Genomic DNA, 50,110 nt, shown 5'->3' with positions numbered 1-50,110 from the left:
TCCGGCTTGTCGGCCTGCAGGATCATATGCATGCCTTCGACATAGTCCTTGGCATGGCCCCAGTCGCGCTTGGCCGAGAGATTGCCGAGATAGAGTGTCTGCTCGAGCCCCACCTCGATGCGGGCGACGCTGCGGGTGATCTTGCGGGTCACGAAGGTCTCGCCGCGGATCGGGCTCTCATGGTTGAACAGGATGCCGTTACTCGCGAACATGCCGTAGGCTTCGCGGTAGTTCACCGTGATCCAGTAGCCGTAGAGTTTTGCGACGCCGTAGGGCGAGCGCGGATAGAACGGCGTGGTCTCCCTCTGCGGGATCTCCTGCACGAGACCATAGAGCTCGGAGGTGGAGGCCTGGTAGAACCGCGTCTCTTTCTCCATGCCGAGGATGCGGATCGCCTCGAGCAGGCGCAGCACGCCGATCGCGTCGGCATTGGCGGTGTATTCCGGGCTCTCGAAGCTGACCGCGACGTGGCTCTGGGCTGCCAGATTGTAGATCTCGGTCGGCCGGATCTGCTGCACCAGGCGGATCAGATTGGTCGAATCCGTCATGTCGCCGTAGTGCATCTGGAACGGCACGTTGCCGACATGCGGATCCTGATAGAGATGGTCGACACGCGCGGTGTTGAACGAGGACGAACGCCGCTTGACGCCGTGCACGACATAACCGAGCGACAGCAGATGTTCGGCGAGATAGGCGCCGTCCTGGCCGGTCACGCCGGTGATGAGAGCGATCCGCTCAACCATATCCGCGCTTGCTCCCAACAGTGCCCCGACGGTGCGCCGGCTTCCAGCTCCGGCCGAAACCCCGCCCTTCTCTGACATATCGCCCCCTGGGGTCAACCCAATATGGCGATACGGCGCGCTTTTTCCGAAGCATCCTGCCGCGAGGACCGGCTGTTTAAGGGAAACCTATAGAAGCTGGTAATACTTGTGTGGTGAGATTTTCCCGCAAAATCCAGCGGGTTTGGGGTCAAGTGACGTTCCGGGAAGCAACAGCAGACATCGAACCGCGCGAGGCGAACGCGCGGCCCCTTCCCCGTGAGCACGGAGACATCCAGACTGCTGTCGTGACCCTCGTCGACTGCCTGGCGCCTGTCGTCCCGGTCGCACGTCAGCCGGATGTTGCGCGAGAGATCGCAAGTGTGATCGCGAGCCTGCCCAGCTCGATGGGCAACAACATGTTCCTGCGCCAGAGCATCATTCGCCGCGGCACCGCGACCCATGATCATGTGATCGACGGTTTGGCAGCCTGGGTCACCGTCCTGTTCGACCTTGCCAACTTGCAGCAGGATCGCGACAGGGCCATGGGCCTCGAAGCCAGGATCCCGGACCAGGCTCTCGATCGTCTCGCCCGGGCTCTTTCAAAGTCGCGCAACGGCTGCATCCTTGCGGTGCCTCATATCGGAAGCCTCGAACTGTTCGCGGCGCATCTCAGGGATCGCGGGCTCAATGTCGGCTTCGTGTATTCGATCGGCAAACAGCCAACACCGACCGAACGATGGATTTATGCCGGCCGTCGTGCGACCGCGGCCACGCCGATCGCCTTCGCACGACGGAACACTGGCGCCGAGATATCGAGGGTCCTTCAGAACAACGGCGTCGTCTTCATGGTCGTGGATGTCTATCCCAGCGCCAAATACGCCGGGATCACCATCAAGACCCATGACGCCGATTTCCGCTATCCGCCGGGGCCAGCGCGATATGCGCGGTCGGGAACACTGGTCCTTCCCGGTTTTGCATCTCGCCGTGACGCAGCGGGCTTCTCAATGAACATCCTTGACCCCATCGATTACCGGCCATGGATGCCTGTTCGGAACGCGGCTTCCGACTTCACCCAGAAGATCGCCGCCCGTGTCGACGGGTTCGCGGCAGAACAGCCCGCGGCCTACTGGCTCTGGCACCCGATCCCCAATGATCCCTACCTTGCGATCGCACAACGTCGGCGCCCGGACCTCCTGACTTCGGCGCTCGCAATGCCCGGGGACGATGAAGCCGCGGCTCTGGCCGTGGACGAGCTGCGCTCGAACTGGACCGGCACCGTTGATCACCTTCGCCGGCGGGATGCTCCGTCCCATTCATCGCCCGCGCTTGCGGAAAGCATCGTCTGACACGCGGACGCTTTCGCGTGCAGCATGCCCGTGCCCCTCGACAGGCCGCAAAAACCTTGACCGACCAAAGCCCATGAGCCGACCGCTTGTCGCGATCCTCGCCTGCGCCGCGCTCGAGGCGGCAGGCATCGCGCTGATCTTTCCGATCCTGCCAAATCTGCTGCACGCCATGGCCGGCACGGACAATTTGTCCGTGCTCTACGGGGCGATGCTGGCGCTGCACGCGCTCACGCAATTCGTCGTCACGCCGGTGCTCGGCGTCCTGTCGGATCGTTTTGGCCGCCGGCCGGTGCTGCTTCTCGCCCTCGCCGGCTCGACCATCGACTATCTCGTCATGGCATTCACCCCGTATCTGTGGCTGTTGTTCGCCAGCCGCACGATTGCCGGGCTGACGGCCGCGAACGTGGCGATGATCACCGCCACCATCGCGGACATCTCGCCGGAGGCGAAGCGCGCGCGCCGCTTCGGCTTGTTCCATGCCTGCTTCGGTGCCGGCTTCGTCATCGGTCCGGTCATCGGCGGCATGCTCGGCGACATTTCGCTACGCGCCCCTTTCCTTGCGGCCGCCGCGTTGAGTGGCGTGAATCTCCTGATTGCGCTGTTGGTTCTGCCTGAGTCGCATCTCGCCGCGCGCGAGCCGTTCGAATGGCGGACGCTGAACCCGTTCGCGCCGCTACGCTGGGCGCTCAATTTTCGCACACTGATCCCGCTGCTGATCGTATTCCTGCTCGTCAGTCTGGTCGGCCAGACTTACAGCACGATCTGGGTGCTGTTCGTCACCGATCGCTTCCACTGGACCGCAACGGATATCGGTCTTTCCTTGGGCATCTTCGGCGCATTGGTGGCCTTGGCGCAGGCTTTCGCCATTGCTCCGCTCACACGATGGCTTGGCGAACGCGGCACGCTTATCCTCGGCATCGCCTGCGAGGCGATCGCCCTCCTCGTTCTCGCCTTCGCGCAAGCGGGCTGGATCGCTTTCGCGCTGATCCCACTGATCGCGTTCGGCGGAATCAGCGCACCCGCGCTACGATCGCTTCAGTCGAAAGCCGTCGATCGTACCCGCCAGGGCCAATTGCAGGGCGTCGTCTCCAGCTTCGTCAGCCTGGCGGCGATCTTCGGCCCGCTTGTCTTTGGTGGGATCTACGCCCTGTCGCGGCCGGACTGGACCGGGCTCGTGTGGATCGTCGGGGTTGCGCTCTTCGCCGTCGCGGTGCCGCTCGTCCTTTGCCGGAAAACGAACTCATGATTCAGTGGCCCGGACGCCCTGCCCGGTGCGTCCGCCGTCACGGTACACGCGGGTGGGAGGTTTGTCAGTGGGGCCGATCCAGCTATCTGCGCGCGGTGCGGGAGTCGTTGAGCGCAAGCCCCGGCCGCGGCCAGTCGACCGCAATCAAGCGGCCGGTGCCGGAGAGTGTGATGAAGGCGGTGCGCATGTCGGCGCCACCGAAGCAAATGTTGGTGCAGTAGACCTCATCGGCCTCGCGGAATTCCAGGAGGTCACCGCCCGGCGAGAACACGCTGATCCCGCCGCGCACCAGCGTCGCGACACAGATATTGCCGCCCTCCTCGACCGCGAGCGAATCGAAGCGCTGGTAGCCCGGCAGGCCGTGGAGCAGCCTGCCGCCATTGGGCGACGGCCAGGGCTCCTTCGCGACCTCGCCCTCGCCCGTGATTGGATAGCTCCAGATCCGGCTGGTCTCGGTCTCCGAGACGTAGAGCGTGCGCCCGTCCGGCGACAGCCCGATGCCATTCGGCGTCATGATCGGAAAGATCGCCTCCCGGATCATGGAGCCATCGGCACGAGCGTAGTAGACTGCGCCGCGGTCCATCAGCCGGCCATAGGTCTTGCCGAGATCGGTGAACCAGAATCCGCCTTTGGTGTCGAAGACGATGTCGTTCGGCCCCTTGAGGTGGACGCCACCGCAACCGTCGTAGAGGGTCTTGACGGCGCCGGTGTTGAGGTCGACCTGCTCGATGCGGCCCGTGGTGTAATCCTCAGCGCAGCCGGTCGGACGGACAAAGTTGCTTCTGTCCTTGTGCCAGGAGAAGCCGCCATTGTTGCAGACGTAGCATTTGCCGTCCGGACCGATGGCGGCGCCGTTCGGACCGCCGCCGAGATTTGCGATCACCTCTTTCCGGCCGGAGGGGAGAACGCGCGTGAGCCGACCGCCCTCGATCTCGACAACGATGACGCTGCCATCCGCCAGAGCTATCGGTCCCTCGGGAAAGGCCAGTCCGGTCGCAATCTCTCTGCCCTCGAGGCGCATCTGTCACTCCATCATGCCGGCGCGGACTGGCCCGCGCCAAGATAGGCTTCCACCACCTCGGCACGGCTTGCCGCGGTCGCAAGATCCGCCGCGCTGCGATGGCCCACGATCGCGCCGTTGCGGACGAAATAGAGCGCGTCGGCTACTTTCATCGTCATGCGGAAATTCTGCTCGACCAGCATGATGGCGAGCCCGGTCTCCTGCTTGATCGTCACCAGACGCTCGAACACGCGGCGGATCAGAAGCGGCGCCAGTCCCAGCGAAGGCTCGTCGAGCAGAAGCAGCCGCGGCGCGCTCATCAGGCCGCGCCCGATCGCGAGCATCTGCTGCTCGCCGCCGCTCAGCATCCAGGCCGGCGACTTCAGGCGGTTCGCGATCTCGGGAAACAGCTCCAGCATGAGATCGCGCCGTTGCCGCTGCATGCGCGCGTCGAGGAAGAAGCCGCCGAGCAGGAGGTTTTCGGCAACCGTAACCGAGCCGACGATCTGGCGGCCTTCGGGGACGTAAACGATGCCGCGCCGGACGCGATGCCGCGCCGGCAGCGCGGCGATATCCTCGCCGGCGAAGCGCATCTCGCCCGCGGCCGGGACCAGCCCTGCGATGGCCTTGAGGACCGACGATTTGCCGGCGCCGTTGGCGCCAAGCAGCGCCACCACACCCTTCTCAGGCACGGAGAGATCGACATTCTCGACGACCCGCGCCGCGCCGTAGCTGACGCAAAGGTTACGCGCCGAGAACAGCTCAGTCATCGGACTCGTCTCCGAGATAGACCCGGATGACGTCCGGATGCGCGCGAATTTCGGCCGGCGTTCCGCTTGCGATCATCTTACCGAAGTTCAGCACATAGATCTGCTGGCAGAGTTCCATGATCAGGTCCATGTCGTGCTCGACAACGAGGAGCACGAGGTCGGGGCGCATCAAACGCTTCAGGGCGCGCATCAGATCGCGTGTCTCGACCGCATTGAGGCCCGCCGCCGGCTCGTCGAGCAGGATCGCGCGAGGCTCGCTGGCGATGGCCCGCGCGATCTCGGCCAGGCGCAACGTCCCCGGCGGCAGATCAGACGGCTTGTCATGGGCGGCAGACGCGATGCCGAGCTCGGTCAGCGCCGCCATGGCGCGGCGCTCGACGTCCTGCTGCTCGGCCCGCTGCGTCGGCGTCGGCACGAATGCGCTGAACCAGCCCGAACGCCGCTTCAGGGTGAGGCCGACGAGGACGTTTTCCAGCAACGACAGATCCGGACACATCGCCAGATTCTGGAAACTCCGGGTGATGCCGCACGCCGCGCGCTGGGCAGGACCGAGCCCGTTCAGCGTCGCGCCCGCAAAGCTGCTGCGGCCACGCTGGCCGTGGTAAAGCCCGGTGAGGCAATTGAACAGGCTGGTCTTGCCCGCGCCGTTCGGCCCGATCAGCCCGGTGATCACGCCCGGATGCAGCGTCATTGAGACGTCGCTGAGCACCTGAAGCCCGCCGAAGGCAAGCGAGATGCCTTCCGCGATCAGCCCGTCGCTGCCGGCAACCTCTGTCATCGCGCTCTCCCACGCGGCAGGAAGCGGCGGAGATCGCCGGCATTGGCGGCCAGCGTCACGGCGACGAGCGCGACCCCGTAAAGGATCGGAACCCAATCGCCGGCCTGGGCGAGATAGGTCGGCACCAGGGTGATGAAGGCGCCGCCGGCGAGTGCCGCCGGCAAGGACAGCCCGTTGAGGCTGACGACCGAGCCGACGAGCAGGAAGACGCCGCTGAAGAAGGTGAAGCTGTTCGGCGAGACGGTCGAAGACGCAAAGCCCGTCAGCGCGCCGGCCATGGCCGCCAGCGCCGCGCTCAGCGTGAAGATCGAGATGCGCGCCCAACTGCGCGTGATGCCTATGGCTTCGGCGGCGCGCGGCTGCGCCTGCGCCATCAACAACGCCAGGCCCTGGGCGGATTTGCGAAAATGCGCCAGCGCGAGGCAGATGATCACCAGCACGACGAGAGCGACATAATAGCGCTGCAACGCCTTCGAGACGCCGGGGATCAGGTCTTGCGCGATATAGAGGCCTTCAAAGCCGCCGGTGAATTTCTCGAAGCCGATCAGGATCTCCGGCAGCGCCAGCGCCAGCGCCATGGTCGCCACCGCCAGATAGATTCCGGACAGCCGCCGCGACGGAAATGCAAAGACGAAGCCGGCGCCGGCGCCGAGCAATGTTGCCAGCGGAAGGCTCACGGCAACCGACAGGCCCAGCCGGTGCTCGACGATCGCGACCGCATAAGCCCCGAGCGCCACGAAGAAACTATGTCCGATCGACACTTCGCCGCCGTAACGCACCAGCATGCTGACGGAGAGAACGGCAAGCGCGTTGGCAAAGCACAGCGACAGGCTGTAGAGCAGGAAGCCGCCGGCAAGCAGCGGCAGCAGCGCCAGGACCACGACCAGAGCAAGCATGGCCAGACGCGCAACGTCGACGTGACCGCGACGGGCGGACAATCCGGCCTTGGACACATGCGCGAGGTCAGACACGGCCACCGATCGTCCGCTCCAAAAGTCCGTTTGGGAAGAAGTTCAGCGTCAGCAGGATCACGCCGAGCAGGAAGGTGTTCATGAACTCCGGCGAGACGTAGAACGAGAACAGGTTCATGGCGACCCCGACCAGGATGCCGCCGACGGCGGCGCCCGGCAGGCTGGAGAAGCCGCCGACCACAGCGGCGGTAAACGCCTGCAACATGAAGGACGGCACCGTCGTAGAGCTCAGGAACGTCGTCGGCACGATCAGCAATGCCGCAACGAGACCGAGGACGGCGCCGGCGAGCCAGGAGAACAGATGGACCGAGCGCAGGTTCAATCCGCAGACCTCGCAGGCGAAGGGATTGGTTGACACCGCGCGGAACGCGACCCCCAGCTTCGTTCGCTCGATGATCACGAACAGGCCACCGACGATCGCGAGCGTGACGACGAGGACCGTGAGGTCATAGGAGGAAATGCGGATTGCGCCGAGACTGAAGTTGAAGCGCGGCATCGGCAGGTCGAGATTGACGATGTCGGCGCCGAACACGAGCTGCACGGCGCCTTGCAGGATCAGCCCGATGCCGAGCGTTGCGATGGTAGAGGCGAGATCGGACTTGAAGACGATCGGCGCGATCAGGGCATAGCTCATGGCCGCAATCGCGGCCGCGATGCCGAGCGCCAACGCAACCGCGCTGCCCCAGGACAGGCTCAGCAGGCTGCCGCTGGAAAAGCCGTAGACCACGAAGGCGCCGAGGCAGGCGAGATTACCGTGCGAAAAATTCACGACGCGTGAGCTCTTGAACACCATGACGAGGCCAAGGGCCCCGACGCCGTAGAGGCAGCCGGAGATGAGGCCGGACCACAACAGCGGCAGGATGTCCCTGATGAATCCCGCCACGCTCACGCCTGCCCTTCACCGGGCGTCCCGCCCCTCTCGATGAACTCGATCACGCCGGGAAAGTAGCGCCCGGACAGACCTTGCCGGCACGCTGCGTCGTAATAGCGGCGCGCGAGCTCGGCGACGCCGGGACGGACGCCGGTGTCGGAGGCGAGCTGGAGCAGATAGTCGAGGTCCTTGAGCACATATTCCGGAGGGAACGCCTTTTCCGGGAAATTGCGCGGCAGCATCGCCTTGGTGCCGTGATTGCGGAGTACGAAGCTGTCGCCCGACCCCTTCGACACCGCGCTCAGCAGCGTTTCCGGTTTGACGCCCGCACGCTCGCCGACCACCATCATCTCGGCGAGCGCCAGCGTGTGCTCGAACACCAGCGCGTTGTTGACCAGCTTGACGACCTGGCCGCAGCCGACCTCGCCGCAATGGGTGACGTCGGAGCCGATGTAGTCGAGCAGCGGCTTGATCCGCGCAAACGCGCCCGCCTCGGCACCGACCATGATGCTGAGCTCACCGCGCTGGGCCGCCTCTCGCGTGCGCGCCACCGGCGCATCCGCAAAGTCGAAGCCCTTGGCCTTCAACCGATCCGCCACGCTGCGCGCCAGCGCGACGGGCGTGGTGCTGAGATCGACGACCGTCGTCCCCGGCCGTGCCACCAGCGCGATCGCGCCAGCGACCGCTTCGACCTGCGGTCCGCCGGGCAGCGACAGGAAGACCACGTCGGCCGCGGCCGCGAGCGCCTCGAGTGAAGTCGCCGCTTCCGCCTTGGTGTCGGCCAGCGCCGCGATCGCGGCCGGCTCGCGGTCGAGCATCAGCACGCGGCCTGCGTGCTTCCTTGCCATGTTCCGGCACATCGGACCGCCCATGACGCCGAGCCCGATGAAGCCGAGGGTTTGTGCTGCGCTCATGGCGTCAATCCATCAACATGCCGCCATTGACGTCGAGCACCGTTCCGGTGATCCAGTTCGACGCCGGCGAGCAGAGGAAGAGAATGCTCTGTGCGATGTCCTCGGGCTGGCCGAAGCGTCCCAGCGGCACGTTGCCGTTCGCGGACGGTGCTGCGCGATCGGTAACGGTCGCCCACATCGGGGTTTCGACCGGACCGGGCGCGATGACATTGGCATAGACGCCCTTGCCTGCGCCGTTCTTGGCGACCCATTTCATCAGGCCATGCACGGCGGATTTTGCCGCGACATAGGCCGGACCCGAAGCGACGCCGCCGATCTTGGCGGCGATCGATCCGAGCGCCACGATCTTGCCGAAACCGCGCTCGACCATGACCGGGTAGAGCTTGCGGACCGGATTGACGGTTCCCATCAGGTTGACGGCGAGGATCTTCTCCCATTCGTCATCGGTCGATTGCGGCAACGGCGTATTGGCGATCGTGCCGGCGCAGAGCACGAGAATGTCGATCTTGCCGCGAATCTTCAGCTCGTCATCGATCAGGCCCTCGATGGCCCCACGATCCGTCACGTCGCAGCGGCGGTAGCTCGCCCTTGCGGGAAACTTGCCGCCATCGGCGACGATATCGGTGGCGATGACGTCGGCACCGGCTTCGCAAAAGGCCGCAACCACGGCCCGGCCAATGCCGCCGGCGGCTCCAGTGATGAGGGCAGTCTGTCCGTCGAGACGCGAGGGCCCGCTCAAGGGCGATCCAGTCATGTCGAGATTTCCTTGCTTTTCTTGCTCGTTCTTGTTGGCAGTTAAGAGGAGGACGGCGGGCGGGCGCGTCTTGCGGCCACCCGCTGAAAGGATCGGCTCAGGCCGGCTTGGCGTCGAAGGCCACTGCCGGATAGGGCTTGAAGTCGCGCACCATGACGAAGGAGCCCTGCGCTTGCAGGATCGCCTCCTGGCGCGTACCGCGGTGGTCTGACGCGGTGAAGGTTACCTTGCGCGCGCCGCCGACCGAGGCATTGCTCAACGTGTTGCCCGCCTCGACCAGGTTGGCCCGCGTGATCGGCTTGCCGCTGTCGATCAGCGCGCCGAAAATGCTGCCGAACAGTGCGGCATTGCTCCAGCCGTTCAGGCCGAACACACCGACCGGGTCGTTCGGATAGTACTTTGCCACAGCTTCACGATAAGCCTTGATCTCGGGCTCGGTGCTGTCGACTGGAAGCAGCCACGACGAAAAGTAGACGCCGTTCAGGAGATCGCCGGTCAACTTGTAGGTCGCGGGATCGGCGGTGAAGAAAGGCGCAAACCAGGTGAGCTTGACGCCCTGGCGGTCGGCCGCCTTCAGCGCGGCCGCGAGATTGGCATTGGAGCCGAACAGGATCGCCGCCTGTGCCTCGGAATTGGCGACACGGCGAATATGCGGTGTGAAGTCGGTGGTCTTCACCTCGAACGGAACCGACTCCGCCGGCGCGATCTTGTTCGCCTCCATGAAGAGATCGAAGCCGCGCTTCGCCGAACGGCCGAGTTCGTCGTTCTCCCAAAGCAGCGCGATCTTCTTCAGCTTGAGGTCGTTGATGGCGAACTCGGCGTTCGACGCCGCCGACCAGCCGTAGTCGGGCAGCAACGGAAAGATGTTCGGCTCGGCGAAGAACGCGCTGGCCCCGCCGATCGGCCCGATCATCGCAAGGCCGCTCTCCTTGGCAAAGGGAATGACCGCGACGTTGGTCGCTGTGCCGACCGCGGCGACAAGCCCGAAGATGTGGTTGTCCTCGACCAGGCGCCGGACCGCCGCAACGCTGCGGGCGGGATCGTAACCATCATCGAGGGTCACATAGTTGATCTTCCAGCCCTTGATGCCGCCGGCCTCGTTCACGCTCTTGAAATAGGCGTCAGCCGCGTGTGTCAGGATCGCGTAGAACGGAACGGGGCCCGTGACCGGGGTGAAGCCGCCGATGGTGATGGTCTTGGCGGCGGCATCGACGCCGATCTCGTCCGCAAGGAGTGAGCTGCCGGGATAGGCTGATGCCAACGCGGCCGCACCCGAGAGTCTTAGAAAATCTCGCCGTCTCATAACCGCCCTCCCCGATCTGTTTTTTGTCCGACGAGCTTTAATGGGAGGAGCCGGCGTGGTCAAGAAAAAATGCATTATGCATTATGTCGCCCGACAACTCCCAAACTGCGCGGCGGATGACGGGTGCGTCGATGATTGTGCCATCGAGCACCACGGTCGCGCCGCCTCCGTCTCCGCCTTCAACCTGATGGGCATCCGACGCGACAGCTTTTGTCGAACCGCCCGGAACGATTGGCCGGGACAAACAGGAAGGAGCGAGACAAAAAGCTGGACATCCGGGATCGACCTCGATTATGCATCATGCATTATCGTTTGTACTTCTACCCTCCTCCATGGGGCGCGTCTATGGTAGTCGCGGGCAAATCGGTCAGGGGCGGCGGCACTCAATGGAATATCGGACGAAAGAGGAGCAGGTCGCTGACTATCTCCGCGAGGGCATCATCTCCGGGAGACTGCCCCGAGGCGCCCGGCTGAAGCAGACCGAGATCGCGCAAGAGCTCAAGATTAGCATCACCCCGGTTCGCGAGGCGCTGAAGTTGCTCGAGGCCGAAGGCTATCTCTCGAGCGACTCTTATCGCGGCGCGACGGTGGCGCCATTCGACGTCGAGGCGTCCACCGAAATTCTGAGGCTGAGGATCACGCTCGAGACCCAGCTGGTTGAAAGCGCTGTGCGCAACATCACCGCCGAGGAGATCGCCGAACTGCGCGAGCTGGCCCGGCAGTTCGAGGCCGCCGCGCTCGCCGACGACAGTAGGGCGGCACGCGGCATCAACTACCGCTTCCATCGGCGCATGTATGATTTTGCGCGGCTGCCGAAGACGCTGCATTTCGTCCAGGTGCTGTGGGCGCAGTATCCGTTCGACGTCATCAACCGCATCGGCGGCCGCGCGGTACGCGCTGCCAAGGAGCACAACGAGCTCCTCAAGAACGTGATCGAAAGCGACGCCGCAGGCGCGATGCTGACGATGCGGCAGCACATCGAGACCGGCTGGAACGAGCTGCGCAACAGCCTGCCAGCCCGGTCCGAAACTTCCGTCAAATCGAAGAGCTCTGAAAAGGAGACGCTATGAAGCCGATGCTGCTCGTCATGGACATGCTCAACGACCTCGTCCACGAGAATGGCGGAGGGGCAAAGACCTACGTCCCCCTGATGAAGGAGCGCGACGTGCTCGGCCGCACCAAGGCGGTGATTGCGAAGGCGCGCGCGGCCGGCGCGCTGATCGGCTATGTCCGGGTCGGATTTTCGCCGGACTACCGGGAATGCCCGCCCAACTCGCCGATCTTCTCCCGTGCCCGCAGCGCCGGCATGTTCAAGCTCGGCACCTGGGGCACGGAAGTTCACCCCGACCTCAAGCCCGAGGCAGGCGATTTCGACATCGTCAAGCACCGCGTGAGCCCGTTCTACGGCACGTCGCTGGAGCCGATCCTGCGCGCCCATGGCGTCACGGATCTGTTCCTGTCCGGCGTCTCCACCAACGGCGTGGTCCACACCGGCGCGCGGGAGGCGCACGACCGCGACTACGCCTGCACAGTGCTCGAGGATTGCTGCGCCGGCGGCACGACCGACGAGCACGACAGCGCCCTGCGCTGCCTCGGCCGCTTCGCCGCGATCAAGAACAGCGCCGATGTGAGCTTCGGCTGACGCTTTTTCCCCTTCTCCCTCTTACGCACCCAGCCAACGCGGATTGATCGCCTGCTGGTAGGTCACGCCGCGCACGGCATCGCTGAACTTCAGCTCGAACTCGATATTGTGCGAAAACTGCTGCTCCGACAGGGTCGGCGGCACCGCTACGGTCATACGCTGATCCGACACCGTGTGCCTGATCAGCTCGAGATTGGTCTGCTGGAAGTAGTTCTCGCGCAAAACCTGTCCGGCCGCATCGGGATCGTTGCGGATCAACTCCGATCCCCTGGTCATGCCGCGGACCAGCGCGGCAACCGTGTCAGGATTCTTGTCGAGGAAATCCGGCCTTCCACACAGCACGGTGTAGAGGAAATTCTCGATGCCTGGGACCTCGCCATGGGAGGGGCGCGCGGCCCAGACGGCAAGGCCGTCCTCCACCGCCTGGTTGTTCGCGGGCGCCGTCGTGTTGAAGCCGTCGATCTGGCCCGATCGCAGCGCCAGATACATCTTGTCGAGCTTGACCACAGTGAGGCTGACATCCTTCTCGGGATCGAGCCCGCCCAGCGACAGCAGGTAGCGCCAGATCTTGTCCGTGCCGCTGCCACGGCCGGAGATCGCAAGCGTCAGGCCCTTCATGCGGGCCATGCGCTCCTTGAGCGGCATGTCCGCCGCAAGACCGATCCTCGCGGCGGTCTTCGTGCCGATCACGGCGTCGCTCGCATATTGCGACATCAATGGGGCGAAGGCGTTGATCTTCTGTCCTTTGGCGACAGCAAGGATCACATCGCTCATCACCAGACCCGCGACGTCGACGCTGCCGCCGAGGATGGCCGCCATGCTGTTGGTGCCGCTCCCGGTGTCGATCAGGGAAACGTCGAGGCCTGCATCTTTCATGAACCCCGCTGCCGTCGCCACCAGCAGCGGCAGATAGGCGAATGTGTAGCCGCCGATCGCGATCGTGATCGGCTTGCCGCCTGCACCTTGCGACAGCCCGCGCGTGGCCGAGCCGGCCAGCGCTCCTGCAGCGATACCGCCCAGCATCGTTCGACGCGTGATCATGGTGTCCTCCTTTTTTCTTTGTTGTGACGACGTCTCCTTCAGCGCCAGCGAAAGATCCAGCTCTCCAATCGCCCGAGCGCTTCGTTCAGAAGGGTGGTGACGACCATCAGCGCGAACAGCGCGGCGAACACGCCGGCGGTATCGAGCTGGCCCGCCGAGTTCTGCGTGAGGTAGCCGATGCCGGCATTGGAGGCCATCATCTCGGCCGCGACCGCGCCGACAAAGCCGTATGGCAGGCCGAGCTTCAGTCCCGTGAACAGCCACGGCAGCGCGGCCGGGAATATCACCATACGCTGGACCGCGAATTTGCCCGCGCCCATGGTCCGGAGCGCGTCGACCATTTTCAGGTCGACCTCGCGCACGCCACGCAATGTCGAGAAGAACACCAGGAAGAAGACGCTGATCGCGGCGAGCACGATCTTCGGCGCGAGCCCGATGCCGAACCACATGATGAAGAGCGGCGCGAGCGCGACCTTGGGCACGCCATAGACCGCCGTGACGAAGGGATCGACGGTGCGATGCAAGGTATCGCTCGCACCGACCAGCAGCGCAAACAGGACACCGGCCGTCGCCCCCAGTACGAAGCCGGCGAAGGTCTCCTTGAACGTGATGAGCAGGTGATATTCGAGCTGGCCGCTCGCAGTCCACGCCACCAGCGTCTCGCACACAGCACTCGGACTGCTCACCCAGAACGGATCCAGCAGCGGTCCCGATGCGGCTTGCCAGGCGGTCAGCATCGCGACGACGAAGACCGTGCGGTAGAGCCATACGCGGCTGGACGGGCCAAGCGTCGGTTCGGCCCGCGTCTCGGACAATGCCTGCGTGCTCATGATGGTCGCCTCGCCGGAGGTTCGAGCGCCGCCCACAGCCGCCGATAGTGCTCTTCAAATGCGGGATGGAAGCGCACCTCGTGCACCTCGCGCGGCCGCGGAATGGCGATCGGCTCATCGAGCCTGATCTGACAGGGGCGCGCAGAGAAGACCAAGACGCGATCGGCAAGCGTGATCGCTTCGACGATATCGTGGGTCACGAACACCACCGTCTTGCGCCGTGCCGACCACAGCTTCAGAAGTTCGCCCTGGAGTGCCAGCTTGAGCTGGGCGTCGAGCGGACCGAACGGCTCGTCCATCAGGAGAACCGTCGGATCATAGATTAGCGTGCGCGCCAGCATCGCACGCTTGCGCATGCCGCCGGAGAGCTGGTTCGGATAGTGGCGTTCAAAGCCCTCCAGTCCGACCTGCGCGATCAGGTCGTGAACGCGCGCAGCGATCTCGCCGCGGTCGACATGACGGATTTCCAGGGGAACGGCGATATTCTGCTCCACCGTTCGCCACGGCAGCAGGCTGTCATGCTGGGTGAGATAGCCGATCCCGGTGTTGATCGCAGCAACCGGCTCGCCCTGGCACAGGACCGCGCCCGCGGTCGGCCGATCAAGGCCGGCGAGCAGGTTGAGGACTGTCGATTTGCCCGAGCCGCTCGGCCCGACGATAGCGAGAAACTCGCCGCTCTGAAGCGAGAAGTTCAGGCCGCTCAGCACTTCGACCCGGCTGTTGCGCGCGGTGAAGGTCTTGCCGACCCCGCGCAGCTCGACCGCGGGTGTGCTCTGCGCCTCAGAACTCTGCTCGGAGACCACAGACAAATGTACGGATCTCATCGCCTGGACCTCACGTATGTCTGGTCCCGCCCCGGTCTCACGTCCTCAGACCTGCGCCGATGCGTGCATCGCGAGCGCATTGTTGGGACCGCTGGCCCACAGGTCGAGCGCGGCCCCATCGCCCTTCCCTTGCAGCTGGAACGGCGAGCTCACGAACAACGGAGCGACGCCCCTGAACTCGAACGATCTGAGCGGCTTGCCCGTGTTCCTCTGCGCAAAGCCTTGCAGCAAGGTCGCCGTCAGAGGCCCATGCACGACGAGATCGGGATAGTTCTCCTCCGCCCGCGCGTAAGCCTGATCATAGTGGATGCGATGCCCGTTCGATGTCAGCGACGAATAGCGAAACAGCAGCACCGTGTCGGGACAAAACGCCTCCGACCACGTCGCGTCCTGCGGAGCCGGCACGCCCGCGGGCGCCGGTGTCCCCGGCGCGGCCGCCTCGCGATAGACGATGTCCTGCTCCTCGGTGATGCAGGCGACGCCATCACAGGCAATGCTGTGATTGACGGTGACGAATACCAGCTTTCCGGCGCGTCCGGATTTGGCCTCGACCTTCACGATGGTACTTTCGCGAACAGCTTCGCCGCCGACGATCAATGGCTCGTGGTAGGTGAGCCGCCCGCCGGCCCACATGCGGCGTGGCAGCGACACCGGCGGCAGGAAGCCGCCCCGCTTGGGATGTCCGTCAGTTCCAAGCCCCTCGCGCGGCACGAAGCGGTTGAAGAAGATCCAGTGCCATCCGGGCGGCAAAGGCGCGCCCGCGGCGTAGTTTCCTTCAAGGCCAAGTGCCGCGCCGAGTGCGGCAACGCGGTCGGACGCGAGGCGCCCGTGGATGGTCTCCTTGCGGCCTACCCAGGCCTGCCAGTCCTGCCCGGCCAATTCTACGCTCTCGCTCATGACGGCAACTCCACTTCAATCGGTCAGTAAATCACCCGCTGGTCGATCAGGCTCCGGCGCTCCTCGCTGCTTAAGCCGAGCAGTTCACCGAACACGTAGTCCTCGTCCTCGCCGAGCCGCGGCGTGCCGCGCGTCATGCCGGCGTCGGACTTCGAGAAGCGGATCGGGACCTTGATCGCGGCGCGCTGGTGGCCTGTCGTGTCCTGGACATCGACGACGGTGCCACGCTCACGCAGATGCCGGTCGTGCGCGATGTCCTCCATGTTGCAAGACACATGCGCCGCAATTCCGGCCGCCTGTAGCATCCGCTCGGCTTCGCCGGCCTCGCACGTCACCGTCCAATGCTCGATCTCGTCATGGAGCACCCGCCGGTGTGCGTGTCGGCTCGAAGCGGCCTGAAACCGCGGATCGGTGAGCAGGTGCGGCGCATCGATCAGCCTGACAAGGGCCCGCCATTCGGCATCGGAGCCGACCGCGATGGTCAACCAGCGATCCTCGTCGCGGGTCCGGAACACACCATGCGGCGCCAGGCGCAGATGATCATTGCCGATCCGCGTCGGTTTACCTCCTGCGGCGGCGAACAGCAGCGCCTCGCCGACCAGCGAGCAGGCCACTTCCCGCGCGCTCACGTCGACATGGCCGCCGCGTCCGCTGTGGCGAAGGCGATACACCGCAGCCACAGCCGCCATCGCCGCGTTCATGCCGACGCTGTGGTCCATCACATGCCGCATCTCCACCGGCGGTCCGTCTTCATAACCCGTGAGATAGCCGAGCGCGCCCCAGGCGCCGAACAGCGGCGCATAGCCGGCAAAATGCGAATCCGGCCCGCTCTGCCCCGACGATGACACGGACACCATCACGACGGAGGGTTTCAGCGCCGCGAGCGCCGCGTAACCGAGACCCAACCTTTCCATCACGCCGGGTCGAAAGCTTTCACAAACCAGATCGCTCACACCGACCAGCTTCTTTGCCAAGGCGACACCTTTGGCATCCTTCAGATTGATGCGCACCGACAGTTTGTTCGCAGCGACCTGGTCGAAGCTCGCAGGTCCCATCCGGCCATAGACCGGATGCGGCTTGCGGAAGATGTCCGGACGTGACGCGCTCTCGATCTTGATGCACTCGGCACCCAGCTGCGACAGGATGTGCGTGCAGAAAGGACCCGCGGCATGCAGCGTGAAATCAGCGATACGGACTCCGGCAAGCGGCTTCATGAGGCCTCCGCGGCAATCGCCGGCTGGTCGCGGCGGCGCTTGACCGCCAGCAGATGCTGATGCTCGCCGAGCCGCGGCGGCCCTGCCCTCAAACCCGGTGCCGCGCCATCGACGTGGAGCGGTGCGGCCAGGATCGGCAGACGACCCGCGCCGGGAATCTCGACCGGTTGAAACAGGTTCCGCGCGCGCTCATGCGCGCCAGACAGTACTTCGGCGGGACTGCCGTATTTTGCCATGGGAACGCCGAGCGCCTGCGCCCGCGCGACGACATCGGCGGTCCGCTGCTCGAGCGCCCAGGCGCGAATGGCGCGGTTGATCTCTGCGCCGCGCCGGCTGCGCTCCAGCGCGTCCGACAGTGCAGGATCGAGCATCCAGTCAGGGCGCCCCATCAGCTCGACGAGGCCGCGCCATTGCCGGTCCTCGAGCGTCAACAGCTCGACATAGCCGTCGGCGCATGCGAGCACGCCACCATATTTGAAGGAGCGCGTCTGGCGGTGTTCCAGCGAACCGTCGCCAAGACGCTGGAGCGCGAATGCGCCTACGGCAAGCGCCGCATCCTGTACCGAGACATCGACGCTTTCGGCACCGCCGTGCTCGCGACCGATCAATGCGGACAGTGCTCCGAGCGCCGCAACCACGCCGCCCTGATATTCGGCGAAGTGTCCGTAGACTTTCAGCGGCGGACGATCGGGAAACAGCTCTGCCGCGAGACCATTGGGCAGCAGGAAGCCTTCGCCCGATGCGTGGATCAGATTGATCTCCTCGGCGTGCCAATCGGCCTTCGGTCCGAAGGCGCCGAACGGCAGCACCGAGACGTCGATCAATTTTGGGTAGCAGCTCCCGAGGCTCGCTTCATCGAGCTCCAGCGCGATGCGTTCGCCGGGACGGAGATCATGGATGAAGACGTCGGCCGCGGCCAGCAGCGCGGACAGCCCTGCCCGCCCGGCCGGTGTCGCGAGATCGCAGGTGACACTTTGCTTTCCAGCCGCCAGGAACGCGAACAGCGCGCTTGCCTCGTTGGCCGGAGGAAGCGTCGGCGGCTCACGACGAAGGGGGTTGCCGTCCGGCGGTTCGACGAGAACCGTCTCGGCACCGAGCGTGGACAGGAGGCGGCCGGCATGGCTCGCCGCGACCCCTCGCGAGATTTCGACGACGATCACTCCCGCCAACAGCGGCGCGACGGCCCCTTCCGTCATGGCAACGCTTCCCCTTGTTGTTCTTGTCGGCGTCTCCGGAGCATGACGCGGCGACGCGCATCATGCTCCCGGTTTTTAGTTCGGGTCCGCGCTAGCGGATCGTCGGCAGTTCCAGATTGAGCTCTCCGCCGTCGAAGAACACGCGGTTCTTCACGTTGCGCGACGGCAACATCACGGTAGCAAGGCCGGGCGTGGTCAATTCACCGCGCTGGTTCTCGCCATGGATTTCGAGATCGACCAGCGCAAAGCCGTCCTTGACGTATTTCCTGCCGACCTTGCCCCTGCACCATGTGGAATCGCCCATGGTGTTGAAGCGCCGCATCTCGGTCCGCACGCGCTTGAGGAAGGCCGCATCTCCCATCCAGTTGGTGACGAGGCTCGCGAGCCAGGAGGAGCGCTGCGGACCGTAGTCGTAGGTCCCGGGGACGCCGACTTCCTTCGCGACGGACTCGCGATGATGTCCGATGCCGGTATATTCGATACCGCCGCCCGCTTCCGGATTGCGGAAGAAATGGCCGGGATGCTTGACCGCCGATTTCAGCACGATGCCATGGGTGTGGCCGCGACCGCAGCCGACCAGGAAGCCCATCGTGTCCATCAGCGAGAGCGGCCCGCGCACGATCGGCGGCAGCTCGTCACCCTCATTGACGTCCTCGAAATAGCGCACCGCGGTACCGCGCATCCGCTCATCCTCCTTCAGGATGGCTTCGTCGAGCGCGGCGAATTCATCGGCCGTGTATTCGTATGGCTTGACGTCCTTGTACTTGCCGGCATCGCGCGCGGCCTTGCGCTCGTGGCGCGTGCAGGTCCCGAGCGCGCGGGCGACGATCTCGCCGCGCTGATTGGAATAGGTGGCTTCGACATATTGCAGGACGAGGCGGCCGGAGAACTTGCTCTCCTTCTCCTCGATGCCGACCACGCGTTCGATCGCGGTGATGCGGTCGCCGGGCCGGATGTGGCGGAACAGCTCCCAGTCGTTGCCGGCATAGAAGCCGTGCACGCCCGGAAGGCCCCAACGGGTGCGGCCGATCCAGCCGAACGCCATCGGAAACATCGGATGCGCGACGTTCGATCCGTAGCGGCTCTGGCGTCCATGCTCGGCGTCGCGGTACAATGGATTGAGATCGCCGATGCCGTTGCAAAAATTGCGGATCGTGTCCTCGGTGGCGTCCTGGAGATACGGTCCCTCCGGGCGAAGCTGGAGGCCGATCATGCTGCGTGCCTGCGCGATCGCCTCGTCGGTGATCTTTCCTTCCGCCGGTGCGTGACCGACCTCTTTTTCCATCACATCTGACATTCTCGTCTCCAATCCCTGTATGAGTTGACGTTTGCTAGGCTGCGGGTTTCATGACGCGGGCCAGTGCCGCCGCGGCGGCTGCCGCGAGACCGTCGAGATCTCGCGCGATCACGACGCCGGCACGATTCAGCGCCTCGACCTTGGCGGCCCAACTCTCGGCGTAGGAGCCGATCATCGCGGCGGCGTGCCCCATCTTCTTGCCGGCGGGCGCGGTGCGGCCGACGAGCAGGGCCGTCGATGGCTTGGCATCCGGACGCCCGGCGTATTCGGCAAGCGCATATTCCTCGGAGCCGCCGATCTCGCCGAGATAGATGATGGCACGCGTGTCCGGGTCGCGGTGAAACAGCGCGATCGCTTCCGCGGCATTGACGCCGCGCACGGGATCGCCGCCGATGCCGATCACGCTGGTCTGGCCGAGACCGGCCGACGACAGCCGGAAGCAGGCTTCATAGGAGAGCGAGCCGCTGCGCGAGATGACGCCGATCGGTCCCGGCGCGTAGCAGAAGGAGGGCATGAAGCCGAGCTTGGCCTTGCCGGGAGAGATCAGGCCGGGCGAGTTTGGACCGACCAGATGCGCGCTATGTTCCAATGCGGCCGCACGCATTTCCATCGCGTCCAGCACCGGCAGGCCGTCGCCGGGATAGGCGATCAGCGGACAGCCCGCCTCGATGGTCTCGAGCACCGCATCGAGCGCAACCACGGCCGGCACGTAGACCAGTGCCGCATTGGCTTGGGTTTCCTTCATTGCAGCTGCAACGCTGGAAAAGACCGGAACGCCCTCGATCGTCTGACCGCCGCGCCCCGGCGCCACGCCGGCCACGACCCTGGTGTGACTCTGCGCGAGATCCTTGACTGAAAACGTCCCGAACTTGCCGGTGATGCCGACAATCAGCACGCGTGCATCCGCATCGAGAAGGATGCTCATGACCGCGCCTCCGCAACTTGCTTGACGATGTCGGTCACGGCCACTTCCAACGTCGCATGGTTCCGATGGCCGGCGTCGCGCAGGATGGTCGTCGCGAGATCGCTGCGCGTGCCGTTCAGCCGCAGCGTCACCGGTTTCGCCGCTGCCCGCTTCGCGAGAAGCTCGACGAGGGTCTTGGCGACGCGATCGGTGTGCAGCCCACCGCCGAACATGCTGACCAGAATGCCCTTCACGTTCGGCGCGCGATCCAGAAGGTCGAAAGCAAGCCCGAAACCCGCAGGCGTCGGATTGCCGCTCACGTCGAGGAAGCACGCCGGCTGCGCGCCGGCGCCGTCGATCGCATCCATCGCCGCCATCGTCATGCCGGCGCCGCCCGAGATCAGGCCGATCTCGCCGTCGAGCCAGACCAGCATCAGATTGGCCTCTTCGCACAGCCTGATGTCACGCTCAGCCTTTTCACGGGACGCCGCAATGGCCGACGCCGTGGCCGCCTTGCGAAATGCCGCGGCCTCGTCGAGAACGATCTTCGCGTCCGCCGCGATCAACGAACCGCTCCTGGCAACGACCAGCGGATTGATCTCCACCGTCGTGCATTCATTCGTCTGCGCGATCTCGAGCAGGCGCCGCGCAGTGGAGATCACGCGTTCGCGCACCTTGGCGTCGCTTTCGACCGGTTCGAGAAGCGCGCGGAATTCGTGAGCGCGGAAATTGCGGGCGAGCCCGACCGGATAGCTCAGCGGCGGCGGTCCGTCCTCGATGTTGATCCCACCGCGCGGCGAATAGAGCACGTTGAAGCCCCCGACACGGCTGTCGATCGCCACAGCGAGATAGAGCTCGCGCTCGATATCGAGCCAGCTTTCCACCAGCACCGACGACGGCGCCTCGCCGGCGAACCGCATGCCCATGATCGCGCCGAATGCGCTCTCCAGCTCGGATGGCGAATTCGCCTTCCGAATGCCCCCGGCTTTGCCTCGCCCCCCGGCGGCGACTTGTGCCTTGACCGCAACCGGGAAGTCGGCGCGGCAACCGCGGACGTCGTCCAACGATCGCAACTCGTGGCTTGAGGGTGTGATGACGGCAGCAGCGCGCAGCAGCGCCTTGCCATGGGCTTCGGTCAGCAACATAGAATGCATAATGCATTCTATTTAGCGGCGGTCAACGGCTCATTTGCGAGATTTTCGGCTTCCGACGGAGATAAATCCTCTGAAAGGGTGAGAGATTTGACCTGGGCTCCTGACGGAGCCCTGGCCTACTCCACGGATAATGCATTTTTCTGGTAACGGCTGGTATTTGGCACTGGGCAGATGTATCCCCCGGCTCTCAACCAGGAAAGTGAGCCTCGCTGCCCTGGGCAATCCGCCTGCGCCGCACGATCTTGTCGCGAAAAGGAGTTCCGCGGTCGAGTTGGCTGCGGAGCTCAAGTCCAGGGAGGAAACGCCTCTGGGGCGACGGCGATCGTATTGACCGCCGCTATTCTCCAGCAGAACCAATTGCGTCCCTGGAGATCGTTAGGAGCGGCAGATCCACACCGCTCAATCTGTGCACGACGTGAGAGCAGCTACTTTGCGCGGCTCATTTCACATCTTAAGTGCAAAGGGATCACGCTCTTCGTTTGAGAAATCGATCATTACGTTCTTAGTTTGCAGAAATTCATCCAAGGCCGCTACGCCGCGCTCCTTGCCAAATCCGGACTCCTTGAACCCGCCGAATGGAGCCATCGCGCTGGAAGCGCGGTATGTGTTCACCCAAACCGTTCCTGCGTGAACCGCCCGCGAAACACGCAGTGCGCGCGATAAATTCGTCGTCCAGACTCCGGAAGCCAGTCCATACTTCGTATCGTTGGCGATGTGGATTGCTTGATCCTCGGTATCGAAGGGAATGATTGACAGCACAGGTCCGAACACCTCCTCCTGTGCGATGGCCATCTTGTTCTCCACGCCGGTAAAGATGGTCGGCTCAATGAAGAGGCCCTTTCCCAGACCATGGCCTGTCGCATGTTTTCCGCTGCAAGCCAGAACCGCCCCCTCCTTTTGGGCATCGCCGATGCATTTGAGGATACGATCGAATTGCGGCTCATTCGCCACGGTCCCCATATCCGTCGTCTTCTCCAGCGGATTGCCAAGTCTTATCTTCCCAGCGCGGGCGACGAGCCGCTTCACGATCTCATCGTGAACGGAACGCTGGACGAGGAGGCGTGAACCGGCGATGCAGGTTTGACCGGTCGCGCCGAAGATGCCGGCAAGAGCGCCAACCGTGACCTTATCAAGATCCGCATCGTCGAATATCACGTTGGGAGACTTTCCCCCCAGTTCCAGAGTGACTGGGACGAGCAAGCGGCCTGCCTCCGCTGCGATTTGACGGCCGACATTCGGGCTGCCTGTGAAACTGACACGATCAATTCGTCCACTCGAGAGCAGAGCCTGCCCCGTCCTGTAGTCGCCGGTCACGACGTTGATGACACCTGCCGGAAACCCTGCCTCACGGACAAGTTCGGCGAATTCCAGCGTCGTCACGGATGCGTGCTCGGAAGGCTTGATGACGACGCAATTGCCAGCGGCAAGTACGGGTGCAAGCTTATTGGCAAGCAGGCCCATGGGAGAATTCCAAGCAGTAATGAGGATCGCAACGCCGATCGGCTCCCGACGCGTGAAGTCGAACACGTCACGCTGGTCCAGAGGAATCGTATCGCCGAAGATCTTGTCGGCGCAGCCCGCGAAAAACCGATAGGCGCGAGCCGCAAAATGCATCTGGCCGTGCGTCTCCCGGATAATCTTTCCGTTGTCGGTGCTCTCCATGATGGCGATGCGCTCTGCCTGCGCATCAAGCAAGTCGGCCAGCTTGTTGAGCAACGTCGCGCGAGCGAGCCCGGATGTTTTGCTCCAAACCGATTCGTAAGCTCGCCTGGCGGCAGCAATCGCATCGGCGACTTGCCCCGGAGTTGCCTGCGGGACCAACGCCCATTCCTCGCGGCTATAGGGGTTTATCGCGGCAAACCATTCCTGGTTCGGCGCGCTCACCGTTTCGTTCGCGATGGCAATTCCGTACTTCTTCGGCGTGATCCGTTATCTCCGCAATTGGTGAACCGTTGCGCTTTTGATCCGGACAGCGTGTCCTGCGTCGACCTTCACCTCCGGCTTCGGTCGATGATTAGGCAGGGCTTCCGCAGGGATCGGCGTCCAGTCGCGCGATGCCATCGAGCCCTTCCCGCGCAGCAGGAAACAGCGACAACACCTGCCGATCGTGACCTGGAATGATGTGGGACGGGCTATCGGCCAATTTCTGAATCACCGCGAAGCCATTCAGCATCTGGTTCATGTCGAACAACACTGGAAATGGCCGACGCCGCAGAATGTTGGCGTAATAGTGCGAGGCGTCCGAGGCGAGCACCACGTGACCTCGTCTCGTCTTGACCCTCACGATCTGAAGTCCCGCGGTGTGGCCGCCCAGCCAGTGCAAGGATATTCCGTCAGCGAAATCGGAATTTGGATCGTGAAGTGTCACACTCCCTTCGAAATTCCGCCTGATGATGTGGCTGACGTCCTCCGCGTTATATGCCTTCTTCTGCTCGGCATCGCACATGCACCGGCCGGTGCAGAAATGCATTTCGCGCTCTTGCACGTGATACCGCGCCCGGGGAAACAGGTCGTGATTACCGGCATGGTCCCAGTGCATGTGGGTCAGGATGACATCCTTGACGTTATCGGGGTTGACATCGATCTGCTTCAGGCCATCGGCGACTGGTCGCGTCACGGCATAGCCGCGAGCCTTTCCGGCCTTCTCGTCGAAGCCGGTATCGACGATCACCGTACGGTCCCGGCCAACCAACGCCCAGACGAAGAAGTCCATCGGCATGTCGGTGTCCGGCGTATCGTTCTCGATGAAGTTTACTGACGAGCGCCGGTCATCCTTCCTGGCGTATCGGATCGCATAGATTTCATACTCGGACATTTCGTCGTTCACTGGCGTTCGATGCCAGCTTCCCTCGTTGTAGCGGCCCACAATTCCATGTCGTCCTTGACATGTTTGGCGAAGTCCACAGGGCCGATCCATTGAGCCTCGAAGCCGATATCGGCGAGACGGCTACGTATCTCGGCCTCACCCAACACCTCGCGGACCCCCTCGGAGAGCTTTGCCACGATCTCGGGTGGCGTATCCTTGGGAGCGAAAAGCCCCGTCCACGCGGAAATAGTGATGAACGCGAGACCTCCCTCCTTCATGGTCGGGATCTCAGGGAAACGCGAACTGCGGTCCGGGTTGGTGGTTGCGAGCGCACGTGCCTGACCCGCCTCCACCTGGGAGACTGCCGGCGCCATGTCCATGAACGTCATGGAGACGCGTTGCGCGATGATGTCGGTCACCACCTGCGGGCTATTTCGATAGGGCACGGCAGCAATATCAATGCCGGCCCTGCGTTTGAACGCCTCGCCGGACAGTTGACCGAGCGCGTTGGCGTAACCGAACGTCAACGAACCTGGCTTGCTCTTCGCGAGCGCCACCAGATCGGCCACGTTTTTGACAGGTAGCCCGGGGTCGACAATCAGATAGTAGGGAAACAGGCCGAGCTGCGAAATGGGAACGAAGTCAGCTATGGGATCGTATTGTATCGATTTCAGCAGGCTGGGGTTGGCCGCGTGGGTGGACGTTCCGCCAACCAGCAAAGTGTATCCGTCCGGCGCTGAACGAGCAGCGGCGGTCGCCCCCAACGCCCCGTTCGCGCCGACGCGATTATCGATAACAATCGTGATTTTCAACAACTCGGACAGCCGTTGAAACACGATACGCGCGACTCCATCGGTCCCGCTGCCAGGGGCAAACGGGGCGATGACGGTAATGCGTTGTGAAGGATAGTTTTCCGCCGCTGCTTGATTCAAGTGCGACAGAAGCAGCGCGATCGTCAACAACAACACCCGCACAAAACCCTCCCATTGATTATTGTTGCTATTGGTTGAACCCGAAAGTGGAGCTCAGCCGCCCTCACCTGTTGATCATGATTTCTTGGACGAGCGCTCGATGATCTTCACGATGACCGGCCAGTAGTTCGCCCCAAATCCGTTCTGAGACGCTTCAGTCAGAAGACTGGCGCCAAGGGCGGCTTCCCTCGCCTCGATCCCGGCGTCCTTTGCCATGTCGAGCGCGTAGGAAACGTCCTTGTGCATGTAATCGGTCGAAAACACCCGCTCAGGAAATTCTCGCGCGGCAACCGCCTTGTACCCGTGATTGCGCAGCGCAAAGCTGTCCGCGGAGCCCTTCGAGAATGCGTCGAACAGGGTCCTGGTCGATACGCCCGCCGATTCCGCAATCGCGGCGGCTTCGCACAGTGCAGTCACAGTCCCCACCACAACCATGTTGTTGAGGATCTTCACGACCTGGCCGGATCCGACATCACCGCAGTGGGTCACTTCGGAAGCAAAGCAGCGCAACAGCGGCTCGATGCGGGCAAACACTTCCGATGTTGCGCCCACCGAAATTGCAAGCGTACCCGCCTCGGCCGCCGCACGCGTCCGAGCGACAGGCGCATCGGCATAGTCGGCTCCCTTTGCGGCGAAGGTGCCGGCCAGCTCGCGTGTCAGTTTCAGCGGGCTCGTGGAGAGGTCGACGATGGTCTGACCGGAGCGTGCGAGTTCAACGAGCCCTCCGGGCATCTCGCATATCTTCTTGAGATGCTCGCCGCTGGGCATCGAAATGAAGATAACGTCCGCCTTCGCCAAGCCGGCAATAGAGCCAGCATCAACGGCGCCGAGCTGGACCAATCGTGCCACGGGTTCGGCATTGATGTCGTGAACCAGAACCTTCCCCTTCATCTTTTGCACAAGGTGCCGGCACATGGGCTCGCCCATGACGCCTAAACCGATGAAGCCGAAGGTGGTAGAGCCAGTCATGGTTATAACTCCGGGATTTCCTGACAGACAAAAAGGTCAGAGGCCGAGATAGGCTTGCCGTACGTAGTCACTGGCCAGCAGGTCCTTGCCTTTCCCGCTCAGCGCGACCGCGCCGGTTTCCAGCACAAGGGCCTCGTTGCATAGATTGAGGGCGAGCTTAGCATTCTGCTCGACCAGGATGATCGACATTCCGATATCCCGGTTGATGTCGACGATAATGCGCGCGATCTCTTCAACCACGATCGGGGCAAGACCAAGCGAAGGTTCGTCCAGGAGCAACAGGCGCGGCCTGGCCATGAGAGCACGGCCGATGGCGACCATCTGCTGCTCACCGCCCGACAAGGAGCCGGCCATTTGGCTTCTGCGCTCAACCAGGCGGGGAAAATATCCGTAGATCTGGTCCAGCGTCTTCTTCTGGTGAGCCTTGTCACGCTGCGAATAACCGCCGACCAGGAGGTTATCGAGCACACTCATCTGTGGGAAAACGCGACGTCCTTCGGGCGAAAGCGCGATACCGCGCCCGACTCGCTGAGGAGCGGAAACTCCATCAATGCGGTGGCCGTCAAAGTAGATCTCTCCGCGGCTGACGGGTTTGAGGCCGATGATGGCCTTCATCGTTGTCGTCTTGCCCGCACCGTTTGAACCGATCAACGAGACAATAGCGCCCTTCGCAACGGAAAGGCTCAAATTGCGGACAGCTGTGACATCACCATAGGCAACGTTGATGCCGCGAACCTCAAGCATGGACTGCCTCCTTGCCGAGATAGGCCTCGATCACGAGCGGGTTTGACACGATTTCGGCGGGAGCACCTTCCGCGATCAGTGTTCCATGATCCAGCACCACGACACGATTGCAAAGGCCCATGATGGTGCGCATGTGATGCTCCACCATGACCATGGTCACACCGCGTTCCGACTTCAGCCGGCGCAGGACCGACGCGAGCTCGGCCGCTTCCTCGGGATTGAGGCCGGCAACCGGCTCATCCAGCATCAAGAGCTTCGGATTACTGGCGAGCGCTATCGCAATGCCCAAGCGACGCTGCTCGCCGTAAGAGAGCTCGCGTGCTTTCAGGCCCACACGGCGTGTCAATCCAAACAGGTCGAGGACTTCGAACGCTTTCTGCTCGGCCGCTGCGCGCCATTCGTTCGAGAAAAACCCTCGCCACAAGCCGACCGCACTTGAAGCGAAAGTGCCACGAATGGCGTTTTCAATGACCGTCGCCTCCGGATAGACCGTCGCGGCCTGGAAGGTCCGTGAGAGCCCCTGGCGAACCGTCTGATTGGCTGGCTGCCCCGATATATCCCGGCTCAGGAACCGAACGCGCCCTGCAGATGGTTTCAGCACGCCAGAGATCACATTGAACAACGTGGTCTTGCCGGCGCCGTTCGGGCCGATGAGGCCGAGAAAGTCACCCTCGTTGACGTGGAAAGATACGTTTCGAACGGCCACAAGCCCGCCGAAAGACCGCTTCAAGCTATCGACTTCAAGCATGCTCATGGCACTTCCTTGGCCACGACCGCTGCGCCGGCTTTTGCACTTCGTTGGCGCGAGCGCCAACTCAAGACAAGGCTCGCCAGGCCATTGGGGACGAACATCAGGCAGAGCACGAGCATGGCGCCGTAGATGATATGCTGTAGTCCCTCAGTGGCGCGCAGCAGCTCCGGCAAAGGTGTCAGGACAAGGACACCAACCACCGGTCCCAGCACGCCGTCCCGTCCGCCGACCACGAGCATGGTCAGGTAAGAGACGGACTCCCAGAACGTATATGAATCCGGCGAAATGAAACGCAGATAGTGTGTCGACAACGCACCTGCGAAGCCGGCGATGCCCGATCCGATCGTAAAGGCAATGACCTGGACCCGATGGGTATCCACGCCGCTCGATTCGGTGAGACGCTGATTCTCGGCCGTGGCTGCCATCATCGTACCTAACGGCGAACGGTAGAGCAGCCAGGTCAAGAGCAGCGTCGCCAACGCACAGACGAGCGCAAGGGGATAGAATTGCGGTTTGGTGAGAAGGACGTGCCCGAAAATCGAAATCGGGGGCACGCCGACAAGTCCATTTGCCCCACCTGTGACGGAGCTCATGTCGAGCGCCAGCAACACCGCAATCTGACTGAAGGCAAAAGCCACCAGCACGAAATACACGCCGCGCAAACGCAGGATGATCCAGCCAAGGGCGGCAGCGATAGCGGCGGCGACCAGCCCTGCGATGAACAGGCTCAGCAGAGGCGACAACCCCTTCATCGACAACAGCGCCGAGACATACCCGCCGATCAGCGCAAAACCGCCATGGCCCATGGATAGCTGTCCGGCCCTGGCAATGATGGCGAGACCCAGCACGAGCATGAGATTCATGCAACCGATCGTCGCCAGGTGGATATAGAACTGGTTCGGCGCGAACCAGGGCAGCAGCGCAGCAAGGACAACCGCCGCTGCGACGCCGAGATAGCGCATCGGCTTGAATTCGGTTGTGTGGGGAGTCATGCCTCGCGCTCCTTTCGACCCAACAGGCCTTGCGGGCGTAGCAGCACGACGGCGATCACGACCAGGAATTGGAGAATCTCGGCGAGCGAGGCACTCACAAACGTGCCGGCGAAGCTCTCGATCAAGCCAATGAGCAATCCGCCTGCGACGGCGCCGGGAACGCTACCGAGCCCTCCAATGACGACGATCACGAAGGCTTTCAGCGTCGGCGCCAGGCCGATGAACGGTGAGACCGACAGAACCGGGGCCATGAGAACCCCGGCAAATGCCGCGAGGCTTACGCCCAACACGAACGCGCTGGGAAATATGACGTCGACGCGAATGCCTTGTACCTGCGCAATCTCGGCGTCCTGGGCCACGGCGCGCATGGCGCGACCAATGCGGGTATGGGCGATCAACACATTGAGCGATACGACGGCGACGATCGCGCCGATGATAACCACCAGCCGCGACCAGGGGAAGACGACGCCGCCGACGGACAGCACGCCGGAGACGACCGGCGGCACGGTGCGTGACGATGATCCCCATATCAGAAGCGCGCTATTCTGAATGATCAGAGCGACGCCGACCGAGGCGATCATACCGTTCAGCTCGTTGCCGCGAAACCGGCGGAAGACGATCCGCTCCATCAGCAATCCCAGCAAAGCTGTGGCGCCAACGGCAAGCGCAACGCTGATGACGAACGGCAACTCGTTGCTGCCGTAGAGGATAGCGAACAGAAACGCGCCGACCATGTAAAACTCGCCATGCGCGAAATTCACGATGCGCATGATGCCGAACACCATGGTGAAGCCGATGGCCATCAGCACATAGATCATGCCCACCATGAGGCCGTTCACGACCGTCTGGACTAAAATGACATTCATGCTCACGGGACGACGACTCCAATCGCATCAGCGAGGCGCGGAGCGCCTCGCCTGTTCCAACGGTCGCTTATCGGCACGCGTTGACGTCGCAAGTCGCCACTTTCGCGACAACGCCGTCCTTGATCTGCCCTACGTAGAACGGAAGATCGATCTGGTGCTTGATTCCGTACTTCTGCTCGCCGGTCCAGCCCGCTTTGCCCATCGCAGTGGGAACATCGGACAATCCATCAAGCGTCGTCGCAATCTTCGTCGTGTCGTCCACGGTCCCGGCTTTCGTCATGGCTGTAAACAACATCTGCAAGCCGGCATAGAAGAACGGGCTGAACCCGTTCATGTTCGGCCCATACTTGGCCTTGAAGCGAGCAACGTAGGCCGCCGTATCCGGCAAGCTCGTATCGATGGGGAGATGGACGTAGGTACCCTCAGCCGCATCCTTGCCCGCGACCTTGAGCATTTCGGCAGCGACATCGCCGCCGGTGACAAACACCGGACCGCGGTAACCCAGCTCGCGTGCCTGCTTCAGAATGAGACCGGCGGTGGTCGGAGAGTTGCCGCCAAGCTCGAGACCATCGGCCTTCATCAGAATGCGCGTAAGGATGGGGACAAAGTCGACGCGCTCACGTTCAAAATACTCGACCTGCAGCTTTGCTCCGGCCTTGGCGTATGAGTTGAAGTTCGCCACACCGATCTGCTGCCCGGTTTCATCGTTGGGAAGCAGCGACACGACCTGCTTGGCTGACGTGTTCTTCATGAGCCACGCCACCTGCGGATCAGAGAATTCGCCGGTCGTGATCACTGGACGATACGCAAACGGCGCATCGGCCCCAAGCGCCCGCGGCGTGAAGGCCAGCGTCATGGTGATGACCTTTCCGGACGTGGTCTGATCCTTTGTCGCCACCGCCGCTGCCGATCCCATCGGACCGACCACGAAGTGAATTCCGTCCTGGATCATCAAGCGATCCATGGACGTGACCGCATCCTGGGCGCGATAGCGGTCGTCGTATTGCTTGATCAGCACCTTGTAGCGTTTACCGGCAACCTCGAGGCCGCCGTCTTTATTGACATCTTCCGCAGCAAAGTTGGTAGCGGCGAGCATACCTTCGGCAAACGCCGCGCCCGCGCCAGAAAAACTAGCGTGCACACCGATCGTAACGCTGTCTTCGGCCCGGGCTGCGGCAGAACACGCGACCGACGCGGCCAGTACAACAATCAACTTAAAACGATTCATTTCAATCACTCCCTAGGGTGTTACTCTTGTCGGCCTTGCTCTTTTTTTGCAGGTAAGGCTTATCGTTGCGACGGCGACTTTCGAAGCACGTCGGGCTCGTTCGCGGGTCAAGGGACCCAGTTCGTCTCCTCCGGCTCATGCGTTCCCCGAGATGCGAAGACAATTTTTTTTGGCGCGGCCTGAGCGCTCCGTCCCTGCAACAAGCGCGAGACCATCGCGAGGTCCGTCACCTTGTCGATTGTCTCGAGTCGCTCGAATAGCGGAGCGATATGATCGCGAGGCAGAACGGCACTGGCTTGCTGCTCAAATTGATCCCAAAGATCAGTTCCGGGCGGCGATTGAATTGCAAGAAGGTCGTTAGCCCCTTCCATTGGCGCCAGAGTCGAGGACGAAGCTGTGCGAGATGAACTCGCGCCCTCCTCGCTTTTGGCCAACTCGATACAAAATGTCTCGTCCATCGCTTCCGCAAGCAGCGCCGCCAACAATCCGTTTCTCATGCTTAGACCAACCATGAACGACGAGGGCCCGACCTGGCTGGCGGGAGGACCGCCAGGATTTGTCACGCCTGCTATCAGCAACGCGGACGAAATCTTCGGACGGCTCAATTTGATCACGCGGGTTGCCGCTACGACGGCGCCGAACAAGGCGGATGTGAGCTGACCGGTCATGGCTACCGGAGCGGAAGCTGGGACTGTCGACGCAACGGCCAGAGACAACCCTGCGCCAAACATCAGCGCGTCGAGAAACTCCTGCCCTGTCTTCCGGCGCTCCTCGCAAAGCCCAAACAGCGAAACAATATAGGCAGCGCTTCCAGCGTCCGAAGACACTCCGGATCCGGCCGCTGCCGCCGTGGCATTGATCAACGCAGCATCGACTGCGCTCGTGCGCCGTTGGGTCCCGAAGATGAGCGACGGGCCGCCGGCCATCGCGACGCCATGCGTAGTTAGCAAAGCCTTCGGCACGGCTGTCGACGCGCCAGACAGCGCCTGACCAAACGCATGAATGACTGCGGCCTTGGTTCGGCCCACCGCCCTTGCGTCCCAATGCTGCGCATTGTGGGCGCTGATCTGCTCGGCCAGGCCTTCGGCGGAGAAATCAGATCTCGGCTTCGTCGCGCCAACACTCATCGCGATGCCACGGCGCGCGCTTGTGCGACGTTCTGCTGGCCAGCAGCGTTTCGGCCTGCAATTCTACCGAATGTTGCGCCAGAGACGAGGCCGGTGCCCGCGGGATAATTGTCATAGAACAGACCGCCGACGAGTTCGCCGCAGCAATAGAGTCCCTTGATCGGACGCCAGTCCGTACCGATCACCTCGGCGTCCTCGTTGATCTTCAGGCCACCGAACGTGAAGGTGATCCCGCCGGTCGCGCTGTAGGCATAGTAGGGAGGCTTGTCGAGCCGGAGCGCCCAATTGGTCTTTTCAAGGTCGAGCCCTTTGGTCGAAAGGCCATCCTTTTTCGTGGGATCGAAGCCCTCTTCCGCTGAACGCGCGTGATCGTTGTAGCGCTGGACGGTCTTGAGCGCCTGGTCCTTGTCGTCGATATCCAATTGCGCAATCAGATCTTCAAGGGAGTTGGCCTTGATTGGATCGCTTGTCGAATAGCGCGGCTCGAGCAGGTGGATCACCTTGCTGTCGAACAGCTGGTAGGCCTTGGCGCCGGGCTCGGCGAGAATGGCGCGACCGAATTTGGCATACGTAAAGAGGGCGCCGTCTTCGCCTTCATCGACGAAGCGCTTGCCCTTGCGATTGATCATCACCGAATAAACGTAGGACAGACGATTGCTTCGGTCGGTCATTTCGCGAGGCGCGAAGTCGCCCCAATCCGCGCTGATCGGCGTTGCGTGGCAGCCGCTCCACTGCCCCCACGGCATGGCTCCGATGGCCAGAGCCATCCGCAGGCCATCACCCTGGTTGTGCGGTGTCCCGCGGACCTTCGCTGCGCCGACCAACGGACCGATGTGTTGCGTGCGCATCTGCACGTTTGCTTCAAAGCCGCCGCAGCCGAGCACGACGGCTTTCGCTCCGAGCGATTTAACGCCTTCGTCATCCTTGGTCTTGACGCCGACGACGCGACCCTGGTCGTCCAGGAGCAGCTCCGAGACGGCGTTGCCGTATCGCACCTCGATTCCCATCCGTTCGCACGTCGCGAACCAGCTCCGCGATAAACCAACGCCTTCGTGCGCTGCGCGCACAACTAGCCCACGCGCCCAGACCATGACGTTGTCTTTCTTGACGGCAGAAAGACTGATCGCCGGCTCCATCTTGATGCCGCCGGTGTCCTTCATCCAGCGAACGGTCGCCTGCGAGCTCGACACGAGAAGATGAGACAGGACTGGATCCGTGCGCCCGCTGGTAACGCGCATGAGGTCGCCGTGAAAGTCTTCCTGCGTGTAAGGCGAAATGCCGTCGTAGAAGTTCTCGAATTCGTTTTCGACGCCCGGCAGAAGCGCCCCGATGTCGCGCGGCTCGTCATAGGCGAAGCGCAGCACACCGCCGCTCCAGTGCGTGTTTCCGCCTCGCATTTCGCGGGGAGCCTTCTCAAGAACGACGACACGATCTGCGCCGTTTTCTTTCGCGGAGACTGCCGCGGCCAAAGCAGCGTTTCCCGCGCCAACGACGATCACATCGAACTCTTCGTGCATTTCCGTTCCTTCCCGCCGAGCCTTCACTTTTTCGCTTATGTATTCTTACGGATACCAGTGTATACATTGGAATGCAAGACGAGTTAGTGCAATCGCAGATATGACGAAAACTAACGTTGGAACAGCATGTTACGGGAAGATTGCGGCTGATCTGAAGGTCGGAGACAGCCCGTGAGCGACAAAGTAAAGACGGCGGCTCACACGTTGGTTCAGGCGCCGTCTTGTTCGCGGCGCATCTCCAGCTCACGCTCTTTCGCCAGGATCGACCGACGGGTCTCGAGCGCGCTCAGGACATGCGCCCGTGCCAGACGCTCGGCCTTTTCCCCTTTTCTTTGCGAAATAGCCTGCACGATTGCGGCATGCTCCGCCTGGGCGACAGCGAAGCGGCCCTTCTCTGACAATGTTGTTGGGCCCAGAAGAGCGATCGCATCTTGCAGGGCCGACAAGCTCTTTTCGAGATAGCGATTGTGAGACGCTACTTGAATCGCGTCATGGAATTCCCTGTTGTGCCGGTAGAGGTTGAACGGCTCGCGATTGAGCTTTTCACCTTCGGCCACAAGCCTGGCAAGTACGGCAAGATCCTTGGGGCTTGCGTGCTTTGCGGCCATCGCCGCCGCGGTGCCTTCAAGCGCCGCGCGCATCTCGTAGAGCTCCTCGACTGCATCCATGTCGAGCACGGAAACGACCAGCCCGGTTCTCGGGCGAAGATTCAGCAAGCCCTCAAGCTCGAGTCTCGTGAGCGCCTGACGGGTTGGAGTTCGGCTGATGCCAAGATGCTCCGCCAATTCGATCTCGCGCATGCGCCGCCCCGGGGCGAAGCGCCCTTCTATGATCTCACGCCGCAGCGCCGCATAGGCATAGTCGGCAGCGGATGCGAACTTCGTGCGGTCCGGCAACACCATCTCGTCGTTCATAAAGTCATCCCAATCTCTTTCGGCAGGAGCAACTTCGCCAAGAACGACGCGCCAAACCGTCCATCACCAAGCTGCGTCTGATCCTTTGACCACATCAGGCAACGCGATCGGCGCACGACCTTTTGCCGTCACCGTCAGTCTGAAGCGGGGTAACAAACATCCAACAAGCAGAATAAGAGTAGCAGCCTCGCACGTGAATGTATACAGTGGTATCCAATGGATACATCAGTATGCAGAACGAGGCGGCGCGCTATGCCACAGAACAAGCTCAAAGCTACTTTCATGCGCGGCGGCACTTCGAAAGCCGTCGTGTTCAACAGGCAGGATCTGCCGGAGGATCCCGCACAATGGGATCCGATCTTCTTGTCCGTGATGGGCTCGCCTGATCCCAATGGCCGCCAACTGGACGGAATGGGTGGTGGGCTGTCGTCTCTTTCAAAAGTATGCGTCGTCGGCTTGCCGACGCGTCCGGACGCCGACATCGACTACACATTCGCTCAGATCTCGGTGAAGAGTGCTGTAGTCGACTACAGTGCAAATTGCGGCAACATGTCCTCGGCGATGGGACCGTTCGCGGTCAGCGAAGGGTTGGTGAAGGCGCCCGCAGATGGCGAGGCCGTTGTGCGCATCCACAACACCAACACTGGCAAAATCATCGTCGCACGCTTCCCCATGAATGATGGAGAAGTGGAGACCGACGGTGAAATGACGATCGATGGCGTCGGCGGACAGGGAGCGCCGGTTCGGCTTGAATTCCTCTATCCAGGCGGCACCAGAACCGGGCGCCTGCTACCGACCGGACGCCCTTGCGATCACCTCGACATTCCCGGCCTTGGTTCCGTTGAGGCATCTCTTGTGGATGCGGCCAATCCTTGCGTCTTCGTTGCAGCCATGTCCATGGGCAAAGACGGCAGCGAGATGCCCGAAGCACTCGAGAACGATCCAGTGTTTCTCGATCGGATGGAGGCGATTCGTTGCGCGGCCTCCGTGGCGATGGGTCTTGCACCGAACGCTGCGGAGGCGGCGAATATCCCCAGTGTGCCCAAGGTGGCAATGATTGTGTCGCCGCGCGAGATGACAACCTTGTCGGGCCAACGGCTCGGGCCTTCTGATATGTCCCTGGGCATTCGGATGATTTCGATTGGTCAGCCGCACCGGGCAGTACCGATCACCGGCGCCACCTGCCTCGCAATCGCTGTACGCATCGCAGGCTCCCTCCCGAACCGGATGGCGCGCGCTGGCGAAGGCCCGATCACCATCGCCCACCCTTCAGGGACGACCGTGGTCGATGCAGCCGTAGAACACGCCGATGACCCTGCGAAGACGCGGGCGCTTCATGGCGCCGTCTATCGCACCACACGACGACTGTTTGAGGGGAACGTTTTTTATCGAACTGCCCAAGCTACTGCGCAAGCACGGCGCAGCGCGTAACGATACCGGAGCGATGGACGATGACTTATCTGACCGCAACCGACACCAATCCCAAGGCTTCGGGCCTCCGGTTTCGCGATCTGCTTGCGCGTCCCGGCATTCTGGAGATGCCCGGCGCTCACAATGGAATGGCGGCACTCCAGGCCAAGCAGGCCGGTTTCACCGCTCTGTATTTGTCGGGCGCAGCGATGACTGCATCTATGGGCATTCCGGATCTTGGCATCATCACCGTGGATGAAGTGTCGTTCTTTATACGTCAACTCAAGCGCGCAGCCGATCTCCCTATCCTGGTGGATGGAGATACCGGCTATGGCGAAGCGCTCAACGTCATGCACATGGTGCGCGTTTTTGAAGACGCGGGCGCGGCTGCGGTACAGCTGGAAGATCAGCTGCTGCCAAAAAAGTGCGGTCACCTGAACGACAAGAAGCTCGCGGACCCACGCGATTTTGCCACGAAGATTGCTGCGGCCGCAAAAGCTCGACACCATCTCTATATCGTGGCGCGCACGGACGCCGCGGCGGAGGAAGGGATCGAAGGAGCCGTTGCGCGCGCGAAGCTCTATATCGAGGCAGGAGCGGACGCCATTTTTCCTGAGGCTCTGACCAACTCCGAGATGTTCCGCGAATTCTCGCGCCGGATGCCCGGCGTCCCCTTGCTGGCCAATATGACGGAGTTTGGTCGAACTCCGTTCTTTACGGCGCCCGAGTTCGAAGCGATGGGCTACAAGATGGTGATCTGGCCGGTGTCGTCCCTGCGGGTTGCCGCACGCGCGCAGGAGACCCTTTACGCTGCTCTGAAGCGCGACCACAGCACTCACGGAGTCCTTGATTTGATGCAGACCCGCGCCGAGCTTTACCGCACGATCGGCTATGTTGACTACGAAGCGCTTGATCAAAATATCGTTCGCACCATCGTTCCGGAAGGGACGCCGCAAAATTCGCCGGCCTGAAAGGGTTTCGGCACCTCAGCAATGCCAAGGGCCGTTCGGACATTTGGCCTCAAAGACCCCTCTTGAGTATCCTTCGCTTTCTCGCTGTGTCCTAACGATGGCATGAGCGCGAAAGCATAGCGCTCGTTCAATCAAGCCGGAGTCTGCCCGCGCAACATCTACAGAAATAGGCGGCTGTATTTGTTGCATTCCTTCCAACGCCGTTGGAACGCTCGTTACGGAGGGTCGAAAATGCCTCATTCGGGGAAATTCGTTTGTTACTAGGCGGTCCTCGGGGGTCGGCGCTGCCGAATACTAGGCTCTGACGCCTCAGGCGTGCCAGTTTACGGCGAAGTCGCCAAGGGCCCGACGTGGGGGCGTGACGAACTCGAACGGTAAAAATAGGCCGCAAGACAATGACGTCTTGCGGCCATCCGGGTAAAAATTTCTAAGTGAACTATGCTGCCAGCCCCGGTGCGTGTAGGCCTATAGACACACCGCTCGTCGAGCAAACCGAAATCGATGTTTGCCTTAATAGCTAGGGGAAATGTTGCTCTAGACGGCACTTCCGTGCGCGGAATGAGAAGGCGGCGGCAAAATCCCGATACTTATTTACCGTGCGATTGAGAAAGGGTTCGTCCGCCCGATATAGTACGCGGGTGGTCGTGTGTTGCAGACAACAAACGGCTGCCTGAGGGCCCCGTCCCCGCCAGCCCCGGGATTGGGGTCTTCCGTTTGGATGCAAAGCCGCCGCCCGCTTAAATCTATCGCGGGCGGCGGCTTTCCAGCCCCGGGGGGATAATGCAAAACCCCGGTATTTGATTAGTCTGGATGGACTAGGCGAGGTTCAATGTCAGAACGTCGCACATACTGGTCCGGGCGCTGCACCTATGCCGAGTTTTCTGAACCCAGTCCCCGCCAGCCCGGATGCGCCGGTTCACGCTGGCGGGCCGGCCATGCTGAAAGCGATTCCTGCGATCGGTGCCCGCCGATTGCCAAAAGCTTTTCTTGCAACTCCCGCAGGCTCGCAAGGTCGGCGGGTTTCTTTTGGGATCGGTTCCAGCGCTCCCGGCGCTCTGATCCGCAATTGGATCGGCAGCCGGGAGCATTGGGGGCTGGGAAACCAAGCCGTCCCACGCTCGCCCTTAAATTACAATCCGCGAACGGTAGTTGTCCGGAGTCCATTTTCGGAACGGGGTGTTCTACTGTGTGAACACCGGCGAGATTTAAGTACCAACTTCTAGTTTGCCCGGGAATGCCGCAGTGGGGCTGGAACCGCGCTGCGGCTTTTCCCTAAGCGACCAACTTCCGCGAGCGTCGACGCTTTTCGTCGGACGACATTTTCGCGCAGCAGTTTGCCCGAAATTCATTTTTGGAGCGGCGATGTCTCATCTCGTGGCATGCGCGTTTTGTGCCCCTGTTGCGACTGCAATGATCTGGGCGGGAGTTGTCCTCTACCTGAACATGGTTCTTCCCGAGGAGCAGGACTAAGTCGCGAGGCGAGTATGGGCAAGATCGGATTTGCTATCATCCTCGCTGCCTTTGCGGCATATGCAGTGGATGACCGCTGGAACGATGGCCGCTACACACGAAGCACCGTAGCTGTGCTTCGTAATGTGCAGCATGCGATAGGGTGGTGATGCCGCCTCAGTTGGCGGCCTTGGTCATTTATCCCTCTTCAGCTTGCGCCGGCCCCAGTGTGGCTCTTTGCCCTTCGGGTTGAACTCGGGAACGTAGTGTCGGTTCAATGCCCGCGTGATTGCCATCCGGGCGAACAGCGTCGGGCCGCCTCCCTCTGCCACCAGGATCAGGGCTTCCATCGTGGCTTGCCACTCTGGCGCGGCGTGCTCCCTCTTCGGCAGCGCGGCGACACCAGCTTGCGGCCGTCCACCTCGATCGGCTCGTCGAAAGGCCGCCCCCAGCGCTTGGTCATCTCGTGTTTCGGCATCCCATGATTGCGAGCCGCGGGTTGCCCCGCTCGAAGTCAGGCCGAACATCGGCGCCGCGACCACCGCAGCCCCGACAAACGAAGCACGGCTCGATATCGGACAACCGCACCTTGTCACAGTGGCAATAGACCAACACGCCGCGGACACCCATTTCGCGTATCTCGCCGAAGGTGATCTTCATTGGCCGGCCGTCGGCACGGGCAGGTGTGTGTCGTCGGATCGAGCGAGGCATCCCGCCAAGAATGGCGCACCACGCAGAGAGTCAAATTATCAATCCCTTGGGCCTCGGAACGCGCGCGAGCTACTGCGCGTCGTGGAAGTGGCGCGCGGGGCGTTCAGTTGCCAGGGCTACGGATCCAAACTCTGACGGACGGGGCTAGTTCGGAATAAATATTACCCTGCAGATCGAGGACGACCTGGACGCGCCTGCCATCCTTCAAAGTCGCATCACCTCGCCAGATTCCCCGGGCATCCTTTTGCAGTCCTGAAAGCTGCGAATACCCTTCCGCCTCAATTCGCTGCTTCGCATCTGCTTCGTCGAGGTTGTTCGCGCCTAGGTCAGGCCTCAGAGTTGGGTTCTTCGGAAACTCGAATGGCTGCTGCGCAGAATAGGTTGGAAAGCTCGTGCCCGAGTAGCAGGGACTGTTGGGATTGAAGCCGGATGATGGGCCGCACGGGTTTAGAGATCCAGTTGCCAATGCAGAGGGCATGCTTGGCGCGGTTGGGTAAGCGGACGGTCGCGTCGGCTGTGTCTGCGCGAAAGTTGAGACACTGATGAGAGCCGCTGCTATCGCAGCAATTGGATTTCGAACATCCATTCCAAACTCCTAACGCCATTGAAGCGCCGAGCAGGGGCCGGCAGAGCCTCATTGATTTCTATGGTTCCGAAAGTTCGCGCAACCATACGGACGAGATTGTTCGGGTAATCCGGATCTAATCGCCTTCGTGACGAATGGCCTAGTGACTGCCAGCAGTTTATGGTTAGAAAGAGAACGCCGCAACGAAATCGCAATGAAATGGCCCAAACGGCCGTGAACAAAACGTAGGGGACGAGGGCCTTGTCGTGGCTGGCGGGTTTTCATGTGCAGTTTCGATCGAGGCCAAGCTGAAGGCAAACAAACCCCCTCCGACGACAATCAGCGTGCTCCACGCACCCCACGTCATCCATGCACCGAATAGACCGAGGACCAGGCCAAGCGTTCGTCAAGCTGCATCAATCCGCGCCCGATCGCGTGCGAATGTCCGAGCCCCTAACCCTGCGGATTTCGCAAGGGGCGCGGCAGTAGTTCCTGCTAACCGGCTGTCTTGCCAGCCGGGACTGTCGCAGACGCAGCACCCACGTTTCGCTTTACAAGACAGGAGCCGCCGGAGCGGCGAATGCGGCTGCAAAGATTGTCGGCCTCTCGTCGCGTGTCGCTGCCGATCCGAACTTGATAGAACGAACTGGTGCCGCGGCTGCGGAACAACAAGGGATCACTCTGATCACTGATTGGGGCATTCAAGCCCTTCATTGCGCGCGCATACATCGCTAGTGCGTTATCCCTATTGAAGCCGGCGGCTACCTGGACGCCCCATCGCTTGGCGGCGGCGAGCGTCACGCGGTGTTCAAGCTGAACGACAAAAACATTGGGCGACCTTTCTAGTAATGCAATCAATTTCCGGCAGTTCGAAGTCTGCGCAGGCTCTGGCATTGCACCGTTGCGGCCCGCTTTGGCCCAATCATCGACGCTTACGCCCGTGATCGCGGAGACGTAGTTCCGCGTCTCCTGCGGCATGTAGCCAGAGTCCGCAAGCCAGTCCCGAACCCGCTTCGGTCCGGCGTTGTAAGCTGCCGCGGCAAGCCCGAGATTGCCGAACTGATTGCGCAGTTCGCCGAGGAACTCAGCGGATTTCGGCAGCGCCTGCACTGGATCGAACGGATCAAGCAGCCTTCGCTCGCTTGCTGTTCCGGGCATGAATTGCGCAATGCCTTGCGCACGCTGGCCGTTGCGCGTCACCGGTCCGATGGCATCAGATTGAAAGCGGCTTTCCTGCCAGATCACACGCGCAAAAAAAGCAAGCGGGAGATCATTTGCCTTCGCCGCCGCTTCGACCATCAGGCACAGCGCCTCGCGGGCATCACTATCCCCCAGGCTTTTTGTAAGCCTTTGCGTGCTGGCCTCGTTTTCATCCTTTGGGATCGCCGGCTTGTCGGCGCTTGGCCGGGCTACGCCGATCTGAGGAAGCGCCGCATCCTGCGCGAATGTCGGTGGTGCGACCGACAGGAGGACGATCGAGACAACGCAGACCGCAGCACTTGGAGCGAGAGCCGTTTGCACGGCCATAGTGCCACGCAGGCGAGTTTGTCGTTTTATTGAACGCGCCATCAGCCGCGATATCCCGTCAAGTTGGCTGGGCGGCGAGAATTGGAGCTTGCGTTCCTGTCCCTTGCTTCCATGCACGAAGAACAAAGTGTTTTTCACGGTTTTCAGCGCGGCCCCTGCGATCGACGGATAGCGCTTGGTCCAATCCAGGCCGTTGCGTGACAGCAGGCGCACATGCCTGTCGTCCCGAATGACGAGCATCCGGTAGTCGTCGTGCTTCACTTCATGGATCCAATCGGGGCCCGAAGGGACCTGCTTACCGGCGGTAGCCAAGCAAACCCTAGTACTGCTTCGCATTGCTTCACGACAATCAGGAAATACGGGCTGACCGAAACGCCACCCAATTCGATCCGGTGACTATAAGTCTGTGCCGCACTACCCGCAACCGCTGCAAGCTCTGTCGCAGCCATTGCGTCAAGTCGGCCGCACGTCTTCGTTCGGCAGACCGCAAAGTTTCGGCTAACTCTTCGAAACGAAGATCGTCCCGCTCGGCCCTCATGACAGCACCTCGCAGTGAAGCTAAACCTTGCGCATCTCCTCAATGCGGATCAGACAAAACTCGCGATAAAGAATGTTGATGAGCGCCGACATGACCGAACCCCATTGTTTTGGTCGTGGCGCAATCCTAAGCCCGACTCCGTTCCAGGCCGGCTTCGCCGACGGACGAAATGGTTTCACGGGCTGCCCGAATTGTTTCAGCGGAAAACGGATGGTCAGCCCTTGGGCTGCAGAAGCTCTCTGAAGGCGCTGGGGCTTGCTGAGCGGCTGCTGGTCCTTAAAACCACTGACGCCAAGGGCCACGTTGTGGAGCGAGAACGCCGCACGACGATCAACCACGCAATGAAGAGTCCGAGACCGGCGACGCCGAATTGACCGACCGCGAGATCCTGGCGCAGAGCCGACACACGACGGTTAAGGTGCTTCCGAAGTACCTGAAGCGCACGACGAAACAGATCGCCACTGGCACGAAGAAACGTCGCGCTGTGCGAACGAAAGGCGGACTTTTGTCCGAATGAGCAACAGCATTCTTGTCCGAACGGACGCAAGGAGAAGTAGGAAGTGACTGAAAACATTGGAGCGGGTGAAGGGAATCGAACCCTCGTATTCAGCTTGGAAGTCATCGAAATATTGTAGCGTTTTCAAGGGCCATTCTGACATTTTTCAGTGTTCTGGGCAGTTGAGATTGCTACGGAATTTCTCTTTGTCAGAATGGCGGTTGCCAGCCCTTGCTCGTCAAGCCATTTGCCGGCGGTTCGTGGCGATCTCCGGCCGGTCCTTGACGGCAACCGGTCCGAAATGAGGGGGGATCGGATCTCGACCCCTTGAATCCGCTCAAGAATGCACGCTGCTCTTTGCTGCCACGATGCGCCTAATCAACTTCCCCGACGAGACGCTGCCCACTTGTTCGTCCAGCAATATCCGCGTCGTCTCCAACGCACGAAGCACCCGCTCCGGATCAAAAGCAGCGTAAAGGCGCCCGTGCTCGTCCCGCCTGTCGGCCCCCTCGGTCACGCGCCAGCTCAGATAGAGCACACCACCTGGGACAAGGATGGCCAGAAGTCTCTCGACCGCTGGCGTAATGGCTTCAGGCTCGAGATGCATGATGACGGTCTCGCACAGCACGTTGGTGAAGCTTGCCTCCGGAATCCCATCGAGAGCTGGAAGGACCGCCCGTTTGAACTCGATCTCCGGATGGCGGCTTCGCGCTTCGGCCAGAAGTCCTTCAGACGCATCGAAGCCCACGGTCGGATAGCCTCGAGCGACGAGCCAGGCGGCGTCACGACCGCTGCCGCAACCGACATCCGCAGTGGGACCGGGGATGAAAAACCGATCCACCACGTTGTGCAAATCGATCGGTGCCGGTTGGGCGGCCCAATCGTCCGCGAAAGCCTTGGCATCCCGATTGTAGGCGCTCAGTGTCGTGTCGTCCATTTTGGCGGCCTCCTTCGTCGCCGACCGTTGAACCTCATCTCGACTCACCACCGGCGTTTGCTGGCACGTCGAGCAACCTTCGCAGGAGATCAGTACACAGCAGCAAGTCTTCCTCGCTCCAGGATGCGACCCTCGTCCGGAACGCAGCGCCCTTGGCCTGCGTCGCGAGTTCCATTCGCCGACGGCCATCGGCGGTCAACGACAGGACAATGCTTCGGCGATCGGAGGGATCGGTCGACGTCGCAACCAACCCCAAGCGCACCAACTCGCGAGTAAGGCGGCTTGCCGCGCTGCGGTCCATGCCCACTGCCTCCGCTACCGCACTCGGCTTGGCCGGGCCGTACGCCTTGAGCCAGAGCGCGATATGGAACGCGGCCGGCTGCAGCCCGGCGGAAAATGTTTCCGACGCCTGCGCCGTCAGAGCCCGGGACTGGCTTACCAGCGCGTTCAATACGGCACCCAGCCCCCGAATGCGGTCTTCTCGCCTGCCGCCATCCCGCGGAGCTTTGCTCGAACGCAAAATCATGATTCCACGCCTGCCTATAAGTTGCGTAACCATTGCCAGATTAGTTGACAAATAGCCACTATCATTACATAGTGGATATATATCCATTAAACAGGAACGCCATGTCGCCGCCTCGTCCCACTGTCGTGCTAACCGGCGGAACCAGCGGCATCGGCCAATGCACCGCGGTTGCGCTTGCGCAGAAAGGCGCAGATCTGGTTCTCACTGCCCGCAGCAAAGCCAGGGCCGACTCCACAATAGAGATCACCGAACGCGCCGCCCCCGGAACAAAGGTCGATATACACCACGGTGATTTCGGCGATCTAGCCTCCGTGGCCGCGCTCGGACGCGAGATCGCCTCACGCCACAGCCGGATCGATGTGCTGATCAACAATGCCGGGATTCATGCGTTCAAACCCCGCGTCACTAAGGACGGCTATCCGGAGATGGTCGCAGTCAATTATCTAGCGCCCTGGCTTTTCACGAATATCCTGCTTGAGACAGTTGTCAGGTCAGCGCCCTCACGCATCGTGACAGTCGCATCGCAAGCCTCCCGGCAAGGCGCCGGCTTTGACCCACTCGCCGCCCTCGTCGACAAACGCCAGTTCTCCACTCGAGGCTCCTCGGTGATCTACGGTCAGACCAAGTTGTTGAATATCATGTTCTCGATGGAACTGGCGCACAGGCTGACGGGGACCGGAGTAGCGGTAAACTGCCTCTGTCCCGGATTCAACGTGACGGGTCTCGGGCGCGAACTTTGGTTCGCAGCACCACTCGAGCGTTTATTGACTTGGCTAAAGGTCGGCAATCCCGAACGCGGCGCGGGAATCATCGTCAGCCTCGCCAGCGATCCCGCCTTCGCCGGTGTGACGGGCGGCTACTTTTCCGTCAGCGACGCGCGACGGCTCACCCCTGTGACGCCGGGCGACGACCCGCAAGCGCTGCAAGCACTTTGGCAGGCAACAGCGGAACGAGTTGCAGCGTTCTACCGGGGCGAGATCGTCGAGAGACGCTCCAGTTTGTCAGAATGAAAAGTTCTTGACGAGCCAAGCCATTGAAAAATCTGGAGCGGGTGAAGGGAATCGAACCCTCGTATTCAGCTTGGAAGGCTGCTGCTCTACCATTGAGCTACACCCGCGTTCCCGGCTCCCTAACACGGCCGGGCGGCGGTCTCAACTGCCCAGCAGGCGGCTTTTTGGGCGGCTTAACGGCCTCGCGAACAGGCCCGGTTCCGGCCGGCCCGCCTCCCCTTAACAGGGTCGGCTTTGCGGCCTATATTAAAGTCTCCCGAAACCAACGAAAGGAGGTGATCCAGTGTCTTTTACCAAGCGCTGTCACCTCGCTGGGATCGCCCGCTAAGCTTTGAATAGAGCTTGGCATCGGGGCGCTCTCAGCCCTGGACCAGCGAGCAAGAAATCCGGCGCGACGGGGCCTCCCGCCGCGCCTTTTCTTTTGGGGATCTATGGCCATGGCCGCCCGATGAGGCTCGCCGCCGAGGAGGACGGTGAAGATTGCTCGCGAGCAGGCAGGGCGCGATCCGCGCGAGGCGGCAATCGGGTTTCGGGACGGTTTCGTCGCGCACGCCGCGGCGCAATATTGTGGTCTCCGGGCTTGTCGGTATCGGCGGCGGTGATACGTCCTTCGGACCGCGAGCTTCAAAACAAACGAGGTGACGATGCTTTACGCCATCCTGGCTTACCATGTGGAAGACGAGATCTTGTCCTTGACGCCGGAGGAGGACGCCGCGGTCGTGGCCAAAGTCATCGAGGTTCAGGCGCCCTTGAGAGCAAGCGGACATTTTGGGCCGGCCGCCCGTCTGGATGAGACCCGAACGGCCCGCACCTTGCGTGGCCCCGGCGCGGGCGTGGTGCTGGACGGCCCGTTTGCCGAGACGAAGGAGCAGCTTCTGGGCTTTCACCTTGTCGAATACGACACGGATGAGGAGGCGATCGCGGCGGCGCGGAAGCTGCGTCAGGTCAATCCGACTGCGGTCTACGAAATCCGCCCAGTCAAGCTTTACGTGCCGGCCGACGGGTTCGGTGCGGCATAGAAGCGCTGGATCAGGAGCCCGCCGAAGGCGATGAACCACATGAAGGGAGCGATGTGCGGCGCGAATGCCGCAACGATCGTGCCCGGGATGAACACCAGCAGCGGAAACAGCGAGGCCATGATCTCGTGGCGCCAGCTGCCCAGGATCGTCCACCACAGCCAGGCATTGAGGCCGGCGATCGCGGTCAGGTGCAGGCCGTAGAGCACGGCCACCGCGCTGCTCATGGCGTAGTTGGTGTAGAGGCCGTTGGTCACCGGCAGCAGCACGATCGACAGCAGGAAGAACAAATTGAGCATCACCGCGCCGCGGCTGCCCACCGGCTGGCGCGCAAGCCGCCTGTGATGGCTGATCCAGAACACGCCGGCGATGATGAAGCTGAGCGCAAAGCCGGCGAGCTTGCCGGAATAGACCTGGGCAAGGTCGCTCCAGCCCGGCGCGCTGCTGAAGACAGCCGCCTTGGGCAGATCATAGGCCAACAGCGTCATGGCGACGCCAAAAATGGTGTTGCTGAGCGATTCCAGCCGCCGCATCTCGAACTGGTCGGGCTTGGACTCGGTCATGCCGGGTGCGCTTTTCGGGCTGGAACTTGGGCCGCCGTTTTCCCTAGGTGTTAAATCCGGTTCCGTCCAGCCGCATTGCGATTCGCCGCGGGATCGCCGACTCTCGCCCTTTCACTGGGGCGATTCGTGGCGACATATCTGGACACGCTCAATGCGGAGCAGCGCCGCGCCGTCGAGCATGGCGTGGCCGACGGGTCGATCGTGGGCGCGCCCCTGCTCGTCATTGCGGGCGCCGGCTCCGGCAAAACCAACACGCTCGCCCATCGCGTCGCGCATCTGATCGTCGCGGGCAGCGATCCGCGCCGCATCCTCTTGATGACATTCTCGCGCCGCGCGGCGGCCGAGATGGCCGGCCGTGTGGAGCGCATCGCCCGGAAAGTGCTCGGCGAGAACAACGCGGCGATCATGCGCGATGCCCTGAGCTGGGCCGGCACCTTTCACGGCATCGGCGCGCGGCTGCTGCGTGAATATGCGGAGCGGATCGGCGTCGATCCCGCCTTCACCATTCATGACCGCGAGGATTCCGCCGACCTGATGAATCTGGTCCGGCACGAGCGCGGCCTGTCGAAGACCGAGAGCCGCTTTCCCGCCAAGGGCACGTGCCTGTCGATCTACTCGCGCTGCGTCAATGCCGAGATGGAGATCGAAAAGGTGCTGGGACAGCACTATCCCTGGTGCGCGGGCTGGGCGGCCGAGCTGAAGGGCCTGTTCGCGGCCTATGTCGAGGCCAAGCAGGCCCAGCACGTGCTCGATTACGACGACCTCCTGCTCTACTGGTCGCAGATGATGAGCGACGCGCTGATCGCCGACGAGATCGGCGGCCGCTTCGATCACGTGCTGGTCGACGAATACCAGGACACCAACCGCCTGCAATCCTCGATCCTCTTGGCGCTCAAGCCGGACGGACGCGGGCTCACCGTCGTCGGCGACGACGCGCAGTCAATCTATTCGTTCCGCGCCGCCACCGTGCGCAACATCCTCGACTTTCCGCAAAGCTTCTCGCCGCGCGCGGACATGATCACGCTCGACCGCAACTACCGCTCGACGCAAGCTGTGCTGGCGGCGGCGAACGGCGTCATTGGCCTTGCGCGCGAGCGCTTCACCAAGAACCTCTGGACCGACCGGCCCTCATCGCAAAAGCCGCAGCTCGTGACCGTCCACGACGAGGCCGACCAGGCCCGCTACATCGTCGAGGAGGTGCTGGCCAACCGCGAGCAAGGCGCGCTGTTGAAGCACCAGGCGGTGCTGTTCCGGACGTCCTCGCACTCGGGTCCGCTGGAGATCGAGCTAACCCGCCGCAACATTCCCTTCGTGAAATTCGGCGGGCTGAAATTTCTCGACGCGGCGCACGTCAAGGACGTGCTGGCGCTGCTGCGCTTTGCCGAGAATCCGCGCGACCGCGTCGCAGGGTTTCGCATCCTGCATCTCTTGCCGGGCATCGGCCCCGCAACCGCGCAGCGCGTGCTCGACCAGATGGCGGACAGTACCGACCCGCTGCACGCGCTTGGCCAGCTCCCGGTACCGGCGCGTACCGGCGCCGACTGGACCGACTTCGTCCGCACGGTCGAGAACCTGCGCTATTCGGAATGGCCGGCCGATCTCGAACGCGTGCGGCTCTGGTACGCACCGCATCTCGATCGCATCCACGAGGATTCCGAGACCCGCCGCGCCGATCTCATGCAACTCGAGCAGATCGCGAGCGGCTATGCCTCGCGCGAGAAATTCCTGACCGAGCTCACGCTCGATCCGCCGGATGCGACCAGCGACAAATCCGGGCCGCCCTTGCGCGACGAGGATTATCTGATCCTATCGACCATCCACTCCGCAAAAGGCCAGGAGTGGAAGTCGGTGTTCGTGCTCAACGTCGTCGACGGCTGCATGCCGTCGGATCTCGGCGCCGGCACCAGCGCCGAACTCGAGGAAGAGCGCCGCCTGCTCTATGTCGCGATGACCCGCGCCAAGGACGATCTGCATCTCGTCGTCCCGCAGCGTTTCTTCACCCACGGTCAGGCCGCCAAAGGCGACCGCCACGTCTACGCCTCGCGCACCCGCTTCATCCCGGAACAGCTGGTCTATCTGTTCGAACGCACCGCCTGGCCGAAGGCCGCCGCCGGCGCGGCACGCACGGGGGCACAAGGTCCGAAGGTCGACATCGGCGCGCGGATGCGCGGGATGTGGCGGTAGGCTTCGCGGCGTCCTTCCCGCCTTGGCGCAGATCCTGCTTTCGTCGTCTGGTTTGGTAAGCTAGATCATGCGGAAGGAGGTGGCTTTTGGCAGAGGATCGCTTGTCGATGCGGCTTCCGTCGCTTAATGCCTTGAGAGCTTTCGAGGCTGTCGGTCGCACCGGCAGCATCAAGGCGGCAAGCGACGAATTGTCGGTCAGTCCGACAGTGGTCTCTCGACATATCCGCAAGCTTCAGCTTGATCTCAACGTGGCGCTGGTTGCCGCGCACGGCCGGGGCCTGCTATTGACGGCGGCAGGAGAAGCTTTCCATGCCCGAGTGAGCCGCGCCTTCGATATCCTCCGTCAGGCCAATGAGGATGTTCGTCCGGTAAGCCGACGAAGCCTGACGATCTGGTGCATGCCAGGCATAGCCAATCAGCGCCTGCTTGGCCGCTTGCCGTCGCTCATGAATCTCCTGCCGAACCACGACATCGCCCTGTATCCGACGCTGTCGCGTGCGGACTTCACACGCGGCGAAGCCGACGCTGAAATAGTTCACATGAACATGCTGATCAGCCGCCCTAAAGTAAGGACCGAGTTGATCTCGGCTCCCAAGATTCATGCGGTGGCAAGCCCGGCATTCCGGTCGTGCCATCCAGTCGTAACTCAACCTTCCGATTTCTTGCGATTGCCGCTGATCCACGAAGCCTCCACGCTTTATTGGGAGCAATGGTTCGAAAATGCAGGGGTGACGGACTTGCCAATGTTGCGAGGGCCATGTCTCTGGCATGCTCATTTGACGATCGAGGCGGCGCGGCAGGGACAGGGCGTAGCGCTCGCCAACACCCTGCTGGTCGAGGAAGATCTCGCTGCCGGCCGACTGGTCGATCTAAGCCCTCAGCCCGTTAGCCTCGGCGGCTACTACTTCGTCGCGGTTGCGAGGCGCTGGGGTGACCCGGAATTGGTGGTGCTGCGCCGCTGGTTGAAGGAAGCGCTCCAAGGCAGCATCGCGAACCGTGCAGCGGACGCGACCACGCGCTCCGAATAGGCCGATTGTCTCGCGACATCAGCGGCGCGATATACCGAACGTAGGCCGTGTCCATCGGGCCCCCACGACAGCTGTTGGCGGGTGGCAGCCAATCGTTCAAAAAACACACCATACAGATGCAAATTAGATGATTGTTGCGATTTTGTCCCTCGGCCAATCTATCCGGGCAGGCAGGATCTCCGGACGTTGCTCCAGGACTGCCTGATCATGTTCGTCGTCGTCAGAAGACAAGAATGACCACCGAGGGTTTTGCAAGCGTGCCAACCGCCGTTCAAGTTGATCACGATCTGAGTATCGAAAGCTTGAGCAAGTTCTACGGAGATTTCGCGGCACTGGACGACGTATCGCTAGCCGTTAAACGCGGAGAATTTTTGACACTGCTTGGGCCATCCGGCTCCGGCAAGACCACGTTGCTGATGTCCATCGCCGGCTTCGTTCAGCCTGATCGCGGCGACATCCTCCTCGGCAGACAGAGCATCAGGCATTTGCCGCCTGAACAACGTAATTTCGGCATGGTGTTCCAAGGCTATGCCCTCTTCCCGCACATGACCGTCTACGACAACGTTGCGTTCCCGCTGAAG

At 62.3% G+C, this 50,110-nt stretch carries 47 protein-coding genes and 1 tRNA gene (1 of these 48 cut by a window edge); 11 read left to right on the top strand and 37 right to left on the bottom strand.

The window, feature by feature from the left end; genetic code table 11:
* Nucleotides 1-743: GDP-mannose 4,6-dehydratase (gene gmd, locus ABIB73_RS18350; protein WP_354225919.1), on the bottom strand; the 743-nt coding region annotated here is incomplete at its 3' end.
* Between the two features lie 323 nt (nt 744-1,066).
* On the opposite strand from gmd, the gene ABIB73_RS18345 reads away from it, so the two are divergent.
* Both ABIB73_RS18345 and ABIB73_RS18340 read left to right on the top strand, forming a co-directional pair.
* A complete protein-coding gene (locus tag ABIB73_RS18345) occupies nt 1,067-2,107 on the top strand; it encodes a lysophospholipid acyltransferase family protein (protein ID WP_354225917.1) in 1,041 nt (346 codons plus the stop codon).
* Nucleotides 2,108-2,180: 73 nt separating this feature from the next.
* Nucleotides 2,181-3,353, top strand: a complete 1,173-nt coding sequence (locus ABIB73_RS18340; protein WP_354225915.1) for a TCR/Tet family MFS transporter — start codon at nt 2,181-2,183, stop codon at nt 3,351-3,353.
* A gap of 82 nt (nt 3,354-3,435) precedes the next feature.
* Here the strand turns inward: ABIB73_RS18340 and ABIB73_RS18335 are convergent, their stop codons facing one another.
* From ABIB73_RS18335 to ABIB73_RS18300, 8 genes are all read right to left on the bottom strand, one after another.
* The gene (locus tag ABIB73_RS18335) at nt 3,436-4,374 is read right to left on the bottom strand and encodes an SMP-30/gluconolactonase/LRE family protein (protein ID WP_354225913.1); all 939 of its coding nucleotides are present in this window, start codon (nt 4,372-4,374) and stop codon (nt 3,436-3,438) included.
* An 11-nt stretch (nt 4,375-4,385) separates the two neighbouring features.
* Nucleotides 4,386-5,123: an ABC transporter ATP-binding protein gene (locus ABIB73_RS18330; protein ID WP_354225911.1), complete on the bottom strand. Its 738-nt coding sequence runs from the start codon at nt 5,121-5,123 to the stop codon at nt 4,386-4,388.
* Entirely contained in the window at nt 5,116-5,901 is a 786-nt protein-coding gene (locus tag ABIB73_RS18325) for an ABC transporter ATP-binding protein (protein ID WP_354225909.1), read from the bottom strand. Before ABIB73_RS18325 ends, ABIB73_RS18330 begins: the two co-directional genes overlap by 8 nt.
* Nucleotides 5,898-6,878, bottom strand: a complete 981-nt coding sequence (locus tag ABIB73_RS18320) for a branched-chain amino acid ABC transporter permease (protein ID WP_354225907.1) — start codon at nt 6,876-6,878, stop codon at nt 5,898-5,900. Before ABIB73_RS18320 ends, ABIB73_RS18325 begins: the two co-directional genes overlap by 4 nt.
* Nucleotides 6,865-7,755 (bottom strand): branched-chain amino acid ABC transporter permease, encoded by an 891-nt coding sequence (locus tag ABIB73_RS18315; RefSeq protein ID WP_354225905.1) that lies wholly within the window; start codon nt 7,753-7,755, stop codon nt 6,865-6,867. The genes ABIB73_RS18320 and ABIB73_RS18315 overlap by 14 nt, the downstream gene beginning before the upstream one ends.
* Nucleotides 7,756-7,757: 2 nt before the next feature.
* Complete coding sequence (locus tag ABIB73_RS18310) at nt 7,758-8,657, bottom strand: NAD(P)-dependent oxidoreductase (RefSeq protein WP_354225903.1); 900 nt, start codon at nt 8,655-8,657, stop codon at nt 7,758-7,760.
* A 4-nt stretch (nt 8,658-8,661) separates the two neighbouring features.
* Nucleotides 8,662-9,411, bottom strand: a complete 750-nt coding sequence (locus tag ABIB73_RS18305; protein WP_354225901.1) for an SDR family NAD(P)-dependent oxidoreductase — start codon at nt 9,409-9,411, stop codon at nt 8,662-8,664.
* A gap of 97 nt (nt 9,412-9,508) precedes the next feature.
* Nucleotides 9,509-10,672, bottom strand: a complete 1,164-nt coding sequence (locus ABIB73_RS18300; protein ID WP_354225899.1) for an ABC transporter substrate-binding protein — start codon at nt 10,670-10,672, stop codon at nt 9,509-9,511.
* A 428-nt stretch (nt 10,673-11,100) separates the two neighbouring features.
* Here ABIB73_RS18300 and ABIB73_RS18295 point away from each other — a divergent pair, with 428 nt between their 5' ends.
* On the top strand, nt 11,101-11,784 hold the full coding sequence (locus ABIB73_RS18295; RefSeq protein WP_354225897.1) for a GntR family transcriptional regulator: 684 nt from the start codon (nt 11,101-11,103) through the stop codon (nt 11,782-11,784).
* Nucleotides 11,781-12,356 carry a cysteine hydrolase family protein gene (locus ABIB73_RS18290; protein ID WP_354225895.1) on the top strand — a complete coding sequence of 192 codons (576 nt, stop codon included), beginning with the start codon at nt 11,781-11,783 and terminating at the stop codon, nt 12,354-12,356. The genes ABIB73_RS18295 and ABIB73_RS18290 overlap by 4 nt, the downstream gene beginning before the upstream one ends.
* Before the next feature lie 21 nt (nt 12,357-12,377).
* On the opposite strand, the gene ABIB73_RS18285 is transcribed toward ABIB73_RS18290, so the two are convergent.
* From ABIB73_RS18285 to ABIB73_RS18185, 21 genes are all read right to left on the bottom strand, one after another.
* Nucleotides 12,378-13,397, bottom strand: a complete 1,020-nt coding sequence (locus tag ABIB73_RS18285) for an ABC transporter substrate-binding protein (RefSeq protein WP_354225893.1) — start codon at nt 13,395-13,397, stop codon at nt 12,378-12,380.
* 38 nt (nt 13,398-13,435) lie between these two features.
* Nucleotides 13,436-14,227, bottom strand: a complete 792-nt coding sequence (locus ABIB73_RS18280) for an ABC transporter permease (protein ID WP_354225891.1) — start codon at nt 14,225-14,227, stop codon at nt 13,436-13,438.
* Nucleotides 14,224-15,051: an ABC transporter ATP-binding protein gene (locus tag ABIB73_RS18275; RefSeq protein WP_354225889.1), complete on the bottom strand. Its 828-nt coding sequence runs from the start codon at nt 15,049-15,051 to the stop codon at nt 14,224-14,226. The genes ABIB73_RS18280 and ABIB73_RS18275 overlap by 4 nt, the downstream gene beginning before the upstream one ends.
* A gap of 45 nt (nt 15,052-15,096) precedes the next feature.
* Nucleotides 15,097-15,948, bottom strand: a complete 852-nt coding sequence (locus tag ABIB73_RS18270; RefSeq protein WP_354225887.1) for an HTD2 family dehydratase — start codon at nt 15,946-15,948, stop codon at nt 15,097-15,099.
* Between the two features lie 23 nt (nt 15,949-15,971).
* Nucleotides 15,972-17,162, bottom strand: a complete 1,191-nt coding sequence (locus ABIB73_RS18265) for a CaiB/BaiF CoA transferase family protein (protein WP_354225885.1) — start codon at nt 17,160-17,162, stop codon at nt 15,972-15,974.
* Nucleotides 17,159-18,358 carry a CoA transferase gene (locus ABIB73_RS18260; RefSeq protein WP_354225883.1) on the bottom strand — a complete coding sequence of 400 codons (1,200 nt, stop codon included), beginning with the start codon at nt 18,356-18,358 and terminating at the stop codon, nt 17,159-17,161. The genes ABIB73_RS18265 and ABIB73_RS18260 overlap by 4 nt, the downstream gene beginning before the upstream one ends.
* A 91-nt stretch (nt 18,359-18,449) precedes the next feature.
* Nucleotides 18,450-19,655, bottom strand: a complete 1,206-nt coding sequence (locus ABIB73_RS18255; RefSeq protein WP_354225881.1) for an FAS1-like dehydratase domain-containing protein — start codon at nt 19,653-19,655, stop codon at nt 18,450-18,452.
* Nucleotides 19,656-19,689: 34 nt separating this feature from the next.
* Nucleotides 19,690-20,580: a succinate--CoA ligase subunit alpha gene (locus tag ABIB73_RS18250; RefSeq protein WP_354225879.1), complete on the bottom strand. Its 891-nt coding sequence runs from the start codon at nt 20,578-20,580 to the stop codon at nt 19,690-19,692.
* Nucleotides 20,577-21,713: an ATP-grasp domain-containing protein gene (locus tag ABIB73_RS18245; RefSeq protein WP_354225877.1), complete on the bottom strand. Its 1,137-nt coding sequence runs from the start codon at nt 21,711-21,713 to the stop codon at nt 20,577-20,579. The genes ABIB73_RS18250 and ABIB73_RS18245 overlap by 4 nt, the downstream gene beginning before the upstream one ends.
* Nucleotides 21,714-22,157: 444 nt before the next feature.
* Nucleotides 22,158-23,597 (bottom strand): aldehyde dehydrogenase, encoded by a 1,440-nt coding sequence (locus tag ABIB73_RS18240; protein WP_354225875.1) that lies wholly within the window; start codon nt 23,595-23,597, stop codon nt 22,158-22,160.
* Between the two features lie 130 nt (nt 23,598-23,727).
* Nucleotides 23,728-24,528 (bottom strand): N-acyl homoserine lactonase family protein, encoded by an 801-nt coding sequence (locus ABIB73_RS18235; RefSeq protein ID WP_354225874.1) that lies wholly within the window; start codon nt 24,526-24,528, stop codon nt 23,728-23,730.
* Between the two features lie 8 nt (nt 24,529-24,536).
* Nucleotides 24,537-25,478 carry a Bug family tripartite tricarboxylate transporter substrate binding protein gene (locus ABIB73_RS18230; protein WP_354225872.1) on the bottom strand — a complete coding sequence of 314 codons (942 nt, stop codon included), beginning with the start codon at nt 25,476-25,478 and terminating at the stop codon, nt 24,537-24,539.
* A gap of 87 nt (nt 25,479-25,565) precedes the next feature.
* A complete protein-coding gene (locus ABIB73_RS18225) occupies nt 25,566-26,459 on the bottom strand; it encodes an NAD(P)-dependent oxidoreductase (RefSeq protein ID WP_354225870.1) in 894 nt (297 codons plus the stop codon).
* A 36-nt stretch (nt 26,460-26,495) separates the two neighbouring features.
* Nucleotides 26,496-27,203 (bottom strand): ABC transporter ATP-binding protein, encoded by a 708-nt coding sequence (locus tag ABIB73_RS18220; RefSeq protein ID WP_354225868.1) that lies wholly within the window; start codon nt 27,201-27,203, stop codon nt 26,496-26,498.
* On the bottom strand, nt 27,196-27,957 hold the full coding sequence (locus ABIB73_RS18215) for an ABC transporter ATP-binding protein (RefSeq protein ID WP_354225866.1): 762 nt from the start codon (nt 27,955-27,957) through the stop codon (nt 27,196-27,198). Before ABIB73_RS18215 ends, ABIB73_RS18220 begins: the two co-directional genes overlap by 8 nt.
* On the bottom strand, nt 27,954-28,916 hold the full coding sequence (locus ABIB73_RS18210; protein ID WP_354225864.1) for a branched-chain amino acid ABC transporter permease: 963 nt from the start codon (nt 28,914-28,916) through the stop codon (nt 27,954-27,956). Before ABIB73_RS18210 ends, ABIB73_RS18215 begins: the two co-directional genes overlap by 4 nt.
* Before the next feature lie 26 nt (nt 28,917-28,942).
* Nucleotides 28,943-29,812 (bottom strand): branched-chain amino acid ABC transporter permease, encoded by an 870-nt coding sequence (locus ABIB73_RS18205; protein ID WP_354225954.1) that lies wholly within the window; start codon nt 29,810-29,812, stop codon nt 28,943-28,945.
* A 67-nt stretch (nt 29,813-29,879) separates the two neighbouring features.
* Nucleotides 29,880-31,040: an ABC transporter substrate-binding protein gene (locus ABIB73_RS18200; RefSeq protein WP_354225862.1), complete on the bottom strand. Its 1,161-nt coding sequence runs from the start codon at nt 31,038-31,040 to the stop codon at nt 29,880-29,882.
* A gap of 107 nt (nt 31,041-31,147) precedes the next feature.
* Nucleotides 31,148-32,167, bottom strand: a complete 1,020-nt coding sequence (locus ABIB73_RS18195; RefSeq protein ID WP_354225860.1) for an MmgE/PrpD family protein — start codon at nt 32,165-32,167, stop codon at nt 31,148-31,150.
* A complete protein-coding gene (gene tcuA / locus ABIB73_RS18190; protein WP_354225858.1) occupies nt 32,164-33,684 on the bottom strand; it encodes an FAD-dependent tricarballylate dehydrogenase TcuA in 1,521 nt (506 codons plus the stop codon). The genes ABIB73_RS18195 and tcuA overlap by 4 nt, the downstream gene beginning before the upstream one ends.
* Before the next feature lie 209 nt (nt 33,685-33,893).
* Nucleotides 33,894-34,598, bottom strand: a complete 705-nt coding sequence (locus tag ABIB73_RS18185) for a GntR family transcriptional regulator (RefSeq protein ID WP_354225856.1) — start codon at nt 34,596-34,598, stop codon at nt 33,894-33,896.
* A gap of 252 nt (nt 34,599-34,850) precedes the next feature.
* Here ABIB73_RS18185 and ABIB73_RS18180 point away from each other — a divergent pair, with 252 nt between their 5' ends.
* Together ABIB73_RS18180 and prpB are read left to right on the top strand one after the other, a co-directional pair.
* The gene (locus ABIB73_RS18180; protein WP_354225854.1) at nt 34,851-36,029 is read left to right on the top strand and encodes a 2-methylaconitate cis-trans isomerase PrpF family protein; all 1,179 of its coding nucleotides are present in this window, start codon (nt 34,851-34,853) and stop codon (nt 36,027-36,029) included.
* 20 nt (nt 36,030-36,049) lie between these two features.
* The gene (gene prpB, locus ABIB73_RS18175; RefSeq protein ID WP_354225852.1) at nt 36,050-36,979 is read left to right on the top strand and encodes a methylisocitrate lyase; all 930 of its coding nucleotides are present in this window, start codon (nt 36,050-36,052) and stop codon (nt 36,977-36,979) included.
* A 1,643-nt stretch (nt 36,980-38,622) separates the two neighbouring features.
* Here the strand turns inward: prpB and ABIB73_RS18170 are convergent.
* The 5 genes from ABIB73_RS18170 to ABIB73_RS18150 all read right to left on the bottom strand — a co-directional run bounded on the left by ABIB73_RS18170 (nt 38,623) and on the right by ABIB73_RS18150 (nt 43,728).
* The gene (locus tag ABIB73_RS18170; RefSeq protein ID WP_354225851.1) at nt 38,623-38,778 is read right to left on the bottom strand and encodes a hypothetical protein; all 156 of its coding nucleotides are present in this window, start codon (nt 38,776-38,778) and stop codon (nt 38,623-38,625) included.
* Nucleotides 38,779-40,199: 1,421 nt separating this feature from the next.
* Nucleotides 40,200-41,231, bottom strand: a complete 1,032-nt coding sequence (locus ABIB73_RS18165) for a transglycosylase SLT domain-containing protein (RefSeq protein WP_354225952.1) — start codon at nt 41,229-41,231, stop codon at nt 40,200-40,202.
* A 558-nt stretch (nt 41,232-41,789) separates the two neighbouring features.
* Complete coding sequence (locus ABIB73_RS18160; RefSeq protein WP_354225849.1) at nt 41,790-42,107, bottom strand: hypothetical protein; 318 nt, start codon at nt 42,105-42,107, stop codon at nt 41,790-41,792.
* A 495-nt stretch (nt 42,108-42,602) separates the two neighbouring features.
* Nucleotides 42,603-43,202, bottom strand: a complete 600-nt coding sequence (locus ABIB73_RS18155) for a class I SAM-dependent methyltransferase (RefSeq protein ID WP_354225847.1) — start codon at nt 43,200-43,202, stop codon at nt 42,603-42,605.
* Nucleotides 43,203-43,236: 34 nt separating this feature from the next.
* Entirely contained in the window at nt 43,237-43,728 is a 492-nt protein-coding gene (locus ABIB73_RS18150) for a MarR family winged helix-turn-helix transcriptional regulator (RefSeq protein ID WP_354225845.1), read from the bottom strand.
* 101 nt (nt 43,729-43,829) lie between these two features.
* On the opposite strand from ABIB73_RS18150, the gene ABIB73_RS18145 reads away from it, so the two are divergent.
* Entirely contained in the window at nt 43,830-44,738 is a 909-nt protein-coding gene (locus ABIB73_RS18145; protein WP_354225843.1) for an SDR family NAD(P)-dependent oxidoreductase, read from the top strand.
* A gap of 33 nt (nt 44,739-44,771) precedes the next feature.
* Here ABIB73_RS18145 and ABIB73_RS18140 read toward each other — a convergent pair.
* Nucleotides 44,772-44,845 (bottom strand) — tRNA-Gly (locus ABIB73_RS18140).
* Between the two features lie 537 nt (nt 44,846-45,382).
* On the opposite strand from ABIB73_RS18140, the gene ABIB73_RS18135 reads away from it, so the two are divergent.
* Complete coding sequence (locus ABIB73_RS18135) at nt 45,383-45,757, top strand: YciI family protein (RefSeq protein WP_354225841.1); 375 nt, start codon at nt 45,383-45,385, stop codon at nt 45,755-45,757.
* Here ABIB73_RS18135 and ABIB73_RS18130 read toward each other — a convergent pair.
* Nucleotides 45,724-46,317, bottom strand: a complete 594-nt coding sequence (locus ABIB73_RS18130; protein WP_354225839.1) for a TMEM175 family protein — start codon at nt 46,315-46,317, stop codon at nt 45,724-45,726. The genes ABIB73_RS18135 and ABIB73_RS18130 overlap by 34 nt on opposite strands.
* A gap of 126 nt (nt 46,318-46,443) precedes the next feature.
* Here ABIB73_RS18130 and ABIB73_RS18125 point away from each other — a divergent pair, with 126 nt between their 5' ends.
* From ABIB73_RS18125 to ABIB73_RS18115, 3 genes are all read left to right on the top strand, one after another.
* Nucleotides 46,444-48,501: an ATP-dependent helicase gene (locus ABIB73_RS18125; protein WP_354225837.1), complete on the top strand. Its 2,058-nt coding sequence runs from the start codon at nt 46,444-46,446 to the stop codon at nt 48,499-48,501.
* Between the two features lie 86 nt (nt 48,502-48,587).
* A complete protein-coding gene (locus ABIB73_RS18120) occupies nt 48,588-49,529 on the top strand; it encodes a LysR substrate-binding domain-containing protein (RefSeq protein ID WP_354225835.1) in 942 nt (313 codons plus the stop codon).
* 233 nt (nt 49,530-49,762) lie between these two features.
* On the top strand, nt 49,763-50,110 hold the 5' portion of the coding sequence (locus ABIB73_RS18115; RefSeq protein WP_354225833.1) for an ABC transporter ATP-binding protein. It continues 777 nt past the right edge of the window; only the first 348 of its 1,125 coding nucleotides appear in the window; its start codon is at nt 49,763-49,765; its stop codon lies beyond the right edge, outside the window.

The organism is Bradyrhizobium sp. F1.4.3 (genome assembly GCF_040548375.1).
Classification (GTDB): domain Bacteria; phylum Pseudomonadota; class Alphaproteobacteria; order Rhizobiales; family Xanthobacteraceae; genus Bradyrhizobium.
Note: the sequence above shows the minus strand (reverse complement) of the source record. Positions and strands in the feature narration are given on the sequence as shown.

Bases quoted from the DNA above. Each gene is read 5' to 3' on its own strand.
- ABIB73_RS18340 (WP_354225915.1), top strand. From the start codon at position 2,181: ATGAGCCGACCGCTTGTCGCGATCCTCGCCTGCGCCGCGCTCGAGGCG.
- ABIB73_RS18335 (WP_354225913.1), bottom strand. From the start codon at position 4,374: ATGCGCCTCGAGGGCAGAGAGATTGCGACCGGACTGGCCTTTCCCGAG.
- ABIB73_RS18330 (WP_354225911.1), bottom strand. From the start codon at position 5,123: ATGACTGAGCTGTTCTCGGCGCGTAACCTTTGCGTCAGCTACGGCGCG.
- ABIB73_RS18325 (WP_354225909.1), bottom strand. From the start codon at position 5,901: ATGACAGAGGTTGCCGGCAGCGACGGGCTGATCGCGGAAGGCATCTCG.
- ABIB73_RS18310 (WP_354225903.1), bottom strand. From the start codon at position 8,657: ATGAGCGCAGCACAAACCCTCGGCTTCATCGGGCTCGGCGTCATGGGC.
- ABIB73_RS18305 (WP_354225901.1), bottom strand. From the start codon at position 9,411: ATGACTGGATCGCCCTTGAGCGGGCCCTCGCGTCTCGACGGACAGACT.
- ABIB73_RS18295 (WP_354225897.1), top strand. From the start codon at position 11,101: ATGGAATATCGGACGAAAGAGGAGCAGGTCGCTGACTATCTCCGCGAG.
- ABIB73_RS18290 (WP_354225895.1), top strand. From the start codon at position 11,781: ATGAAGCCGATGCTGCTCGTCATGGACATGCTCAACGACCTCGTCCAC.
- ABIB73_RS18285 (WP_354225893.1), bottom strand. From the start codon at position 13,397: ATGATCACGCGTCGAACGATGCTGGGCGGTATCGCTGCAGGAGCGCTG.
- ABIB73_RS18280 (WP_354225891.1), bottom strand. From the start codon at position 14,227: ATGAGCACGCAGGCATTGTCCGAGACGCGGGCCGAACCGACGCTTGGC.
- ABIB73_RS18275 (WP_354225889.1), bottom strand. From the start codon at position 15,051: ATGAGATCCGTACATTTGTCTGTGGTCTCCGAGCAGAGTTCTGAGGCG.
- ABIB73_RS18270 (WP_354225887.1), bottom strand. From the start codon at position 15,948: ATGAGCGAGAGCGTAGAATTGGCCGGGCAGGACTGGCAGGCCTGGGTA.
- ABIB73_RS18265 (WP_354225885.1), bottom strand. From the start codon at position 17,162: ATGAAGCCGCTTGCCGGAGTCCGTATCGCTGATTTCACGCTGCATGCC.
- ABIB73_RS18260 (WP_354225883.1), bottom strand. From the start codon at position 18,358: ATGACGGAAGGGGCCGTCGCGCCGCTGTTGGCGGGAGTGATCGTCGTC.
- ABIB73_RS18255 (WP_354225881.1), bottom strand. From the start codon at position 19,655: ATGTCAGATGTGATGGAAAAAGAGGTCGGTCACGCACCGGCGGAAGGA.
- ABIB73_RS18250 (WP_354225879.1), bottom strand. From the start codon at position 20,580: ATGAGCATCCTTCTCGATGCGGATGCACGCGTGCTGATTGTCGGCATC.
- ABIB73_RS18245 (WP_354225877.1), bottom strand. From the start codon at position 21,713: ATGCATTCTATGTTGCTGACCGAAGCCCATGGCAAGGCGCTGCTGCGC.
- ABIB73_RS18235 (WP_354225874.1), bottom strand. From the start codon at position 24,528: ATGTCCGAGTATGAAATCTATGCGATCCGATACGCCAGGAAGGATGAC.
- ABIB73_RS18225 (WP_354225870.1), bottom strand. From the start codon at position 26,459: ATGACTGGCTCTACCACCTTCGGCTTCATCGGTTTAGGCGTCATGGGC.
- ABIB73_RS18220 (WP_354225868.1), bottom strand. From the start codon at position 27,203: ATGCTTGAGGTTCGCGGCATCAACGTTGCCTATGGTGATGTCACAGCT.
- ABIB73_RS18215 (WP_354225866.1), bottom strand. From the start codon at position 27,957: ATGAGCATGCTTGAAGTCGATAGCTTGAAGCGGTCTTTCGGCGGGCTT.
- ABIB73_RS18210 (WP_354225864.1), bottom strand. From the start codon at position 28,916: ATGCGCTATCTCGGCGTCGCAGCGGCGGTTGTCCTTGCTGCGCTGCTG.
- ABIB73_RS18205 (WP_354225954.1), bottom strand. From the start codon at position 29,812: ATGAATGTCATTTTAGTCCAGACGGTCGTGAACGGCCTCATGGTGGGC.
- ABIB73_RS18200 (WP_354225862.1), bottom strand. From the start codon at position 31,040: ATGAATCGTTTTAAGTTGATTGTTGTACTGGCCGCGTCGGTCGCGTGT.
- ABIB73_RS18195 (WP_354225860.1), bottom strand. From the start codon at position 32,167: ATGAGTGTTGGCGCGACGAAGCCGAGATCTGATTTCTCCGCCGAAGGC.
- tcuA (WP_354225858.1), bottom strand. From the start codon at position 33,684: ATGCACGAAGAGTTCGATGTGATCGTCGTTGGCGCGGGAAACGCTGCT.
- ABIB73_RS18185 (WP_354225856.1), bottom strand. From the start codon at position 34,598: ATGAACGACGAGATGGTGTTGCCGGACCGCACGAAGTTCGCATCCGCT.
- ABIB73_RS18180 (WP_354225854.1), top strand. From the start codon at position 34,851: ATGCCACAGAACAAGCTCAAAGCTACTTTCATGCGCGGCGGCACTTCG.
- prpB (WP_354225852.1), top strand. From the start codon at position 36,050: ATGACTTATCTGACCGCAACCGACACCAATCCCAAGGCTTCGGGCCTC.
- ABIB73_RS18170 (WP_354225851.1), bottom strand. From the start codon at position 38,778: ATGGAAGCCCTGATCCTGGTGGCAGAGGGAGGCGGCCCGACGCTGTTC.
- ABIB73_RS18165 (WP_354225952.1), bottom strand. From the start codon at position 41,231: ATGGCCGTGCAAACGGCTCTCGCTCCAAGTGCTGCGGTCTGCGTTGTC.
- ABIB73_RS18155 (WP_354225847.1), bottom strand. From the start codon at position 43,202: ATGGACGACACGACACTGAGCGCCTACAATCGGGATGCCAAGGCTTTC.
- ABIB73_RS18150 (WP_354225845.1), bottom strand. From the start codon at position 43,728: ATGATTTTGCGTTCGAGCAAAGCTCCGCGGGATGGCGGCAGGCGAGAA.
- ABIB73_RS18145 (WP_354225843.1), top strand. From the start codon at position 43,830: ATGTCGCCGCCTCGTCCCACTGTCGTGCTAACCGGCGGAACCAGCGGC.
- ABIB73_RS18135 (WP_354225841.1), top strand. From the start codon at position 45,383: ATGCTTTACGCCATCCTGGCTTACCATGTGGAAGACGAGATCTTGTCC.
- ABIB73_RS18130 (WP_354225839.1), bottom strand. From the start codon at position 46,317: ATGACCGAGTCCAAGCCCGACCAGTTCGAGATGCGGCGGCTGGAATCG.